General features: G+C 63.7%; 62 protein-coding genes (2 of these 62 running past the window's edge). 41 read left to right on the top strand and 21 right to left on the bottom strand.

The genetic code is table 11. The features are described 5' to 3' along the window. A protein-coding gene (locus FN835_RS03455; protein ID WP_142661805.1) for a DUF4781 domain-containing protein crosses the window boundary here: on the bottom strand, positions 1-1,255 show its 5' portion. It extends 1,772 nt beyond the left edge of the window; 1,255 of the gene's 3,027 nt are visible here — the first part of the coding sequence; it begins with the start codon at positions 1,253-1,255; its stop codon lies off the left edge, out of view. A gap of 308 nt (positions 1,256-1,563) precedes the next feature. Between FN835_RS03455 and FN835_RS03450 the strand changes: the two genes are divergently transcribed. Next, entirely contained in the window at positions 1,564-4,437 is a 2,874-nt protein-coding gene (locus FN835_RS03450) for a DUF6973 domain-containing protein (protein WP_142661804.1), read from the top strand. An 8-nt stretch (positions 4,438-4,445) separates the two neighbouring features. Further along, on the top strand, positions 4,446-4,928 hold the full coding sequence (locus FN835_RS03445; protein ID WP_142661803.1) for a hypothetical protein: 483 nt from the start codon (positions 4,446-4,448) through the stop codon (positions 4,926-4,928). A 43-nt stretch (positions 4,929-4,971) separates the two neighbouring features. Here FN835_RS03445 and FN835_RS03440 read toward each other — a convergent pair whose 3' ends face one another. Next, positions 4,972-5,955: a hypothetical protein gene (locus tag FN835_RS03440; RefSeq protein ID WP_142661802.1), complete on the bottom strand. Its 984-nt coding sequence runs from the start codon at positions 5,953-5,955 to the stop codon at positions 4,972-4,974. Positions 5,956-6,180: 225 nt separating this feature from the next. On the opposite strand from FN835_RS03440, the gene FN835_RS03435 reads away from it, so the two are divergent. The 16 genes from FN835_RS03435 (at position 6,181) to FN835_RS03360 (ending at position 16,353) form a co-directional block, all read left to right on the top strand. After that, positions 6,181-6,771, top strand: coding sequence for a hypothetical protein (locus FN835_RS03435; protein ID WP_142661801.1), 591 nt, complete (start codon positions 6,181-6,183; stop codon positions 6,769-6,771). Between the two features lie 29 nt (positions 6,772-6,800). Beyond that, on the top strand, positions 6,801-7,097 hold the full coding sequence (locus FN835_RS03430; protein WP_142661800.1) for a hypothetical protein: 297 nt from the start codon (positions 6,801-6,803) through the stop codon (positions 7,095-7,097). 14 nt (positions 7,098-7,111) lie between these two features. Further along, positions 7,112-7,561, top strand: coding sequence for a hypothetical protein (locus FN835_RS03425; RefSeq protein ID WP_142661799.1), 450 nt, complete (start codon positions 7,112-7,114; stop codon positions 7,559-7,561). Between the two features lie 21 nt (positions 7,562-7,582). Then, positions 7,583-7,804, top strand: a complete 222-nt coding sequence (locus FN835_RS03420) for a hypothetical protein (RefSeq protein ID WP_142661798.1) — start codon at positions 7,583-7,585, stop codon at positions 7,802-7,804. A gap of 115 nt (positions 7,805-7,919) precedes the next feature. Continuing rightward, on the top strand, positions 7,920-8,207 hold the full coding sequence (locus FN835_RS03415) for a hypothetical protein (RefSeq protein WP_142661797.1): 288 nt from the start codon (positions 7,920-7,922) through the stop codon (positions 8,205-8,207). A 63-nt stretch (positions 8,208-8,270) separates the two neighbouring features. Further along, positions 8,271-8,609, top strand: a complete 339-nt coding sequence (locus FN835_RS03410) for a hypothetical protein (RefSeq protein ID WP_142661796.1) — start codon at positions 8,271-8,273, stop codon at positions 8,607-8,609. Between the two features lie 24 nt (positions 8,610-8,633). After that, positions 8,634-9,431, top strand: a complete 798-nt coding sequence (sctJ, locus tag FN835_RS03405) for a type III secretion system inner membrane ring lipoprotein SctJ (protein ID WP_142661795.1) — start codon at positions 8,634-8,636, stop codon at positions 9,429-9,431. Next, a complete protein-coding gene (locus FN835_RS03400) occupies positions 9,428-10,051 on the top strand; it encodes a hypothetical protein (RefSeq protein ID WP_142661794.1) in 624 nt (207 codons plus the stop codon). The genes sctJ and FN835_RS03400 overlap by 4 nt, the downstream gene beginning before the upstream one ends. Continuing rightward, complete coding sequence (locus FN835_RS03395) at positions 10,048-10,626, top strand: hypothetical protein (protein WP_142661793.1); 579 nt, start codon at positions 10,048-10,050, stop codon at positions 10,624-10,626. Before FN835_RS03400 ends, FN835_RS03395 begins: the two co-directional genes overlap by 4 nt. Beyond that, entirely contained in the window at positions 10,623-11,942 is a 1,320-nt protein-coding gene (locus FN835_RS03390; RefSeq protein WP_142661792.1) for a FliI/YscN family ATPase, read from the top strand. The genes FN835_RS03395 and FN835_RS03390 overlap by 4 nt, the downstream gene beginning before the upstream one ends. Beyond that, complete coding sequence (locus tag FN835_RS03385) at positions 11,939-12,436, top strand: hypothetical protein (protein ID WP_142661791.1); 498 nt, start codon at positions 11,939-11,941, stop codon at positions 12,434-12,436. The genes FN835_RS03390 and FN835_RS03385 overlap by 4 nt, the downstream gene beginning before the upstream one ends. After that, on the top strand, positions 12,433-13,584 hold the full coding sequence (locus FN835_RS03380) for a FliM/FliN family flagellar motor switch protein (RefSeq protein ID WP_142661790.1): 1,152 nt from the start codon (positions 12,433-12,435) through the stop codon (positions 13,582-13,584). Before FN835_RS03385 ends, FN835_RS03380 begins: the two co-directional genes overlap by 4 nt. 8 nt (positions 13,585-13,592) lie before the next feature. Further along, on the top strand, positions 13,593-14,243 hold the full coding sequence (gene sctR / locus FN835_RS03375) for a type III secretion system export apparatus subunit SctR (protein WP_142661789.1): 651 nt from the start codon (positions 13,593-13,595) through the stop codon (positions 14,241-14,243). Next, on the top strand, positions 14,244-14,498 hold the full coding sequence (gene sctS / locus FN835_RS03370) for a type III secretion system export apparatus subunit SctS (RefSeq protein WP_142661788.1): 255 nt from the start codon (positions 14,244-14,246) through the stop codon (positions 14,496-14,498). Beyond that, a complete protein-coding gene (locus FN835_RS03365) occupies positions 14,495-15,319 on the top strand; it encodes an EscT/YscT/HrcT family type III secretion system export apparatus protein (RefSeq protein WP_142661787.1) in 825 nt (274 codons plus the stop codon). The genes sctS and FN835_RS03365 overlap by 4 nt, the downstream gene beginning before the upstream one ends. Then, positions 15,316-16,353, top strand: coding sequence for an EscU/YscU/HrcU family type III secretion system export apparatus switch protein (locus tag FN835_RS03360; protein WP_142661786.1), 1,038 nt, complete (start codon positions 15,316-15,318; stop codon positions 16,351-16,353). The genes FN835_RS03365 and FN835_RS03360 overlap by 4 nt, the downstream gene beginning before the upstream one ends. Positions 16,354-16,404: 51 nt before the next feature. Here the strand turns inward: FN835_RS03360 and FN835_RS03355 are convergent, their stop codons facing one another. Then, entirely contained in the window at positions 16,405-17,424 is a 1,020-nt protein-coding gene (locus tag FN835_RS03355) for a hypothetical protein (protein ID WP_142661785.1), read from the bottom strand. 269 nt (positions 17,425-17,693) lie between these two features. On the opposite strand from FN835_RS03355, the gene FN835_RS03350 reads away from it, so the two are divergent. The 8 genes from FN835_RS03350 to FN835_RS03320 all read left to right on the top strand — a co-directional run bounded on the left by FN835_RS03350 (position 17,694) and on the right by FN835_RS03320 (position 23,749). Next, entirely contained in the window at positions 17,694-17,942 is a 249-nt protein-coding gene (locus FN835_RS03350; RefSeq protein WP_185958571.1) for an EscE/YscE/SsaE family type III secretion system needle protein co-chaperone, read from the top strand. 12 nt (positions 17,943-17,954) lie between these two features. Beyond that, complete coding sequence (locus tag FN835_RS21165; protein WP_185958570.1) at positions 17,955-18,107, top strand: hypothetical protein; 153 nt, start codon at positions 17,955-17,957, stop codon at positions 18,105-18,107. 120 nt (positions 18,108-18,227) lie between these two features. After that, positions 18,228-19,181: a SctD/MshK family protein gene (locus FN835_RS03345; protein ID WP_142661783.1), complete on the top strand. Its 954-nt coding sequence runs from the start codon at positions 18,228-18,230 to the stop codon at positions 19,179-19,181. A gap of 15 nt (positions 19,182-19,196) precedes the next feature. Then, complete coding sequence (locus FN835_RS03340) at positions 19,197-19,547, top strand: hypothetical protein (protein ID WP_142661782.1); 351 nt, start codon at positions 19,197-19,199, stop codon at positions 19,545-19,547. 14 nt (positions 19,548-19,561) lie between these two features. Continuing rightward, the gene (locus tag FN835_RS03335) at positions 19,562-20,059 is read left to right on the top strand and encodes a tetratricopeptide repeat protein (RefSeq protein ID WP_142661781.1); all 498 of its coding nucleotides are present in this window, start codon (positions 19,562-19,564) and stop codon (positions 20,057-20,059) included. Further along, positions 20,056-22,107 (top strand): type III secretion system export apparatus subunit SctV, encoded by a 2,052-nt coding sequence (gene sctV / locus FN835_RS03330; RefSeq protein WP_142661780.1) that lies wholly within the window; start codon positions 20,056-20,058, stop codon positions 22,105-22,107. The genes FN835_RS03335 and sctV overlap by 4 nt, the downstream gene beginning before the upstream one ends. Beyond that, positions 22,104-23,330 (top strand): type II and III secretion system protein family protein, encoded by a 1,227-nt coding sequence (locus FN835_RS03325; protein WP_142661779.1) that lies wholly within the window; start codon positions 22,104-22,106, stop codon positions 23,328-23,330. The genes sctV and FN835_RS03325 overlap by 4 nt, the downstream gene beginning before the upstream one ends. Continuing rightward, positions 23,327-23,749, top strand: coding sequence for a hypothetical protein (locus FN835_RS03320; RefSeq protein ID WP_142661778.1), 423 nt, complete (start codon positions 23,327-23,329; stop codon positions 23,747-23,749). Before FN835_RS03325 ends, FN835_RS03320 begins: the two co-directional genes overlap by 4 nt. Positions 23,750-23,765: 16 nt before the next feature. Here FN835_RS03320 and FN835_RS03315 read toward each other — a convergent pair whose 3' ends face one another. Then, complete coding sequence (locus tag FN835_RS03315; protein WP_142661777.1) at positions 23,766-24,515, bottom strand: hypothetical protein; 750 nt, start codon at positions 24,513-24,515, stop codon at positions 23,766-23,768. Positions 24,516-24,692: 177 nt separating this feature from the next. Between FN835_RS03315 and FN835_RS03310 the strand changes: the two genes are divergently transcribed. Then, positions 24,693-24,950 carry a hypothetical protein gene (locus tag FN835_RS03310; RefSeq protein WP_142661776.1) on the top strand — a complete coding sequence of 86 codons (258 nt, stop codon included), beginning with the start codon at positions 24,693-24,695 and terminating at the stop codon, positions 24,948-24,950. On the opposite strand, the gene FN835_RS03305 is transcribed toward FN835_RS03310, so the two are convergent. Continuing rightward, a complete protein-coding gene (locus FN835_RS03305; RefSeq protein ID WP_142661775.1) occupies positions 24,947-25,144 on the bottom strand; it encodes a hypothetical protein in 198 nt (65 codons plus the stop codon). The two genes, FN835_RS03310 and FN835_RS03305, sit on opposite strands and share 4 nt — an antisense overlap. Before the next feature lie 126 nt (positions 25,145-25,270). On the opposite strand from FN835_RS03305, the gene FN835_RS03300 reads away from it, so the two are divergent. Continuing rightward, the gene (locus FN835_RS03300) at positions 25,271-25,966 is read left to right on the top strand and encodes a superoxide dismutase (RefSeq protein WP_142661774.1); all 696 of its coding nucleotides are present in this window, start codon (positions 25,271-25,273) and stop codon (positions 25,964-25,966) included. 36 nt (positions 25,967-26,002) lie between these two features. On the opposite strand, the gene FN835_RS03295 is transcribed toward FN835_RS03300, so the two are convergent. Genes FN835_RS03295 through FN835_RS03290 form a run of 3 tightly spaced genes read right to left on the bottom strand, consistent with a single transcriptional unit; the run spans position 26,003 to position 27,504 of the window. Further along, positions 26,003-27,007 carry a GlxA family transcriptional regulator gene (locus tag FN835_RS03295; protein WP_142661773.1) on the bottom strand — a complete coding sequence of 335 codons (1,005 nt, stop codon included), beginning with the start codon at positions 27,005-27,007 and terminating at the stop codon, positions 26,003-26,005. Then, a complete protein-coding gene (locus FN835_RS21160; protein WP_185958579.1) occupies positions 26,911-27,210 on the bottom strand; it encodes a hypothetical protein in 300 nt (99 codons plus the stop codon). Before FN835_RS21160 ends, FN835_RS03295 begins: the two co-directional genes overlap by 97 nt. Positions 27,211-27,267: 57 nt before the next feature. Beyond that, positions 27,268-27,504 carry a hypothetical protein gene (locus tag FN835_RS03290; RefSeq protein ID WP_142661772.1) on the bottom strand — a complete coding sequence of 79 codons (237 nt, stop codon included), beginning with the start codon at positions 27,502-27,504 and terminating at the stop codon, positions 27,268-27,270. Positions 27,505-27,638: 134 nt separating this feature from the next. Between FN835_RS03290 and FN835_RS03285 the strand changes: the two genes are divergently transcribed. Beyond that, complete coding sequence (locus FN835_RS03285; RefSeq protein ID WP_142661771.1) at positions 27,639-28,340, top strand: Crp/Fnr family transcriptional regulator; 702 nt, start codon at positions 27,639-27,641, stop codon at positions 28,338-28,340. 1 nt (position 28,341) lies between these two features. Here FN835_RS03285 and FN835_RS03280 read toward each other — a convergent pair whose 3' ends face one another. From FN835_RS03280 to FN835_RS03250, 7 genes are all read right to left on the bottom strand, one after another. Beyond that, entirely contained in the window at positions 28,342-30,051 is a 1,710-nt protein-coding gene (locus tag FN835_RS03280) for an ABC transporter permease (protein WP_185958569.1), read from the bottom strand. Beyond that, a complete protein-coding gene (locus tag FN835_RS03275) occupies positions 30,044-31,015 on the bottom strand; it encodes an ABC transporter substrate-binding protein (RefSeq protein ID WP_142661769.1) in 972 nt (323 codons plus the stop codon). The genes FN835_RS03280 and FN835_RS03275 overlap by 8 nt, the downstream gene beginning before the upstream one ends. A 37-nt stretch (positions 31,016-31,052) precedes the next feature. Then, positions 31,053-31,598, bottom strand: a complete 546-nt coding sequence (locus tag FN835_RS03270; protein WP_185958567.1) for a histidine phosphatase family protein — start codon at positions 31,596-31,598, stop codon at positions 31,053-31,055. Next, entirely contained in the window at positions 31,595-32,662 is a 1,068-nt protein-coding gene (locus tag FN835_RS03265) for an MBL fold metallo-hydrolase (RefSeq protein WP_142661767.1), read from the bottom strand. Before FN835_RS03265 ends, FN835_RS03270 begins: the two co-directional genes overlap by 4 nt. Then, complete coding sequence (locus FN835_RS03260) at positions 32,655-33,761, bottom strand: ABC transporter ATP-binding protein (RefSeq protein ID WP_142661766.1); 1,107 nt, start codon at positions 33,759-33,761, stop codon at positions 32,655-32,657. The genes FN835_RS03265 and FN835_RS03260 overlap by 8 nt, the downstream gene beginning before the upstream one ends. 168 nt (positions 33,762-33,929) lie before the next feature. Next, positions 33,930-35,126 (bottom strand): MFS transporter, encoded by a 1,197-nt coding sequence (locus tag FN835_RS03255; RefSeq protein ID WP_142661765.1) that lies wholly within the window; start codon positions 35,124-35,126, stop codon positions 33,930-33,932. An 11-nt stretch (positions 35,127-35,137) separates the two neighbouring features. Further along, positions 35,138-35,962: an aldo/keto reductase gene (locus FN835_RS03250; protein WP_142661764.1), complete on the bottom strand. Its 825-nt coding sequence runs from the start codon at positions 35,960-35,962 to the stop codon at positions 35,138-35,140. A gap of 123 nt (positions 35,963-36,085) precedes the next feature. On the opposite strand from FN835_RS03250, the gene FN835_RS03245 reads away from it, so the two are divergent. Then, positions 36,086-36,982 (top strand): LysR family transcriptional regulator, encoded by an 897-nt coding sequence (locus FN835_RS03245; protein WP_142661763.1) that lies wholly within the window; start codon positions 36,086-36,088, stop codon positions 36,980-36,982. A gap of 19 nt (positions 36,983-37,001) precedes the next feature. On the opposite strand, the gene FN835_RS03240 is transcribed toward FN835_RS03245, so the two are convergent. After that, positions 37,002-37,754: an SDR family NAD(P)-dependent oxidoreductase gene (locus FN835_RS03240; RefSeq protein WP_142661762.1), complete on the bottom strand. Its 753-nt coding sequence runs from the start codon at positions 37,752-37,754 to the stop codon at positions 37,002-37,004. A 143-nt stretch (positions 37,755-37,897) separates the two neighbouring features. Here FN835_RS03240 and FN835_RS03235 point away from each other — a divergent pair, with 143 nt between their 5' ends. The 5 genes from FN835_RS03235 to FN835_RS03215 all read left to right on the top strand — a co-directional run bounded on the left by FN835_RS03235 (position 37,898) and on the right by FN835_RS03215 (position 44,398). Beyond that, positions 37,898-38,785: an AraC family transcriptional regulator gene (locus FN835_RS03235; RefSeq protein ID WP_185958566.1), complete on the top strand. Its 888-nt coding sequence runs from the start codon at positions 37,898-37,900 to the stop codon at positions 38,783-38,785. A gap of 161 nt (positions 38,786-38,946) precedes the next feature. After that, a complete protein-coding gene (locus tag FN835_RS03230; protein WP_142661760.1) occupies positions 38,947-39,567 on the top strand; it encodes a TetR-like C-terminal domain-containing protein in 621 nt (206 codons plus the stop codon). Positions 39,568-40,003: 436 nt separating this feature from the next. Beyond that, the gene (locus FN835_RS03225; RefSeq protein ID WP_142661759.1) at positions 40,004-41,101 is read left to right on the top strand and encodes a Hint domain-containing protein; all 1,098 of its coding nucleotides are present in this window, start codon (positions 40,004-40,006) and stop codon (positions 41,099-41,101) included. 205 nt (positions 41,102-41,306) lie between these two features. Then, positions 41,307-41,846, top strand: a complete 540-nt coding sequence (locus FN835_RS03220) for a biliverdin-producing heme oxygenase (RefSeq protein ID WP_142661758.1) — start codon at positions 41,307-41,309, stop codon at positions 41,844-41,846. Next, entirely contained in the window at positions 41,843-44,398 is a 2,556-nt protein-coding gene (locus FN835_RS03215) for an HWE histidine kinase domain-containing protein (protein WP_142661757.1), read from the top strand. Before FN835_RS03220 ends, FN835_RS03215 begins: the two co-directional genes overlap by 4 nt. Positions 44,399-44,403: 5 nt before the next feature. On the opposite strand, the gene FN835_RS03210 is transcribed toward FN835_RS03215, so the two are convergent. Beyond that, positions 44,404-44,676: a DUF6525 family protein gene (locus FN835_RS03210; RefSeq protein ID WP_221930390.1), complete on the bottom strand. Its 273-nt coding sequence runs from the start codon at positions 44,674-44,676 to the stop codon at positions 44,404-44,406. Between the two features lie 3 nt (positions 44,677-44,679). Then, positions 44,680-45,906 carry a GTP-binding protein gene (locus tag FN835_RS03205; RefSeq protein ID WP_142661755.1) on the bottom strand — a complete coding sequence of 409 codons (1,227 nt, stop codon included), beginning with the start codon at positions 45,904-45,906 and terminating at the stop codon, positions 44,680-44,682. Between the two features lie 282 nt (positions 45,907-46,188). Between FN835_RS03205 and FN835_RS03200 the strand changes: the two genes are divergently transcribed. The 6 genes from FN835_RS03200 (at position 46,189) to FN835_RS03175 (ending at position 53,062) form a co-directional block, all read left to right on the top strand. Further along, positions 46,189-46,623 carry a hypothetical protein gene (locus tag FN835_RS03200; RefSeq protein ID WP_142661754.1) on the top strand — a complete coding sequence of 145 codons (435 nt, stop codon included), beginning with the start codon at positions 46,189-46,191 and terminating at the stop codon, positions 46,621-46,623. A 57-nt stretch (positions 46,624-46,680) separates the two neighbouring features. Then, a complete protein-coding gene (locus FN835_RS03195) occupies positions 46,681-47,181 on the top strand; it encodes a copper chaperone PCu(A)C (protein WP_142661753.1) in 501 nt (166 codons plus the stop codon). Positions 47,182-47,200: 19 nt separating this feature from the next. Then, positions 47,201-48,556 (top strand): PepSY-associated TM helix domain-containing protein, encoded by a 1,356-nt coding sequence (locus FN835_RS03190; RefSeq protein WP_142661752.1) that lies wholly within the window; start codon positions 47,201-47,203, stop codon positions 48,554-48,556. 120 nt (positions 48,557-48,676) lie between these two features. Further along, positions 48,677-49,972 carry a CYTH and CHAD domain-containing protein gene (locus FN835_RS03185; RefSeq protein ID WP_185958565.1) on the top strand — a complete coding sequence of 432 codons (1,296 nt, stop codon included), beginning with the start codon at positions 48,677-48,679 and terminating at the stop codon, positions 49,970-49,972. 178 nt (positions 49,973-50,150) lie between these two features. Next, complete coding sequence (locus FN835_RS03180) at positions 50,151-52,439, top strand: arginine/lysine/ornithine decarboxylase (RefSeq protein ID WP_142661750.1); 2,289 nt, start codon at positions 50,151-50,153, stop codon at positions 52,437-52,439. A gap of 200 nt (positions 52,440-52,639) precedes the next feature. Continuing rightward, on the top strand, positions 52,640-53,062 hold the full coding sequence (locus FN835_RS03175) for a VOC family protein (protein WP_142661749.1): 423 nt from the start codon (positions 52,640-52,642) through the stop codon (positions 53,060-53,062). 16 nt (positions 53,063-53,078) lie between these two features. On the opposite strand, the gene FN835_RS21155 is transcribed toward FN835_RS03175, so the two are convergent. The 3 genes in view from FN835_RS21155 to FN835_RS03165 are tightly spaced (each overlapping or abutting the next) and all read right to left on the bottom strand, a layout consistent with a single transcriptional unit that may run on beyond the window. Beyond that, positions 53,079-53,243: a hypothetical protein gene (locus tag FN835_RS21155; protein ID WP_185958564.1), complete on the bottom strand. Its 165-nt coding sequence runs from the start codon at positions 53,241-53,243 to the stop codon at positions 53,079-53,081. Beyond that, positions 53,240-54,364 carry a YeeE/YedE thiosulfate transporter family protein gene (locus tag FN835_RS03170; protein WP_142661748.1) on the bottom strand — a complete coding sequence of 375 codons (1,125 nt, stop codon included), beginning with the start codon at positions 54,362-54,364 and terminating at the stop codon, positions 53,240-53,242. The genes FN835_RS21155 and FN835_RS03170 overlap by 4 nt, the downstream gene beginning before the upstream one ends. Next, on the bottom strand, positions 54,364-54,856 hold the 3' portion of the coding sequence (locus FN835_RS03165) for a sulfurtransferase (RefSeq protein WP_142661747.1). The gene runs 437 nt beyond the window's last position; only the last 493 of its 930 coding nucleotides appear in the window; its start codon lies off the right edge, out of view; it ends in the stop codon at positions 54,364-54,366. Before FN835_RS03165 ends, FN835_RS03170 begins: the two co-directional genes overlap by 1 nt.

Raw genomic sequence — 54,856 nt, 5'->3', positions numbered from 1 at the left:
TCGGCCCGCCGACCTGCGCGATCTGGTCGGCCACCCGATCCAGCGCCTGGTTCGTATCCGAGCGCGAGTAAAAGGCATTGTCCATGCCTTGGGCCAGAAACGCCTCGGTCAACTCGCCTTGCGGCAGCTGATCGGGGGCGATACCCATGGCTTGACCGACGGTATTGCGCAGCGCCTCGCCGCCAAGGGTCTGCGGCTCGGTGCCGCGGGCGCGATAGGTGTCGTTGACCTCGGCCGCGAACCCGCGTGAGGCGGCTTCGCTTTCCCAGCCATCATCAAAGGCGTCGGGTGCGACGCAGCGGCCATCTGCCGCGATCTGGTCCAGCGCCCAAAGCCGCTGCTCGGGCGAGATTTCCTGACCCAACAGCATGTCGCGCGTGTCGCTGTCGGCCAGCGCGGCGGTGATGTTCGACGCCATCTGGTCCCGCGCGATGCGGTCAGACGAACTGTCGCCGGGACGGCGGGCATCGGCAATGGCGCGGGCAAAAGCCTCGCGGCCCGACTGGGTCTGGATGCCCTGCCCGTCTTCGAACATGAACATCGCGGTGGTCATCCGCTCGGCATTGCTGGCGGGGATCGTGCCATTGCCCAAGGCCTGCCACATGGCGGCGCGTTGGTCGGGGCGTTCCTGCATCAGACGCGCCAGCTGCGGCTCAAGCCCGTCGAAGCTTTGCGCGACCGCGCCCGCATCCAGACGCAGCGCTTGTTCCAGCCCGTCATAGGCGGCCTCGCTCGCCTCGGGGGTGGTCAGGATTGCACCTGCCTGCGCGATGCCCTGCTGCGCGCGCAATTCGGGACCGGCCAGAGCCTGGGCCAGCGCAAAACGGGCGGCGGGATCATTTGCGACACCATCCGCCGCCTCGCGCATGTTTTCGCGGCGGGCGCCACCATCCTGCGCCGTCCACGCCTCAACCGCGCCCTGCGCCAGCATCTGCCGCTCCGCCTCGGTCAACTGCCCAAGCGAGGATTGGCCGCGCAGCGCCTGCGCCGTGCGCGTGCCGCCGTCACTGTCCTGAAAGATGAACCAGCCCGACTGGCTATCGGCATTCTCGGCCAGCCAGTCGCGGATCTGCGTCTCACGCTCGGGCGTGACCGGGGCGCGGGGAACGGGCGCGGCGGCAAGGGGCGGTGCGCCGTTATGTCCGGCCTGCTGCGGCTGATCCGCCGTGCGCTGGCCGGGTAAGGGCCGCGCTGCCGGGATCGGGTTCTGGACCGGGGTGGCACTTGAGGGCACGGGGCCGAAAATCCGGGTCACGATCTTCACCTTTTGCGAGGGGGATGGTGTGGGCCCGACGCTAGCGGGCAAAAGTTTCACAGGATTGACGGAAATGTGAAACCTGACGCCCCGCCAGACCTGTCGGCAAAGTCTTGCGGTTGTAAAAGCCCCGCTTTCGCGGCTTTTCGCCGATTGGCCCGCATTACCCCTACACCCCCGCGACTGACAAAAAACCGTCGCAACCAGCCTGTCCACTGCACCCTGAAACACATCGCTGTGCCTGCCGGGGCCGGAGCCGTTTCCGTGCCTCCTTGACCGCAACAGCGCCCGAAAACAAAGGAACTGTCATGCTCGTCCAGGGACAACGCCACGATCAGACGCGGGAACGGCTTGCAAACCAGCAGCCGCAACCGCCCGCCAATTCCAACCCGATCTATTCCAGCAATCCCGGCACCACACCGGGTCAGAACCCCGCCAATTCGGGGATCACGGATGCCGCCGAAGGCACCAAGGACGGCGTTCTGATCCGCGAGGGCGTGGAAAAGCTGAACGGCGCGGGCGACAGCGCCTATCTGCGCATCACCCCCGAAGTAAAGGCACAGGGCAACCTGCGCGGCGTCATGGTGGGGGCCAAGGGCCAGCTTGGCGGCGACATGCGCGTGACCCAGAACGGCGAAGGCCCGGACGCCACCTATACCCTGCGCTATGACAAGCAATCGCTGGGTGCGATCACCGGCGAGGTCGGGACCGACACGCTGGGCAAGGGCGCGGGCGGCAAGAACAGCGTGAACGGTCGCGTCAAGGCCGAGGTCGGCGGCCAGACCTTCGATGCGGTCGAAATGACCTTCGACAACAAGGAAGACGCGATCCGCGCCGCTGAAACCCTGCAAAAGCTGCATATGGCCGATGCGCTGGATGACGGCATCAACACCGCAATCTCGGGGCTTGGGCCGATGGGAATGCCTCTGGCCGCAGCCGAGGACGTGATTTCGGGCGGCGGTGAAAACCCGCTGGGCAACCCGCTGAATGCAGATGGCGCACCGGGCCGCCTGACGCAAAAGATCGCGGGCGTCACGGATGACGATCTGGCATTCCTCAGGGACAATATCAGCGCCTATGAAACAACAATCGGCACGCGCGGACGTCTGGCCGCCGAGGTCAAGGGCGACATGAAATATTTCAACGTCGCGGGCGAAGGGCGTTTTGACGACACCAAGCGCATCTCGCGCCGGGTCGAACTGCCCACCGCCGACAAGGATGGCAGCGTCACCTATTCGATGGAGGCGGGGTTGCGCCTGACCGCCAAGGAAAAGGCGCAAAAGGGTTTCCAGGTGAATGGCCTGCCCGTTGAACCGAAATTCGAAAACCGTCTGGATCTGGGCAACGCCTCGGCCAAGGTCAGCCTGACATACACGATCCCCAAGGGGACCGAGGTAGCGGGTTCCGCCGGTGGCCGCCCCGTGCCGGAAACCAACGGCTTTTCGGGTACGGACGGGCTGAAGCTTGATTCAGTCTCGTTGACCAATGTGCTGGAATATCGCGATCAAAGCCTTGCCGATCCGTCACGCGGGGATTCGCAGCGCCTGACCTCGACCACCACCATCGCCAACCCCGAAAAGCTGGGCGATGCGGCGGGCCAGTTCTTTGACGGCAACTTTGAGGAAGCGGCCCGCATCGCTGGTGCCAGGATCGACCTGAAAAGCGAAGACATCGCGCGTTCGGGCACGGCGACCCAGACCGGCGCAAAGGTCAAGCTGGGCGTGGCCGAGGCCGAAGCCTCGGTGATCCTTGAAAGCGGCGTCGATGACGTGACGCTGCAGGCCAGCCGCACGATCGAGCCGTCTCAGCCCCAGCCCGGCCAGCAACCCACGACCGAAACGCGCATTCCGCCCGCGCCCGCCGATGACGGCAAGACGCTGGTGGTGACACCCTGGAACGGCGCGAATATCCGCACTGCCCCCGATGGCGACGGCGCGGGCATCGCGCAGAACGGCACGTTCCTGCGCGATCAGGGCGAACGCCAGACCGGCGCGGACGGGCAGGAATGGATCAAGGTCAGCGGCACCGATCTGAACGATGCTCCGGTTCAGGGCTGGGTGCGCGCCGATCTGGTCCAGCCCCATTCCAGCGCCAAGGGCGCGATGGACGAAACCGGCCGCACCAACCCGTCGCTTGAACATGAGCGTTACGATGCCGTGACGGTCGAAAAAGATGACAACCTGTGGGATCTGGCGCAGAAACATGGCGTCGATCCGCAGGAAATGGTGGCGCTGAACCGCGATCACCTGCTGAACCCTTCGCTGATCTTCAAGGGCGACACGGTCTATCTGCCCGGCACGGCGCGTGGGCCGAAACCCGAGGTGGTCGAAATCCCCGCCGAGCCTGCACCGCCCGCCAATTCCGACGATTCGACATCGAACCCCGCGCCCTCGACCCCGGCGCCCGGCACGGGATCGCACCCGCCCGCGAATGATGACAGCGCGCCCAAGGCCGGGAACCCGCCCGAAGCACCAAAGACCGACCCTGCCCCCGTGCAGCCCCCCGCGACGGATGGCCGTCCCGACCTGAACCAGATCCTGCAGGATTATCAGGTCAAGGACGATCAGATGACCGAATATAAGCCCAATATCGGCCCGTTGCCCATCGACGCACCCTTTGTCGGCTCGACCAAGATGACGCAGGCCGAGGCGGATTTGCTGGACAAGCTGGGCAGCAATCGCGGCATTCTGGGTCTGAACGACTTCAAGGGCATCAGTTCGAACGATGCCAATGATCTTGGCCAGTCCTATCGCACCGCGAACGAATATTTCCCGCGCAACGCCGCCGATGGCTCGCCCATCCCCGGCGCCGAGGATGGTCATAACGACGCCTTCCGCCATGCCTATTGGAGTGCGCTGATGTCGGATCGCTTTGGCGAGGAATTCTCGGCGGCGATGGGAACAGCGCATGAAGGCGTGCCGGGCAACCCCGCCGCGAAAGAAGCGATGGACCTTTACAACAACGAGGTCGGTCGCCGCATCGCCCGCGAAAACCCCGATGCCGACGACAAGCAACTGGCCGACAAGGTGGCCGAAGCCGTGCGCAACGGCGAGATGCTGGTGATCGGGTCCGATGGCAATCTGGCTTGGTCCGATCAGGTCGAATACGGCAAGAACGGTGATGCCAACGCGACCACCACCTTGCCCGGCAAGCAGACCCCGCCGGAATACAAATCAAGCTAAGGGACGATATGCGCCTGAAATTCCTGACCGCCATGGCAGCCAGCTTCGCCCTTGGGTGTGGCGTGGTCGCCTATTCCCAGACCGAAGGACAGCCATCCGTGAATGACGCAAGCCTTGCTCCGCAAGCGAAGCTGATGGAGGACCGCATCGCGGCCTTTCTGGCAAAGGGACCGCAAGGTGCCCGCCTGCCGCTGACCGAAATCACCGATTTCGACTGGGACAGCGTGCGCCCGTTCTACGGCGCCGTGGCCCGCGAGACGTTCCAGCAGGTTCTGGGCGATACGGCATGGCTGGACGACCCCGCCATCGCCGATGCCGGGGACGAAGCGGTCCGGCTGGTCTTTCTGAAAGACGGTAAGGTCGTGGGAACTGCCGTGGCCACGCCGCCGGTCTGGCTGCTGGAGGTCAAGGAAGAACCCATGGGCCGCGACGCGGCATTGGTCGTGACCACGCCCGATCCCGGCCCCTATTATCATATGACGCTGGAGTGATCCGGCAAACAAAGGCCCGGTCGCAGCGACCGGGCCTTTGTCGTCACCAGCCCTGCGTCATGTAGCGATAGCTGTCCCAACTGTGCATCTCGCCGGTCATGGCGCCCCAGTTGTTCAGTCGCATAAGCTGATTGGCCGCAGCACCCATGCCTGCGGTGGACCCCGAGGCGCGGGCCTTGGCAATCTCCATCAGCGGGGCTTTCAGCGGTCCGGCAAACGCGCCCATTTCCATGAAATGGATCAGTTCGGGGCTGGCCTCGCGTTCGGCCTTGCTCATCGGCAAATCGACGGCGGCCAGCCAATGGATCACGTCCTCGGTCCCGATAACCTTTTCCAACAGCGCGGCGGGCGGGATTTCCGGACGGGTCAGGACGCCAAGCGCCGTTTCCCGCTCGGGCGGCGTCAGGTCGGGCCACGCGGTTTCGACGCCGCTGGCCCATGCTTCAAGGCGCGTGGGCAAGACGCGGTTCATGGGCTGGTCCGCCTGCTTGTCCCATGCCGCCATGGCCACGTCCCGGGCCGGGCCTGACGGCAGAACGCCCCCATCGTCCAGTGCGCGCAGACGATCCACCGCCTGCACGTCGCTTTCGGCCAGACCCAGCCCCGGCACCAGATCGGCGCGGAACGGATCGACCTCGGCCCACAGTTTCAGCGGCGCATAGCTTTCGGGTGGCTGATCGGCCAGAATGGCCGCAGTCAGCAGAATGTCGCGCGCCAGATCATACATGGCGCCGCGCGTCGCGGGCACGCTGCCCTGATGCGCAAGCTCTGCCGCCTGCACAAAGGCCGCGGGCGCCTTTTCGGCCAGCAAGGGCTCTGGTGCGTAAGCCTCGACCAGACGCTGCATATCCGCGCGGATCACGTCGGGATCTGCCCCGGCAGCGCCCTGCCCCATCATCGCCAGATAGGCGTCCGCCATCAGCGGCGCGACGGTCGCCGGATCAGCGGGCGCGGCCAACGCGGAGGTCAGCGGAAAGGTCAGAAAAAACGCGGCCAATGCCACAGAATTCACGGAATCATGGGTCATTTCCATACCCCCTTTGCGTGTTCTTCTTGGGCTTTATCCCTGTATGCCGTGCATGACAGCGCCGTGACGACGCGCGGGATGCGCAAGAACTCGCCTGTTCGGCAAAACGCGCAGCCGTTTCCCCGCCGACGCGCCGTCAGCGTCACAGACACGTCGCAAAACCGCGTTTCCCTGTGTCCAAGACAAAGCGGATAGGACCAACGTGACGGCGCTGGAATTTTGCGAATGGCGCCGGTGATACGGGCCTTGACGCTTGGCTTGGCGATGCTGGGCCTGCAGCCTGCAGTTTCCGCAGCGCAGGGCTTTGCGTCATTGGATGAGGATGTTCTGGAGCGCCCCTTTCCCTATCAGGCGAACGGGGTGCGGATCGAGGCGATGTTGCAGGATCTGACGGCCAAGACACAGGTTCCGGTGATTCCCTCCGAAACGCTCGGGGGGACGGTTTCGATGTCCAGCCCGGATGGCACCTTGCGCGATGCGTTGGGTGAAATCAGCAGGCAGGCCGGGGCGATCTGGTGGTTCGATGGCCGTGCCGTGCATGTCGAACCTGCGGCGAACATGGTCAGCCGCCTGATCGGACTGGACGGCTTCACCGTGCAGGACCTGCGCGACCAGATGCGCGAGATCGGGCTGGAGGATCCGCAATATCCGCTGCGTGCCGGGCCGGATGCGGAAATGGCGCGCGTTGTCGCGCCGCGCGGCTATGTCGATGCGGTGGCGGAACTTGCCGCGCATATGGCCGCGGCCCGCCAGCCCGAAAAGCAGGGGCCGGAAAAGGATATGCCACGGGTGATCCGTGGGCGCGGCTGGCAATAGTCGCAAGGACAGCAAGCAAAGGGATGACGATGACCAATTCCGCCGAACTGACCGACGATCTGCACCTGATGATGGCTGCGGCCATCCTGTGCGGCCAGCGCGGTGTCGATGCCGACCTGATGCCGATCTTCGACAGCTGGGCGCAGCATTACCCGCAGGACGCGCTGGCCAATATCGGGCGGGGCCTGTTCATGATCGGTCACGGCAATCCCGAGGCGGGCTACCAGATGATCGCCGAGGCGGCGGACAAGGCCACCACCCGTGCCGAACAGGCGCGCGAGGTGCTGGCCTCGCTGCGCCATGACCTGCCAGAACTTACGCGCTGAACCCGGAGGCAAAGATGCAGATCGACCGGGCGGATATGAAATTGCTGATCGAAGCCGGATATTCGGGCGTGATGCGTGGCATTTCGACCGATCTCGCGCCGATCTTTCTGGCCATGAACGAATGGATGCCCGCTTATGCCGCGGGCGAAATCGGCCTTGCCCTGCAGGAAATGACCTCGGGCAATTTCGCCGCTGCCGATGAACGGCTGACCACGATACTCGCCTCGGACCGCGAAGGGCGCGACGAGGCGCGCGCGATCCTTGCCATGTGCAAGGCGCTGCAGAACCAGCACGAGGAGGCCCGCCGCCTGCAAGAGGAATTGCAGGGCGAAGGCGGGGCCGCCGAAGCCTTCACCGATCTTCTGGTGAATGGCGCCCCCGAGACCACGCAGGGAAATCAGGGCCTTGCGATGGAGACCGAAGCGGTGCCCGCCCGCGACGGTCACGATGCAGAGCGGGCATGACACAACGGATGGAGAGAGAATATGGGACTTTTTAGCGGAATCGGCAAAGCCCTTGGCGGTATCGGCAAGGCGCTTGGCGGCATCGGCAACCTGTTAAAAGGCCTGACCGGCATCCTGAATTCGCCGCTGGGCGGCTTGCTGAAAATGGCCTTCCCGCCGCTGGCTCTGGCCAGCTCGGTGATGAATTTCGCCGGCATGATGGGCAACCTCGCCGGTGGTATCGGCGGCGGCGAGAACTACTGACGATAACGCGGGAAATCGGGACACGGTCGCCAGCAACTTCCGCGCCCTGTTTCCCGCCTCGGACGCCCCGGCGTCCCGCTGCAACCAAAGTGAACCGACAAAGACAAAGGACCAGATGAACACGAACCCGCCCATGAAAAGCCAGACCCGCCCGCGCATTGCCGCGGCGATGCGGTCGTGGCTGCGCCGCCGGATGGCTGTGCGCGCGGGCGGTCGTCTGGCCAATCCGTTCCTCCGCCTGTCACGGGCGGTGGGCCGCGCGCATGTCGCGCAAAGGTTCCGGCCTTGCAAGCCGGAATGTCGCACCCTGACCATCCGTATCCCCGGCCCGAAACCTCTTTCCGCACTTGGCCTTGGCCTTGCGGGCGGCGGTGGCGGCAGCCCCGGAGATGCGGCGGTCTGACAGGATGCGATACACCCTGCCCCAAGGGGCCGGGCCACCACCACGGACAAAAAGGACCGCGACATGGTCACCGCAGTTACAGGTTTCGCCAATGCCGCCGCAGGCCAGGCGTCCCCCGCCCAGCAAGAGCCGGTGCTCAGCGAGTTGGCGCAGGCCGCGCTGGACCGTCTTGGCCAGATGCACAGCGATTTCACCCATAGCGCCGGGGCGGTGATGGATCGCGCCAATGTCGCCCCTCCGACGGGCAACGGTCCCGATGATCTGGCGCGTTCGCTGGCCTCGGTCTCCGAAGCGTTTCAGACAACGGCGTTGGTGCAAAGCCAGATCGTGCAATTTTCGATGGCGACGTCCATTTCGCAAAGCCTCGGAAACAATCTCAACAGCTTTCTCAAGGGGACCTGAGGCGTTTCGCGCCCGGTCGCTTCCATGCGGACAATCCGATTAGCCTTCGCGCTTTGCGCGCTTTTCGCGCTCGCCGCCTGCAAGGCCGAGCTTTACACCGGCCTGACAGAACGTGAGGCGAATGAGATGGTGGCGGCGCTGCTGGGCGCCGGCATTCCCGCCGCCAAGACCGGCGGGGCCGAAGGCGTGACCGTCACCGTCGATGAGGCCCGCTTTTCCGAGGCGATGACGCTTCTGGACCAACGTGGCCTGCCCGCGCGGCAATATGAAAGCATGGGCGATGTGTTCCGCAAAGAGGGGCTCGTTTCCTCTCCGACCGAGGAACGCGCGCGGCTGATCTATGCGCTTAGTCAGGAATTGTCGCGCACGATCGCGGAAATCGACGGCGTGCTGTCGGCGCGCATCCATGTGGTGCTGCCGGAATCCGACATGCTGGGGCGCGATGTGAAGCCGTCATCTGCCTCGGTTTTCGTGCGCTATGCGCAGGGAACGGACGTGCAGGAATACGCGCCGCAGATCAAACTGCTGGTCGCGAATTCGATCGAGGGTCTGCTTTATGACAATATCACCGTCGTCATGGTCCCGGCTGCGGGCGATCAGGCAGCAGATGCCGCACCGCTGGAGTTTTCGAACGTGCTGGGCATCTGGGTGCATCCCGGCTCGGCGCAGCGGTTGTGGATGATGCTGGGCGGCATGGTTGCGGCAATCGTGGCCTTGGCCGGGCTGGCCGCATGGCCGCTGCTACGCAACCGCAAACCCAAGCGCAGCACGGCCTCTGTTCCCGCGATACGCGACGAATTCGGTGATGAGGGCGGGGTATGACCGCGCGGCCGGATCCGACCGAACTGCGCATGGCACGGGCGCGGGTCCGCATCATGGCCGCACGCGCCGCACGCAGCCAGCCGGGTTTGCGGGCCGAAGGTCGCGTCGCCGGGCGGCTGGGGTCCGATCTTGCACCGTTGGACGCCACGATGGACCCGACCGCCGCGCGGCTGGCACTTGTCACCGATCCGGCGCTGGCCGGGCGGGTCTTTCATGCCGCCGCCGCCGCGCTGATGGCCGGTCAGATCGCCCGCGCGATCACGCCCGATGCCGTGGCCGATCTGCCCGTGCCCGCCGAATATCACGACTTCGCCCTGCGTCACCGGGCGCTGGCCCTGCCCGGAGCTGTGGCCGACTATCCCACGCTTGTCGCGCAGGTGCAGGCCGTTTGGGCCGCGATGCTGCCGCCGCCGCTCTCGGGCGAATATGATCCGGGAATTCCGGCCCCGGATGTTCGCCCTATCACGATGCCCGACCGTCCTGCCCAGCCGCGCCGCCGCTGGGGTCGCGCTCCGGCGCAGGTCCTGGCCTTGGCTCCACTGCCCGCCAACCCGGATCGCCATGCTGCCGCCCTGAATGCCGCCCTGGCCGAGTTCCTGACGCCCGAGGCACGGCGATGAGCCCCGCCCGCATCCTGCCGCGCGAAGAGATCGACCGCCTGCGCGAAGCCGACCGCATCCTGCGCGATGCCGAACAAACCCGCGAGGAAAGCCGCGAAACGACGGCGCGGATGCAGCAAGACATGATGAGCGAGGCGCGGATGCAGGCCCTGCGCGAATCCACCCGCACCGCCGCCCGCCTGATCGCCAAGGCCGAAGAAGCCGCCGAGGCGCGGCTGAAGAACATGGAACCGGAACTGGCCCGCTTGGTCGCCCGCACCGTGCGCAGCATCCTTGGCGATTTCCAGCCCGAGGAGGCGACCTATCTGGCAGCCCGCCACGCGCTGGCGCAATTGCGCGACCATCGTCGGGGCCGCATCTTTGCCGCCGAAGATACGATCGAACCGATCCGCCGCGCCGTGGACGATCTGGGCGGCGAAGGCCCCGAAATTCTGGCGGTGATCCCCGATCCGGCGCTGGATGCGGGCCGCGCCTATCTTTCCAGCGATCGTGGCAGTGCGGAAATCGGGCGCGATGCCTTGGTCGATCGCGCACTTGCGCCTTGGGAAGGCCAGACCGAGGAGCGTGAACCATGACCGCCGACCCGCTTCTGGAACAGCTGCGCGCCCGCGCCAGCCGCATCGAGACGGTCGAACTGCGCGGACGCGTGACCCGTATCCTTGGCTGCGTCCTTCATGCCCGCATGGCCGATGGCCGCGTCGGAGAGGAATGCCTGCTGCGCGATCCGGTCAGCAAAGTGGAAATCACCGCCGAAATCATTGGCTTCGACGGCGACGAGGCGATCCTTGCCCCTGCGGGCGACGTGCGCGGCCTGTCGTCGCGGACCGAGGTGCTGCCGACGCGGGCCGAACCGCTTGGACCTGCGGGGCCAGAGCTTCTGGGCCGCGTGGTCGATGGTTTCGGGCGTCCTCTGGATGGCGGGCCGCTGGTTCCTGCCACGGTGCCGTTGAACGCCGACCCGCCCCTGCCGCTGGACCGTCCGGTCATCGACACCCCATTCGTCACCGGGCTGCGCGTCATCGACGGAATGCTGGCGATGGGCGAAGGCCAGCGCATGGGCATTTTCGGCGCGGCGGGGGCGGGCAAATCCACGCTGCTGTCCCAGATCGTGCGCGGCGCGGATGCCGATGTCGTCGTGCTGGGCCTGATCGGCGAACGGGGCCGCGAGGTGGCCGAGTTTCTGGAACGCGACCTTGGCCCCGAAGGGCGCAAACGCGCGGCGGTCTTTGTCGCCACCTCGGACCGTCCGGCGACGGAACGGCTGCGCGCGACGCTGGCCGCCACCGCCTGCGCCGAGGAATTGCGGCGACAAGGGATGCGGGTGCTGCTGCTGATCGACAGCGCCACGCGCGTTGCGCGCGCATTGCGTGAAATCGGGCTGGCAGCCGGCGAGCCTCCGGTCAGGCGGGGCTTTCCGCCATCGGTCTTTGCGGCGCTGCCGCGTCTGGTGGAACGTCCCGGCCGCACGCGGCAGGGCGTGATGACCGCCATCTATACCATCCTTGTCGAAGGCGATGACGACGCCGCCGACCCCGTGGCCGACGAAATGCGCAGCCTGCTGGATGGCCATATCGTGCTGTCGCGCGATCTTGCGGCACGCGGCCACTATCCGGCGATCGACGTTTTGCGCAGCAAAAGCCGGGTCATGTCGGCAGTCGTCGGCACAGATCAGGTCAGCCACAGCCAGCGCATCTCGGCCCGGCTGGCCAAGCTGGAGGAGATCGAGATTCTGGTTCAGGTCGGCGAATACCGCGCAGGCTCGGACGCGCTGGCGGATGAGGCGCTGAAGCTGCGCGGCGCGACCGACGCATTCCTGCGCCAGCCCACATCCGAAAAAAGCAGCCGCGAGGCGACACTTGCGGCCCTTGCTATATTGGGGGCCGGGGCATGAGAAAACGCCTGCGCCAGATGGACAAGTTGATCCGGCTGGCGGACCTGCGCGAAGATCTGGCCCGCCGCGCGCTGGCGCAGGCTGGTCACGCGCTATCCGAACGCACCCGCGAACGCGACGAGGCGCAAGGCCGCAGTCTTGCGCTGCGCCGCGATCAGGCCGAACGACGCGAGATTTTGCGCAATCCGCTGATCGGCTCGGCCCAGCTGCGCGGCCAGTTGTCAGCCGTGCTGACCACATTCGAGGCCGACCGCACCCGTGAAGCCGAAGCCCGCAAGATCGCCAGCGATGCCGAAGCCGCGCGCCGGACTGCGGAACAGACGCTGATCGCCGCCCGCTTCGATCTGATCCAGGCGGGGCGCCTGACCGAAAAGCGACGCCGCATCCGCGAACCGATCCAGACCGCGCTGTTTCGTGCAGCCGAAGCCCGCGATGAGCTGGAGGCCGAGGAAATCCGCCGCGATCTGCCCGCGCCTCAGGGGGGCATGACATGAGCACGGCCCTGCCCGATCAGGTCGCGCGGCTGGAAAGGCTGGTGCTGGGCACCCCTGAGCCGCCATCTGCGGATGCCGGGCCGCGCCCTGCCACTTTGTCGCGCCGCAGCCTGACGCCCGAGCTTGCGGCGATCCAGAACCTGCTTTGCCCGCGCCGCGCCCCGATTTCGCTGCGGGCCGGTGGCGTGGCGCTGCAAGCCATGCTTAACCCACCCGCAACCCTGCCCGAAGGCGTGGTCTGGCTGGCCTTTACGCTTGACGGTCATCCCGCGCGGATCGGACTGTCTTGGGGCCAGCTGCGGCGACTGACCGGCCTGCCCTTGGAAAGCGCCGATCCCAGCGATGCTGCCTTGCTGATCGAGGAGGCGCTGACGGCATGGCTGGACGATCTGGAAAGCCAGACCGGACTGGCTTTGCGCCTGACCAGCCTGTCCGCGCCCGTCCCCGATGTGGCCATGCTGACACTGGCCCTGCGGGCCGAGGTGGTGACGCGCAGCGCCGGCGCGGTGCGGCTGAACCTGCCCTTGCAGCTTTCGGCGGCGGCGGGGCGGACGCTCGCCCCGACATTGACGCGCTGGCATGATCGGCGTCCCGATGCACTGCCACTGTATCTGCGCCTTGGGGTCGAAATCGACGCGATGCGCGTCACCATGGCCGAGCTTGCGGCGCTGCGCACGGGCGATGCCCTGGTGCTGCCCGATCTGCCGCTTTCGGGCCGCGTCATCGCAGAGCGGCGGCTGATCGCCCCTGCGCGCCCCGCAGGCGACGGCCCCATGCCCGCAGCATGGGCGCTGACCGGACATTTCACCCCCCGCGCCGATTTCCTTTCCACCACACAAAAGCATGATTTCGACATGACAGAAAACGACGCGGAACGCCCCGCAGATGCCCCGCAACCCGCGCCGACCGAACACGCACCCGACAGCATGGACGGGCTTGAGATGCGCCTGTCCTTTCGCTTGGGCGAGACACTGATTTCCATGACCGACCTGCGCCGCGCCGGACCGGGCACGATCGTCACGCTGGACCGTCCCGACGGGGCACTGGTAGACATCCTTGCCAATGGCCAATTGATCGGCACCGGAGAGGTGATCACCGTCGCGGGCCAGCGCGCGGTCGAAATCCGCAGCCTGTTCAGCGACGGCTGACACGACCGATGGAAAGCCCCTTTCCGCTTCTGATCGCCGCCAGCGGGCTGATGATCGTGCCGTTTCTGGTCGTCAGCCTGACCGCCTTCGTCAAGATCGCGGTGGTGCTGTTTCTGGTGCGCAGCGCGCTAGGCATCCAGCAGACGCCGCCGAACCTTGTGCTTTACGGCGTGACCATCGTGCTGACCGGCTATGTCATGTCGCCCGTCATCGCCGCATCGTTTCAGGCGATGAGCGACGGGGGCACGCTGACCACGCTGCCCGCCCCCGCCGAATGGCCCGGCATGATCCAGCGCGGGCTGGAACCTGTGCGGGATTTCCTGACCCGCTTCACCACGCCCGAGGATCGCGCCTTCTTCCTGTCCGCCGCCGAGGAAATGCACAGTGCCACCGCCGTCACGCCGACGGATCGCGACATCTTCATCCTTGCCCCGGCCTTTGTCACGGCAGAGCTGACCCGCGCATTCGAAATCGGTGTGCTTCTGTATCTGCCGTTCATCGTAGTCGATCTGGTCATCACCAACATCCTGACCGCGATGGGCATGATGATGGTGTCGCCGACCGTGATTTCACTGCCGTTCAAGCTGTTGCTGTTCGTCGCGGTCGATGGCTGGTCGCGGCTGACGCATGGGCTGGTAATGAGCTATGTGGGGGGATGAATGCGGCTTTATGAATCGCTGAACCACGCGCTTTTGCTGGTCTTGCAACTGTCGCTGCCGGTCATCGTCGCGGCGACGATCATCGGGCTGGTCATCGGCCTGATCCAGACGCTGACCCAGATACAGGACCAGACCCTGCCCCATGCAGTCAAACTGCTGGCAGTGGCGGGCGTGATCATCCTGCTGGGCGGCGGGTTGTCGGCAAGATTGCTGGCATTCGCGACCGACATGTTCGCCCGGATCGCCTCGGGATGAACGAACTGGCCGATCTGCTGCCGGGTGGGCTGACGCAGATGCTGGTCCTGCTGGCCGTAGTCGGCGCGCGGCCCATGGGCTTTGTCATGCTGCACCCGATCTTTGGCCGCTTCGGGATCAGCACGGGCGTTTTGCGCGGCGCGGTCATCGTCGCCATGGTCGCGCCGGTCCTGCCCGCCGCGACCGCAATGATTGCAGATGATCCGACGCCAGTATCCATGGCGGTCGTGCCCGGCATGATCATGGCCGAGCTGCTGATCGGCGCGTTGCTGGGTCTGCTGACCGGTGTGCCGTTCTGGGCGGCGATGGCTGCGGGCGATTTCATCGACAACCAGCGCGGCGCATCCATGGCGAACCTGTTCGATCCCGGCTCCTCGACCGAATCCACCGTGACGGGCACGCTGTTCTTTCTGACCTGCGTGCTGGTTCTGGCCGCCGAAGGCGTGCTGTTCCCGGCGATTTTCGGACCGCTGATGCAAAGTTACGTGCTGTTTCCGGTCATGTCCGGCCTTTCGCTGCCCGATCCCCAGCAAGGCGCACTGGCGCTGGGGCTGCTGGACCAGATTCTGCGCGCGGGATTGATCCTTGCGCTGCCCGTGGTGATTCCTCTGCTGCTGACGGAAATGGTGCTGGTCGTCGCCACGAAATACATGCAGCAGATCAACGCGATGTTTCTGGCCATGACGGTCAAGCAAGCGGTCAACGCACTGCTGATCCTGATCTATGCCGCGATCATGGCCCGCTATGCGATGGGCCAGATCGGCAGCGGTGCCTTTGGTCCCGGCGCGCTGGGGCCGTTCCTGAAAGGCATGGTGGAATGAGCGGCGACGGAGGATCGTCTTCCGAGGAAAAGAACCTGCCGCCGTCGCAGCATAAGCTGCGCAAGGCACGGGAAAAGGGCAACGTGGTCACGTCGCGCGAATCGCTGGCCTCGATCTCGACCGCGTTGGTGCTGTTCTACCTTTTCGTGCGGCGCGAATCGATCACGGCAGATTTCCAGACGCTGTTTACCCTGCAGATTGATCCGGCCATCGGCTTTTGGGGCGAGCTTTCGGAAAAAGCGCGGATCAGCCTGCGGCTGGGCGCGTTCATCTTGCTGCCGGTGCTGATCGGCGTCATCGCCGTCACCGTGCTGCTGGGGATGGCGATTTCCGGCGGTCCGGTCTTTTCGGTCCAGCCGCTTATTCCCGATTTCAACAAGCTGAACCCCGCCAGCGGCTTCAAGAAGATCTTCGGCAGACGGGCGTTGATGGGCTTTTTGATGCATGTCATTCGGCTGGCCGCGCTGATCGTGGCACCGGCCGTTCTGCTATGGGGCCAGATCACCGCGCTGATCGGCGCTCCGCCCTGTGGGCTGGCCTGCACCGGAGGCGCGATCTGGGGCATGTTGATCCCGATTCTGGCGGCGATTCTGGCGGTGCTGGTCGTGGTCGCGCTGCTGGATTACATGGTGCAGCGCAGCGAATTCATGCGCGAACAACGCATGTCCATCACCGAATTCAAGCGCGAGCTTAAGGATCAGGACGGCGACCCGATGCTGAAAGGCCAGCTACGCGCCGATCAACGTGCCATGGTTGACCGCCCGACCGGGCTGGCGCAGGCGACCGTCATCATTCATTCGGCCCCCGACATGGCCATCGGGCTGCGCTATGTCGAAGGCGACACGCCTGCTCCGCTGGTCGTCATCCGCGCGCGGGGCAGCGATGCGGTGGCGAAGCTTTTGCGCGCTGCGACCAAGATCCGGGTCAGCAACGACGCTGCGGCGACGGCGGCCATCGCCGGGGTTCCGGTCGGCGATTACGTGGTGGAAGACGCACAGATCCAGACCATCGCGCCATTCCTGCGGCCAATCTGACGAAAACGGCCCCGCCCAAAGGCGAGGCCGGGTATCGCGTCCGAGAATGGATCAGAAACGATGGTTCGGGGTCGCCATGCCGGCGAACATGTTGCCAGTGGCGAACATGTTGTTCAACAGGCTTGCGAAGCCCATCATCATCGCGAACTGCATCGTGTCGCGGGCCTGATCGTGATAGGTGCCCTGCTGGGCATAGTCGCTGTTGTGGTTCTGGAAGGTCGTATCCCACAGCGAGCCGACCTCGTAGGACTTGACGGTGTCCTTGTCGCCCGCTTGCGACATCGAACCGTCGGCACGCTGGATCGCACCGCCGCCCTGCGCACCCGCACCTTCGTCGCCGTTGCGGGCCTTGCCGTCGCCGTCAAAGGTCTGGCCGATCAGGCCATGCGGTTTCACACCATCGGCAACCGCGTTCGCGGTCTTGATGTCCATGTTCAGGTGATCGCCATTGGCTTGGAAGTTGACCTCCCATTCGCCTTTCTTGACGATGATTTCATTGCCTTTACGCTCGGCGGTGCCGCCGTCGCGCAGGTCGATGCGCTGACCGTCTTTCAGCTCTTGGCCGTTGACGATCGTGTTGCCGGTCTTGTCGACCTGCACATAGTTGCTGCCGGCGGTGATGCCGACGCGGCCAACGACGGTCGCACCGTCATTGCCCCATTTGTCAAAGGTTCCGTTCATCTGGAAACCCTTGTCGGACAGCAGGTTATAGGTCTTGCCCGCTTGACCCTGAACGTCGAACTTGTCGCCGTCGGCGCCGATGAAATGGGGGTCGCCCCAGATACGCGCCGTGCCCGCGATGGGCTTTTGCGGCTGGGCCGCCGAAGCCTGATCCCAGGGCATCGTGGGCGTCGTGCCCGAGGACGAACCGGGGCCTTGGGCATCCTTGCCGGGTTTGCCGCCCAGCATGTCGGCCAGACCCTGCAGCGCCTTGGCCAGACCCGACAGCAGGTCGCCGAGGCCGCCCATGTTGTTCGCACCGCCGAACGGCGAATTCTGCCCCATCCCGAAGGGCGAACCGGCCTGAGAGGTCGGTGCGTAGAAGTTATATTGGTTGTTGATGGTGGTCATCGTTGTCTCGTCACTAAAGGGGTGAAAAACGCGGTCGCCAGCCCTTTGGGACTTCCATGCCAGTATGGCAGTGATGTGACGCACCCCGTTTTTGCGCGGCATCCCGCCAAGCATTCCGGGCGCTTCACGCGAAATTCTGCCGCCTTTGCGGGTGGCGAAAAACCCGCCCGGAGGTTTCACGCACACGTCACATTTCGGGGCGAGCGTGCCCCTCGACGCAACGGACGGGATCACCTGTCCGACGCGGACGGTCCGAACGGAGAAGTGAATTGTCTGAACGTGCAATCGAGATCGTCGAGCTTGACCGACGCTTTGCAGCGGATCCCAACGGGGTCGAACTGAAGCGTCTCACGGAACGGCTTGCGGCAGGTAAAGGGCGTGTGGTCCAAGAAATGGGCCGTGGAGTGAGCACTGACGAATATGCCCGGCTCTCTCTTCTCGCTCAGGCATACGATGCTGGCATCGATGCGCTGCCGAAGTTGTGGGCATCCATCAACGAAGACCCCAATCCTCAATAGAGAGAGTTTATCATGGATATCGGTTCGTCGCTTGCCGAAATGAAGTCGATGCAGGCCCAGGCTCTGCAAACCCAGACTGAAATCAACAAACAGTCGATGATGTTCAACACGGCCATGGCCGCGAAGGACGCCGAGAAGAAAGCCTGGGAAAAAATCAGCGGCTAATCCGCTGTGTCCCCTTGGGCGCGGCATTATCGGCCGCGCCCCTTCGATCAACGTCCCTTCGCGCCGGCGCCCATGCGGGATGTCCGGCATTCATTGCTTGAAAGACCGTTTAGGTTCCCCATGACGACGCAAGCGAAGCCTTACCTGCTGACCGTGCTGACCGGCCCCAATGCGGGGGCTGCGGCGGGCTTTGCGCCCGGCAAGATCAGCATCGGCGGCGGCGCGGACGATCAGATCATTCTGTCGGGGGTCGCGCCCGGCAGCCTTGCATTGCGGGCGGCGGAACATCGGCTGCGGCTGGCGGCCAGTGCACCGGACATCGCCTTTCACGACGCCCAGACGGGCGAGCTGACCCAGATGGGCCAAGGTGCCGTGCATGAGTTGCCCCTGCCCGCGACGCTGCACCTGAACGAACAGACGACCATCGTGCTGTCTCGCCTTGGTCCTCCGCAGCGTCGGGGCATCGGGCTGCAGACCGGGCTGGGCATCGCCGCCCTGGCGATGGCCTTGGGCCTGTGGATCGGCGCGCAATTCGGCGGCCCGGCGAACCTTGCGCTTGCCGCCCTGCCCGAAGCGGCAAACTCGATTGCGGCCCCGCCTGACGCGCCGGATCAGCAGGCCGTCATACGCGCGGCACGCAATGCCGCGCTGGTCGCCACCTCGCCCCGGATCGAATGCGGTGCGGATTGCGTGGCGAACGTCGCAGCCGCGTTCGAGGAACGTCTGGCACAAGCCGGGCTGGAAGGGCTGTCGCTGGCCGTCGATCAGGGCGTATTGCGCGTGACCGGCACCCTGACGCCGGAACAGGCCGAGATTTGGCGACAGCTTCGCGCCCGCTTTGAATCCGAGAACGGTCAAAGCCTGCCGCTGATCACCAAGATATCCGAGGGAGAGCCGGAGCCCGTGCTTGCCGTCGCCTCGGTCTGGCTGGGCAAGACGCCCGAAATCCGCACCAAAGGCGGCACGATCCTGCGCATCGGCGACGAAACCGGCGATGGCTGGACCGTTGACGCAATAACCCGCGAGGCGATCCGCCTTAGCCGGGGCGAGCGTCACATGATCGTCCGGTTTTAAAGGCTAGCTTGCAACATGGCCAATAACATCACGCCCCTGAACATCCCGCATGGCACGACCGCCGCAATCCCCGTTGGCGGCACGACGCGCCCGCAACCCACGACGATCCCGTCAGGCGACGGTCAGGCCCGCGCGCGCCGCGAACCCGCCGCGGCCAATCCCGGCGGTTTTGCCGCGATCCTTGATCAGGGGCTGGGCCGGGTGCGCCTGCCCAATGCGCTGGAACTTGTCGCGGCGCTTGAGGCTGCGCGTGAACATGCCCCCTTGGCCGACAAGGCGGTTCCGGGGCTGGGGCGTCTGGTCTCGGCGGTGATCGAGGACGAGACGCGCAAGCTGTCGCGCTATCTGGACCTGCGCGGACTTTAGGACGAGAGGCAGGATTGGGACAGTCGCCGCATTCCATCAGCCTTGACGCGGACCGTTATCTGGACGGCCCGCTGGGCGAGGGTGCCGATCCCTTTGCCAATGGCTGGACCTTTCGTCCCGATGACAATGACGACGCGGAAGAAGCCCCCCTGCCCCGCGAACATGGCGAGGTGCTGGCATCGCTGGGGCTGGTCTATCTGCGGCATGGCGATCCGGCCCGCGCGATGGTTCTGGGTCTGGCCGCGATGTCGATGGGCGATCTGACCCCCGCCACCATCCTGCTGGTGGGCGAATCCATGTTGCTGGCGGGCGACCCCGAACAGGCGATGACCGTGCTGACGCGCTTTGATCGCGATGGCGGGCTGTCTGCGCCACCCAACGCCGCCGAACGCGCCGCAAGGCATTATCTGGCCGCCCGCATCCTGCACCGCCGAGAGGAAACCGAGGCCGCGCGTGCCGAACTGGCCCTTGCCCGCGCCGAAGCCGACAACATGCCAAAGGACGCCGGATGAGCCGCTTGCAAGCCATTTTGCGCCGCATCTCGGCCAGTCAGGATCTGGCGCTGGTCGTGCTGCTGATCCTGATCGTCTTCATGATCGTGCTGCCCTTGCCGACATGGCTGATCGACCTGTCGATCGCCTTCAACCTGTCGCTTTCGGTGCTGATCCTTGTGGTCGCGATCTATCTGCGCAACCCAACCTCGCTGTCCACGCTGCCCGCGATCCTGCTGATGGCGACGCTGTTCAGGCTGGCCATCAGCATTTCGACCACACGCAAGATCCTGCTGGATGCCGATGCGGGCCAGATCGTCGAGACCTTCGGGAAATTCGTGCTGGGCGGATCGCTGATCGTGGGCATCGTGGTGTTTCTGATCATCACCATCGTGCAGTTCATCGTCATCACCAAAGGCTCGGAACGGGTGGCCGAGGTGTCGGCCCGCTTCTCGCTCGATGCGCTTCCGGGGCGACAGATGTCGATCGACAGCGACATGCGCGCCGGCGAGATCGACATGGCCGAGGCCCGCCGCCGTCGCGAGGCGCTGCAGACCGAAAGCGAATTCTACGGCTCGATGGACGGGGCGATGAAATTCGTCAAGGGCGACGCGATTGCCGGGCTTATCATCATCGTCGTCAACATCCTTGGCGGTCTGGGCGTCGGCGTGGGCCAGCAAGGCATGCCCTTTGGCGAGGCGCTGCACCTGTATTCGGTACTGACCGTCGGCGACGGCATGGTGACGCAGATCCCGGCGTTGCTGATCGCCATTGCGTCCGGCATCGTCATCACGCGGATCACCAACGAAGGTTCGTCCGATCTTGGCCGCGACATCGCCAACCAGATCGGCAGCAGCCCACGCGCCTTGCAGGTCGCGGGGATCGTGCTGACGGGCTTTGCGCTGGTGCCGGGTTTCCCGACGCTGGTGTTTCTGTCGCTGGCGGCATTCTTCGGTGGCACCGGCGTGATGCTGGCCCGCCGTGCCCAGCTTGAGGCAGGCGATGACGTCGCAATGCGCGGCAAGGGCGATGCGCGGCAGGATCTGATGATGGTCCCGATGCCACCCGTCCAATTGTCCGTAGGCCCGGCGCTGGCCGCTGGCATCGACCGCGCAGCTTTCGAGGATGCGGCCCTGCGTGAACGCACACGGTTGTTCGACGATTTGGGCGTGCCCTTTCCACGTCTGCAGCTTTCCACCGATCTGGATGCGCCGGGCGATCGCTGGCAGCTTCGGGTCGAAAACGTGCCCGTCGCCGAAGGGCACATGCCCGCCAATCGCCTGCGCCTGACCGATCAGCCCGATGCCGCGCGGATCATGGGCATTGCGGTCGAGCGCACGGATAACGGCCCTTCGGACGTGCAGGGCTGGTGGTCCCCGCCCGAGGCGGCGATCGAACTGCGCCGTGCGGGCATCCCCTTCCAGACCCCGGCCGAGGCGCTGGCCCGGATCGCCGCCGCACGCCTGCCGCGCCACGCCGCGGAATTCCTTGGCGTGCAGGAGGTTTCGGCGCTGCTTTCCGCGACCGAAGCACGCTACGCCAGTCTGGTGGCCGAAGCGCAAAAGGCCCTGCCCCTGCAAAAGATCGCCGCCGTCATGCGCCGCCTGGTCGAAGAGGAAATCCCCGTCCGCAACCTGCGCATCCTGCTGGAAACCATCGTGGACTGGGCCCCTCGTGAGAAAGATCCCGAACTGCTGGCCGAATATGTCCGCGCGGCGCTGTCGCGCCAGATCAGCTTCAAATACGCCGATGGCGACCGCTTCATCCCCGCCTATGTCGTCGAGGCCGATATCGAGGAGGCCATTCGCGGTGCGATCCGTCAGGCCCCCTCGGGCGTCTATCTGGCGCTTGAGGCGCAGCAGTCGCGCAAACTTCTTGAGGCGCTGAAGGCGGCGGTGGGCGATCCCGCCGCGCATGTTCGCGCCCCGGTCTTTCTGTCCAGCATGGACATCCGCCGTTTCCTGCGTCGCTTTCTTGCCAATCACGACATGAACTTTGCGGTCATGTCGCACAAGGAAGTGGCCCCCAACTACAAGGTGCAACCTCTCGCCATGTTGTCGATCCGATGAGCCGTCTTCGCTACCTGCTTCACGCGCTGCTTGTGAGCATCGCCTTTGTGGGGACCGCCGCCGCACAGTCGCGGCTAGTCCTGACCGAAGGCGATGGCCGCACGATCCAGCTTCCCGAAAACACCGGGACGGTGTTCGTAGCGGATCCGATGATCGCGGACGCTCAGGCCATGTCGCCCAGTTCGATCTATGTCAGCGCCATCACGCCGGGTCGCACCAATATCGTGCTGAGCGATGAAAACGACCAGCAGATCGGCACCTATTCGGTCGAGGTCCGCCCCTCGGGCGGTGGAGCTGAAGGGTTGCTGGCGCCGGGACTGTCGGCCAACCGGCGCGGGAATGCGGTCGTGATCTCGGGTCAGGCGAATGATGTGGGTTCGGCCCGTTCGGTCGCAGCGGCGCAGCGCGCTTACGAATCCGAAGGCATCATGGTGCAGGACCAGACCCGCTATACGGGCGGCACGCAGGTGTCCTTGCGCGTGCGCTTTGTCGAAGCCTCGCGCAGCGACCTGCAACGGCTGGGCGTGGATCTGAACGCCTATGGGGCGTCCTCGGCGGGGCCGATGCGGGTGGTGACGGGTCTGGGCGATCCGACCGGTTATCTGGGCGGCGGTGCGGTTGGCGGTCCAGCAGTCGGCGGGCGCATCACCGCAGGCGGCTTTACCATCGACACGCTGATCGACGCGCTGGAACAACGCGGCGCGGTGCAAATCCTGTCGGAACCCACGCTGACCACCGTGTCGGGCCGCAAGGCCAGCTTCCGCGCCGGCGGCGAAATCGCCTATCCGGTCAATCAGGGCGATGGGGTGATCACCGCCGCGTTCAAGCAATACGGCGTGTCGATCGACTTTACGCCGACCGTGCTGCCCAACAACCGCATCGCGATCGAGGTTCAGCCCGAGGTCAGCTTTCTTGACGCCGCGAATTCCGTGCAGGTCGAAGGGTTTCAGGTTCCCGGCGTCTCGGTCCGTCGCGCCGATACCACGGTCGAGGTCGGCAGCGGCCAGACCTTTGCCATCGCCGGGCTATATGAACAGTTTTCTGAAAACCGCGCCAATGGCGTGCCGGGGCTTAGTCAGGTCTTTGGCAAGAACACCCGCACCCGCCGCGAACGCGAGCTGATCATCTTCATCACGCCTTATCTGGCCGATGCCCGCGACACTGCCCGTCCGCGCACGCCGCGTCCTGCCCCTCAAGCCACCGTGGGTTTCATCACCAGATGAGAACGATCCTGTTTCTGCTGCCCCTGACGCTGGCCGCCTGTGCCGAGCCGATGATCCGCGATTCCGATGTCATCCGCACCGGAACCGATCCCGCCTATACCTATGGCGACGGGGGCGGGGTCGTGCCGACCTCTTGCCTTGGCGGGGCCTCGCGTTATTCCGGCACGCCTTCAGGCTGCCAGCGCGATCTGGCCTTTGCCCGTCAGGTCGTGAACCCGTCTGATCTTGTCGAACCCACGCCGCCGGGTGCCGGGTCCGCCGGAACGGTCGGCCGTGCGGCGGACCGCTATGTGAACCCCGATGCCAGCCGCCCTGCGGCGATCCCGCCGGATGTGCGTCAACGTGGCACGCCGCGCCGCATCCTGCCGCAGCAAGAGGTCCCCGCCGACCCCTATGCCGGGGCCGGACCGCAATATTGATGTGGATGCGGGGGCATCAGCCCCCCGCCAGCACCCCGAATGCCGCCATGCCCTGAACGCGGGCGCGGCGGCCCACAGCCAGAATATCGCCGATCTCCTCGGAGCCCAGCCCAAGCTGGATGCCGTCCTGACGCGCATTGGCGTCCTGCCCGGCAATGCCGCCGACCAGCACAAGGTTGCGGCGATGAGAGTATTCGGAATCCGGCGCGAACGCCGCCGCGCGCGCAATCGCATAGGCCTGCGGGTCACGCGACAGCGCGCCGACAATTGCGATGTTCGTGCGCACATCCAGATTGCGGGGCGCAGCGGCGCTGGCGCTGTCCAGAACGCCCCGCGCCTCGCCCAGCCGGTTCAGACCCGCCAACGCACCCGAACGCAACAACAGCACCCGAATATCCGAGCCACCCGCCTTTTCAGCTGTGGAAAGCGCGCCGGCATAATCCCCGACGGCCAGTTGCCCCTCGCCATAGCCCAGGCGGGCATCGCGATCGGACGGCTGCACCAGCAACGCCTCGCGATAGGCACCCATTGCCTGGCTCCACTGCCCGTTCGCGGCCTGCATATCCCCGATTTCCTTCAAGGAAGTGCCGTCATTCGGGTCGCGTTTCAAATTCACCTTCAGCTCGGCCATTTTCTGGGCGGCGGATGTTTCGCGCGTCGGTTCGACCCCGAATTCGTTTTCCGCGCACCCGGCCAGCATCGCCAGAAGGAAAAGCCCCAGCAGGGGCTTGCGTGTCGAATTCAGAATATCGGGGGCAAACTGCATCACATCTTCCGTTCAAGAACATCAGGCCAAAGCCAAGCCGCCAGAGTTTTTGCACAAGAAAGGTAACAGTTTCGAAACACCCAACCGGCATATTTCGGCAAGTGCAACGAAAGTCAGGGGAACGGGGCCGCAATCTTTCGCGTTGGAACAAAAGTTCGGATGCAAAAGGGGCATGACATGGCCTGGCATCAGCCAGAGATCGAGGCGCTTGAGGGGCGATTGATCGCCCATCGCAAATTGCTGGTGCAACTTTTGATGCGATTGCCCCCCGCGGATCAGGCCGACATGCGCGAATGGCTGACCAGCGCCAGCGTGATGCATGACGGTCAGGAAGACCCCGGCGCCGTGGCCGATACCGGAGCGGCGCTTGAGCTTGCGATCAGCGATGAAATGCGGCTGCTGCGCGAAAGGCTGGACGCGCTTGCGCCGCGCTAGGACGCGCGGTCCAGCGGAATGCCGTTTGCCGCCTCGACCAGTTCGAAGGATGCGGCCAGCAGATCGTCCAGCGCCATCGCGACCTCGGCCCCCAAGGTGTCGCGCACGGGATCGGTGACGCCCAACGGTGCTTTGCCCAGCCCATTCAGGGCCGCGCGCAGCGACTGGATCATGTCATTGGGTATTTCGGCCATCACGGGTCCCTCGTTCACTTGCCCGCACAACGCCCGATCCGCCGATTGGTTGCCGGATATTTCACGCACGGAACAATTTCACTTTGGCTTTGTTGGCCTTGCTGACAACCATCAGGAGACAAAGACATGTTCCAGCGAATTGCCCTTGCCGCCACGATCCTTGCCACGCCCGCCGCAGCATTGGCCCAGACCGAGGCAAAGGCCGAATTTGCGCTGCCTGAACTGCCTTATTCCGTCGATGCGCTGGAACCGGCGATCAGCGCCGCCACGATGGAATTGCATCATGGCAAGCACCATCAGGCTTATGTCGACAACCTGAACAAGGCACTGGCCGAGGAAGGCGCGCCCACCGGCAAGTCGATCGAGGAATTGGTGGCCGCCGCCGGAACCTATACCCCCGCGATCCGCAACAACGCGGGCGGGCATTGGAACCACACGTTTTTCTGGGAATCCATGGCGCCGGCAGATCAGCGGGGCGAAATGTCCGAGGAACTGTCGCAGGCGATCACCGAGGAATTCGGCTCGGTCGAGGAGTTTCAGGCCGCGTTCGAAAAAGCCGGCGCGGCGCGGTTTGGCTCGGGTTGGGTCTGGCTGATCGTGAATGGCGACAACCAGTTGGAAATCACCTCGACCCCCAATCAGGACAATCCGCTGATGGATGTCGCGGAAACCAGCGGCACGCCGCTTTTGGGCAATGATGTGTGGGAACACGCCTATTACCTGACCTATCAGAACCGGCGACCGGAATATCTGGCCGCGTGGTGGGACGTGGTGAACTGGACCAAAGTGTCGGAACGGTTCGACGCGACGCAGACACAGTAACGCGTTTTGCCGCCGCCCGCAGACGGGCGGCGGGCCCTAGGGCATGGTCTCGGATGCGCCGCGCTGACGATAAGGCGTTCTGCCGTAAGTCGCGCGGTAGCATTTCGAGAAATGCGCCGCCGAGGCGAAACCGCAGGCCAGCGCCACCTCCATCACGTTCATTTCGGTCTGCATCAGCAGGTTGCGCGCCCGTTCAAGCCGCAATTCCATGTAATACCGCTTGGGCGAGCGGCCCAGATAACGCGCAAACAGCCGTTCAAGCTGGCGTGGCGACATGTCGGCGTCGATCGCCAGCCGGGCCGGACTGATCGGATCTTCGATATTGGCCTCCATCCGGGCCACGACCTGCGCCAGACGGGGGTGACGTGCGCCGATCCGAGTGGGAATTGAAAGGCGCTGATGGTCGTCTTCGGACCGGATCGACGTGTGGATCATCTGATCGGCCACACGATTGGCAAGCTCGGTGCCATGATCGCGGGCGATCTGGCGCAGCATCAGGTCAATGGCAGCCGTGCCGCCCGCAGCCGTCAGTCGGTTTCCGTCCTCGACGAAGACCGTGCGGATCAGCGTCACATCGGGAAATTCCTCGGCAAAGCCGTCCTGATTTTCCCAGTGAATCGTCGCCCGCCGATCATCCAGCAGGCCCGCCTCGGCCAGCACCCATGCGCCGGTGCACAGCGCGCCGACGCGGGGACCGCGACGCGCTTCGCGGCGCAGCCAGCCCAGCACGGGCCGCGTCGCCGCCCGCGCTGCATCGACGCCACCGCAAACCATGATCGTATCGTCGCGCTGCGTTTCGGCCAGACCGCCATCCAGCACGATGCGCGAGCCATTCGAACAGGCCGCGCTTTCGCCGTTTTCGCCCAGTAGCCACCAGCTGTAAAGCTCGCGACCCGAAAGCCGGTTTGCCAGCCGCAGCGGCTCGATCGCCGCGGCAAAGGAAATCATCGTGAACCGATCAAGAAGCAGAAAGACATATCGCCGGGGCCGGGACTGATACGGGTCGGGCGCGGGCTGAGGGGCTGGCTTTTGTTCTGGCATAAGATGCGCGTGATTACCTTGCGACCTTTACAGTCACGCCGCATAACGCGCCCGTCAATGCCGTCAATATCGAAAATCTCACCGTGCCCCCCATCGATGAATCGGTCTGGCGATCCATCCTCTGCCGCAAGTTGCGGATCAATCACAAAGGCTGAGGGGAAAAGGGATTTGGCGCGGATTTGCAACTTTGTTGTCGTCGCCATCCTTTGATCCTGGTCACGCCACAGGCTGCCCGGTTTCTGGTCAGAAACCGGCGGTGGTCAGGCCGCGACGATGCGCAGATCACCCAGCGCAAGCAATGCACCCCGCGCCATTTCGGGGGTCACGCCGCCCTGATGACCGTTCTGCACGATGTCCATCAGCCGATGACGAATTTCCGTTTCCCCGATTACGCCACCGCTTTGCATCAGATGCAGCGCGACCCGCCCCAAAGTGAACGCAATCATGTCGGGGTTCTTCGTATGGGGCATGTCTTTCTTCAGCTCCTGTTGGGCCACGGCGCCACTCCATCGGTCAGAAAAAATATCGCCTGCATGCAGGGCTAAACGGGTCTTAAGGAGATTTGCGTCACGTGATTGTCTGAAAGTTGACAATCAAATAAGGTTATGGGGCATCGTTTAAAGAATTTTATATGAAAAGTTTGCTATGCAAGGAACGGGCCAGACAAGTTCTCGCCACGCGCGGTTGGCTGGCCCTGCAAAACCCAAAGCTGCGCGACGCCTTATTCGAGGCGGGGCAGCCACAGCTATACGATCCGGGCGAATATACCTATCATATCGGTGATGATCTCGGCGGTATTTTCGGCGTGGTCGAGGGTAGCTTTGGCGTGATGGGGCAGAACCCGGCATCCGGCATCGTGATGGGCCATATCTATCGCGCGGGCAGCTGGTTCGGTGAAGGTCCGATGGCCGTAGGTGCAAGACGCATGCTGGAGTTTCGCGCGATGGAGCCTTCAGTGGTTTTGCAGATTCCATTGGCAGCTCTGGATCGGATGCAGAAACGCGATCCAGGCATCCGCAATCAGTTGATGACGCTTGTGGCCTTCAACTCGGCTATTCTGATCAGGGCTTTGTCGGATCTGCTGATCCGGCGCGCCGACCAGCGCATCGCCGCGGTGCTGTTGCGCGTCACGGGGGCGGATGGTCACGACGGACCCTATGTGCCGAACCCCGTGCAGGTCACGCAAAGCGATCTGGCCGAGTTGTCGAACTGCTCGCGCCACACCGTCAACGCCACGCTGAAGAAATTCGAACAGGAAAGCTGGCTGGAAGTCGGATACGGCACTTTAAACGTCATTTCCCCGGACGCGCTGCGCCGCTATCTGGAGCAATGACCTAGCCATTTTGCCATGGCAGCGCATTGCCGGGCAAATGACGCGACAAAAGCTGTGCCAGCCCGCAAATCGCGAACAAAAGCAGCGTCGAAAGCACGGATACGGCGGCGGCGGCGGTCGAATTTCCTTCATATTGTAAGGAAAATACCATGACGCCGATGGTTTCATTCCCCGTTGACCACAACAGCGCCGACAGCGTCAGTTCATTCATCGCGGTCATCATGATCAGAATGGCACCCCCGACAGTGGATGCGATGACGGCGGGCGCAAAGATCTGCCCCAGTCGTCGCAGCAATCCCGCACCGATTATGCGCGCAGCCTCGTCCTGCGCGGGATCATGGAGCTGTGCCGCAGCAGTGACCGGACGCAGCACCAGTGGCAGGAATCGCGCCAGATAGGCCAGAACGATGATTGCCGCCGTGCCATAGATCGAAACACCCATGATCGGCTGCAGAAACGCAAGGATCATCGCCAGTGCAACCACCGTACCCGGCACGACCCAAGGCGCCTCGACCATCAGGTCTATGGCAGCCAGCAGCGGCCCCGGACGGTGGGCGGCCAGATAGGCATAGGGCACCGCCACCAGCACGCAGATTGCGGCGCATAAGCCCGAAAGCCACAAGGAATTTGCGAATGCGCGCAGCACGGCGTCATTGCCCAGCACCGCCTGATATTGCGCCAGACTGACATTGGTCGCCGAAAATGCCACGCCGACTGCTGGCAGAAAGGATGTCATTGTCAGCGCCGCCAAAGGCAGAACCGCAATCATCAGCACCACTGCCCAGATCGTCACCTGCGCCCAGCCGGGGGCGGCATGTTCGGCCACGAAGGCGCGGCCAGAACCGCTCATCGGCATTCGCAGCTGCCGCGTCAGCAGGCTACGCAGCAAAAGCGCTGCGACCGCGATCAGCGTCAGCAGGATCGCCAGCACCGCGACCTGCCCCGCCGCCTCGGGGCCAAAGCCGTTCAGTCGTTGATAGATCAGCGTGGTCAACACTGGCACACGCGCCGGAATGCCCAACAGCGCAGGCACGCCGAAATTGCCCACCGCCGCCGTAAATGCCAGAAGCCCGCCCGCCAATATTGATGGTGCCAGTATTGGCAGGATGATGCTGCGCAGAATGCGGGGATAGGGGATAGCGGCAATTCGCGCCGCCTCGACCAGATCGGCGGGCAGGCCCGACAGCGCGGCGCGGATCGCGATAAAGACCAGCGGCATGTGCTCGATCCCCATGACCAGCGCGATGCCACCCGACGAATAGATCGGGTTCGCGCCCTGCGGCGCCAGCCCAAGCGGGCGCAGAACCGGAGAGTTGCTGCCGAACAGTTCGATCCATGACAGCGCCATGGTCTGGGACGGGATGATCAGCGGCATCAGGATCAGGAATGTCAGCGCCGCGCGCGCCCGCATCCGCAAAAGCCCGACGGTCAACGCCAGCGCCACCCCCAGCCCGACCGAGATCGCAACCGAGCCCAGCGATACGACCAGCGTGTTCTTCAGCGCCCGCCCGGTCGCCCGCGCGGTCAGCGTATCCGCCATCAGGCCCAGCGGTCGCCCATCATCGCCGGGTTGGAATGCGGTCAGAAACACCTGCCCCAACGGCCAGACGCTGACCAGCAGGACATAAAGAAACAGGGCAATGACAAGCCACCGCTCGCCATTGCCCGCGTCGCTGCCGCCAAACATGCGCGGCAGCATCCGGTCAGCCACCGAACAGGTCCGCAAAACCTTCCTTGATCGCCTTGTCATCCGCCAGCAGCTTGGCGTTATCCGCAGGCATGACCTTGACCGAGGCGACCTCGGGGTAGCCAGCAGGGGCTTTCACATCGGCCAGAAGCGGGAAATAGCCCTGAGCGACGGATTGTTCCTGCGCGGCCTTGGACAGCTGCCAGTCAATGAACGCCTTGGCAGCGTCGGGCACATTGGTCCCCGCGACGATCGCGACGGGCTGGGTCACGGCGGTCACGCCTTCGGACGGAAAGACGAAATCGACCGGCGAGCCTTTGGCCTTGGCGTTCATCGCCATGTATTCGACCAGCACGCCATAGGATTTCTCGCCGCGCGCCACGGCCTCCAGCACGGTGCCATTGCCCTGCCCCGCGACCGCGCCACCATCGGCCAGCTTCTCCATATATGCCGCGCCGAATTCGGGCTGCTGTTCCATCGTGCCGACATGGATCACCGCCGCGCCGGAATATAGCGGCGACGGCATGATGGTCTGCGATGCGATTTCGGGCGTTGCCAGATCGGCCCAGCTTTTCGGCGGCTGTTTCACGTTGTCGGTGTTATAGACGATGCCGGTCGTGATCAGCTTGGTCGCGAAGAACGTCTTGTCGGCGTCGATCAGCGCGGGGTCGATCCCGTCCACCTTCGCCTCGGGGAAGGGCATCAGGCGGTTTTCGTTCTTCAGCTTGGTCATTGCCACGGCGTCCGCGATCAGCAGCACGTCGGCGGGCGAATTCCCTGCGGCGAATTCGGCCTGCAGCTTGGCCAGAACCTCGGTCGTGCCGGAACGGAACAGTTCGACCTGAATTTCCGGGTGGTCCTTGCGGAACGCCTCGATGACCTGCGTCATCTGGTCCTGCGGCTGCGAGGTATAGACCGTCAGCGTCTCGGCCGAAGCCGTGCCCGCCAGCAAAGCCAGCGCCGATGCGATGTAAAGGGGCTTGAACATGGAAACCTTCGTCATTGGGAGGAGGAGGAGGGAGAAGTCATATTTCCTGAACCTGCCAGCCGTGACCGGCGGTGGGTCTGGAAAAGCGAAGCAGCGCGCAATTGGCCGGGCGCTGGAATGGAATGCGAAGGGCTGCGTAAATCTCGCGCGCGGTGCCGGAATGGGCGACGATCAGAACCGGCACAGCGGCCTGCGACGGGATCCCGGCAAGTCCCGCGCGGATGCGGGTGCGGAATTCCTCCGGCCCTTCACCCTCGGGCAGGGTTGCTTCGCGGCGAAGCGTAACGGTCGGCTGGCCTTCCCATACGCCCCAGTTGCGTTCGCGCAGCAGCGGCGCCGGGGTCATCGGCAGGTCAGGGCGCAGGGTCAGGACCGCCTCAGCCGTCTGATACGCGCGGATCAGGGGCGAGACATGCAGCCCCGAAATCGGCACATCGCCAAGTCGCAGCGCTGCATCGCGCGCTTGGCGCAGACCCAGATCGGTTAGCGGAAGGTCGGTCCAGCCCCCCAGCACACTGTCGGCATTGGCCTGCGTCTGGCCATGGCGCAGGAAATAGAATTCGGCATGGTCCAGCAGGCTCACCACCGCATCTCCTGACCTTGGGCGATGGGCCAGTCGGTGGCTGCCTGCAGCTCCGCCAGCTTCTCGGGGGCGCAGAACGCGGCCAGCATCTGGCGCGGACCCACGGCATTCACCAGCGCCTGCTGACCGGAAAGCGTCGGATGCACGTTCCAGCGCATAAAGCGGGCATGACCCTGCGCAATCAGATCATGCGAGGGCGCACCCCTGGCCAGATGCCCGGTAAAGACGATTTCACCCCGCCCCTCGGTCGCGATCCGTCCGGCCATCGCCTTGGCCACGCCGCGTTCGGCATTGGGTCCGGCGGCGATCATGATGCCCGACAAGGGCGAGGTTTCGGTCAGCACCTCGGTCCGGTCCAGCAGGCGCTGCGGCATGTCGGGATCGGTCAGCCATGTGCCATGCGCGATCAGCTTTTGCGCCACATCGCGATGCGACGGACACAGCGCCACAGGCAGGCCGCGATCAAGGAAATAGGCTGCAAGTTCCAGCCCTCGCCCGCCCGCCGGACACGGGAACAACACGTCAAAGGCGATGCTGTCGGCGATCTGGCGCGCCTGTTCATCCAGCGCGACATCCGCCACACCGTAAGCGGCATCAAGGATCATCGCTTTCGCGGGCAGCGGGTCCGAGACGGCAAACAGCGTGCTTTCCGCACTGTAATCGCCGGTATAAAGCAGCCCCTCGGATCCGCCCAGACGCATCCACACCGCACCGGGCGCATGGCCTGCCGGACCCATGTCAAAGGGCAGACCCATGACGTCGCGCAGCCCCTCCAGCGGGGTGGCGGTTTGCAGCGCGGCTTCCTGTGTCAGCGCGATGGTGGGGGCGGTCGCGAAAAGCGGCGGACGGCCAAGGCGCTGCCACAGATCTAACCCGCCCGTGTGATCGGCATGGCCGTGGCTGAACAGAATCGCGTCGATCGGCGGCAAGTCGGAAATATCGGGCAGGGCCGCGTCATCTGGCCCCTTGCCCAGATCCAGCAACAGGTTGCGACCACCCATCCGCAACAGGAAACAGGCCGGCCCCTTGACCCCGACGCCCGAGATCGTGCGCAATTCAGGCATCCACGCGCTCCGTCAGGTAAGCACCCTGCGAGGCAACGGGCGTGCCGCCATCCCGCGCGATGACCCAGCCGCTCGCGATCCTGATGTGCAAGGCCGTGCCTTGAGCGACAGGGTGGTCCAGCGCCAGCGACAGCACATCCGCACCGATGCCCTGCGGCGTCACATGTGTCAGGTAGCGGCCATTGCGGAAATTCTGGCCCAACACCTCGGCCCGGATATGGCCCTGGCCTGCGGGGGCAATCGTCAGATCCTCGCGGTGCAGGCACAGCCACGCCGGACCTTCAGCGGCGCTGCCGGGCAGCCCAAGCACCTGCCCGTTCAGCAAGGTGCGGCAAAGATCGCCGTCGCGCGCCGTCACCTCGACCGGCAGCGTCATGCCGTGGCTGATGAACCGCGCGACCATGGCGGTTTTGGGGCGGCGGTAAAGCGTCTCGGGCGTGCCGACCTGTTCGATGCGGCCCTGCGACATGACGGCGATATGGCTGGCGACGGCCATCGCTTCGTCCTGATCGTGGGTGACGAATACGAAGGTCGCGCCGGTCGCGGCGTGAAGGCGGCGAAACTCGGCCAGCATGGACTGGCGCAGATGCGCGTCAAGATTGGCCAAGGGTTCGTCCAGCAGGATCATCCGTGGCCGCAACGCCAGCGAGCGTGCCAGCGCCACGCGCTGACGCTGCCCACCCGAAAGCTCATGCGGGCGGCGATCGGCCAGGGCATCCAGCCCCACGGTCGCCAGCACCTCGGCCACGCGAGCCTTGCGTTCGGACCGCGACATGCCCTGAACCTTCAGGCCGAATTCGACATTGCCCTGCACCGTCATCGACGGCCAAAGCGCATAGGATTGAAAGACCATTCCCAGCCCGCGCGCCTCGGGCAGGACAAAGGTGGACGGCCCCGCAAGTTCGCGCCCGTCCAGCCACAGGCTACCCTGGCTGGGGCGTTCCAACCCCGCGATCAGGCGCAAAAGCGTGGTCTTGCCGCAACCCGACGGACCAAGCAGCGCAAGGAACGCGCCGGCGGGCAATTCCAGCCCGATCCCGGTCAGAACGTCCTGTTCGCCAAAGGACTTGGAGATGTTTCTAAGGCTAAGGTGAGGCAAGACGATTCCTTTCCTGACGCCCGATGTGATGAGGGGATGCAACCGATGGACGACATCCCTGTGACGCAAGGATGAAATTCCGGGCGGGCCAGGTGCGTTCCATCGCCACGAAAAAGCGGCGGAAACGATGACCGTTCCCGCCGCTGCGCATATCGGATGGTGCGTGGATCAGGTGCCGATGGCCAGCGCGCCGTCGCGCGCGCGTTGACGTCCCAGCCAGACCAGCCCCAGACCCGCCGCCGCCAGCAATCCGCCCGCGACCGGAACTGCGGCATAGCCAAGGCCAAGGCTGATGACCGCGCCGCCGACAGCCGCGCCCACGGCATTGCCAAGGTTGAACGCCCCGATATTGATCGAGGACGCCAGCCCCGGCGCCTCGGCTGCGGCCTGCATCACCCGCATCTGCACGGGCGGCACGATGGCAAAGGCAGCAGCGCCCCAAAGCGGCAGCACGATAGCGGCGGTCAACGCGTGACCGATCAGGAAGGGCATCGCCAGCATGATCAGCGCCAGCGCGGCCAGAAAGATCGCCGTGGCCCCATCCAGCGACCAGTCGGCCAGCTTGCCGCCCAGCCAGTTACCGATCGTAAAGCCCAGACCGATCAGCACCAGCGCCAGCGTCACGAACCCCGCAGAGGCACCAGCCAATGTCTCAAGGATGGGGGCGACATAGGTATACAGCGTGAACATCGCGCTTGCGCCCAGAACTGTGGTCGCCATTGCAATCAGAACCTCGGGGCGGGTCAGCACGCGCAATTCGCGCCGGACGTCGGGCCGTTGGCCCGGTTCGCCCTTGGGCAGCGCCAGCCAAAGCGAGATGATGGCCAGGACGCCCAGCCCCGCCGTGGCCGCAAAGGCCATGCGCCAGCCGATCTGCTGACCGATCCAGGTCGCGGCAGGCACGCCGCCGATATTGGCGATGGTCAGGCCCATGAACATGGCGGCAACGGCGCTGGCCTGTTTTTCACGCGGCACGACGCTGGCCGCGACGACTGCGCCAAGGCCGAAGAATGCACCGTGGTTCAGACTGGTGACCAACCGGGCCAGCAGCAACGTGGTATAGCCCGGCGACATGGCCGAAAGCAGGTTGCCGACCGTGAAGATCGCCATCAGCAGCATCAACGCCGTGCGTTTGCCAAAGCGGCTGAACACCAGCGTCATGATCGGCGCACCCAGCATCACGCCGATCGCATATGCGCTGACCAGCAGCCCAGCGGTCGGGATCGAGACCTGCACCCCTTCGGCGATGACGGGCAAAAGGCCCATGGGCGAAAACTCGGTCGTGCCGATGCCAAAGGCACCGATGGCCAGCGCCAGCAGCGGCCAGTTGAATCCCGACCGGCGAACAGTGTCAGATTGCGTCATGTGATATCCTTTCATGCGGCCCAGTCGGGGGCCAGTCCTTCGGGGCTGACCAGGCGACCATCGGGACGGGCAAGGCCCGCGATGGCGACCATGTCCTGCGGCGTCAGGTCAAAGTCGAAGATGGCGAAATTCTCGGGGAGGCGGGCGGGATTGGCGGTCTTGGACAAGGCGATGAACCCCTGCTGGATCAGCCAGCGCAGCGCCACCTGCGCTGCCGTCTTGCCATGTTTTGCGCCTATCTGTTGCAGCAGCCCGTCACGCGGAACGGCACCATCGGCCATGCCGAAATACGCGGTCAGCGCGACACCAGCCGACTTGGCCGCAACCAGCATGGCTTGTTGGTCCAGATAGGGATGCGCCTCGATCTGATTGGTGACGATGGGTGCGGCGCTTGCCTCGACCGATTGGCGCAGCTGCGTCAGGTTCTGGTTGCTGACGCCGATATGGCGCGTCTTGCCCGCCGCCTGCACCTGATTAAGCAGCGCGATCTGATCCGCCACCGGCACCTTGTCACCCGGCCAATGCAGCAACAGCAGATCGACGCGATCCACGCCCAGCTTGTCCAGACTTTCATCGACCGAGGCCGCAAAGCGATCGGCGCTGTAATTGTCGATCCAGACTTTGGTGGTCAGGAAAAGGTCGTCCCGCGCGGCTCCGGCGGTTCGAAGCGCACGGCCAAGCGCCGCCTCGTTACCGTAGATCTGCGCGGTGTCGAAATGGCGAAAGCCTGTTTCAAGTGCGGCGGGCACGATCCGCCCGACCTCGGCATCCGACATGCGGAACACGCCAAAGCCCAATGCGGGGATCGTTGCCCCGCCCGCGGTCACATATTGCATTGTTATCTTCCTCGCTACTGCGATCATTCCGAATTGGTAGGTCGGACATACGCAGCGCGGGCGGGCTTGATAACATGGCCATGATCCACTTTATCTGTGAACTGATTTCACGAAAGGCTAGTGATGGACAATCGGGCGGGCGAAATGCAGGTGTTCCTGCGCGTGGTCGAAACGGGCAGCTTTTCCCGCGCGGCCAAGCATTTGCTGATGACACCTTCCAGCGTCAGCAAGCTGATCGCCCGGATCGAGGCCCGGCTGGGTGTGCGCCTGCTGGAGCGTTCCACCCGCAGCCTGTCTTTGACCGCCGAGGGGCAGGTCTATTACGAACGCAGTCAGGCCCTGCTGGCCGAAATGGAGCAGATCGAACACGATCTGTCGCAGGACGCGGCCTATATCGGCGGCACGGTCCGCATCAGCACCTCGGTCGGGCTGGGGGTTTTCGGGATCGAGCCCTTGCTGCCAGCATTCTGGCAGGCCCATCCCGAAATCGTGGTGGACCTGTCGCTATCCGACGACATCGTGGACATGTATCAGGACCGCACGGATATTGCCTTTCGTGTCGGTGCATTGTCGGATTCGGGGTTGACAGCGCTGAAACTGGGCAGCGCACAGCGCAAGATCATCGCCTCGCCCGAATATCTGGCGCGCGTCGGCACGCCGCAAACGGTAGATGATCTGGGCGGGCATGATTTTCTAAGCTTCAACTTCCGCCGTTCCTCTCCGATCTGGCCTGCGCGCGAAGGCGGGCGGCTGATCAGTCGCCGCCCATTGCTGGCCAATAACGGCGAAACCGTGCGCCGCATGGCGCTGGCCGGAATGGGGCTGGCGCGGATGGGCGAATTCCACATCCGTGCCGATCTTGCAGCCGGTCGCCTGATCGAGGTTCTGCCCGGCGCCATTGCCGAGGATCGCGAGGATATTCACGCGCTTTTCCTTGGCGGCACGCGGATGCCGGGGCGCGTCCGGGCTTTCGTGGATTTCGTCGCGCCCCGGCTTCGGGCCTTTCTTGCGGCTGGCTGACGCGCCGCGGCAGGTCCGGTTACAGGTTCTGGCCGCCCGAAACCTCGATCCGCTGGCCGGTCATCCAGCCCATGCCATCGGTCAGGATCGACGCGACCGCGCCGCCGATGTCGTCCGGCAAACCCGCGCGACCCATCGCGGTCGCAGCGGCAACCATGCGGTTCACCTCGGGGATGTCACGCACCGCGCCACCGCCGAAATCCGTTTCGATCGCACCGGGGGCCAGCGTGTTCACCGCAATGCCGCGATGGCCCAGTTCGCGCGCCAGATAACGGCTCAGCACCTCGACCCCACCCTTCATCGTAGCATAGGCCGCATATCCCGGCAGGCTGAAACGCGCCAACCCGCTGGACACGTTCAGGATACGCCCGCCATCCACGATCAGCGGCAAAAGCTGCTGGGTCAGGAAGAACACGCCTTTCAGATGCACGGCCACAAGCCCGTCGAAATCCTCGGGCGTGGTTTCCATGAAGGGTTTGTGGATGCCATGCCCCGCATTGTTAAACAGATAGTCGAAATCGGCGCGGCCCCAACCCCGTTGCAAGGCGTCGCGCAAACGGCCCGAGAAATCGGCAAAAGTCCCGACATCCGCCGTATCAAGTTGCAGCGCGGCGGCCTTGCCGCCCGCATCCGTGATCTGCTCCACGACCTGATCGGCGGCTGCCGAATTGCCGTGATAGGTTAGCACGACCCCGACGCCCGCGCGGGCCAGATGCAGCGCGGCGTTCCGGCCAAGGCCACGGCTACCACCGGTGATGACTGCGATTTTCATATCCGCTCTCCTTCGTCTTGGATGGTGGGAATATGCGGCACGGCGGGACGGATTGCCTGCCACATCCTCCGCAAGACTTGCCCAATCCTCCGAACCGGTGGAATCTGCGTGAAATGCGATACGGACTGTCTTATTCAGATGTCATGGAACAGACCAATGCCCAACTGATCGAAGATTGTGTCCTGATCGCCCAGCAACATGGCACGGAAAGCCAACCCGTGCCTGCGGGACCGGATGGGCTTTCCGTCGTGCGGGCGCGGCATCCATCACAGATTCGGCTGACGCTGTATCATCCGATGATCTGCCTTGTCCTCCAAGGGGCCAAAGAAATCCAACATCGCAACGGCGCGGTGGGATTTGCAGCGGGCGAAACGGCCTTGGTTTCGCATGAACTGGTGACGGGCGCGCGGATCACCCAGGCGACCCCGGATCGGCCCTATGTCGCGCTGGCTTGCCGCATCGACCCCGAAATCCTGCGCGGTCTGCAGGCCGAAATGGAGCCGGGCACCATAGACGCTGCGCGCGGCGAAGCGGTGGCGGCGGGAACGGCGGAACAGGGCGTCGTCGATGCCATGACGCGCTTGTTTCGGCTTCGCGACCGCCCGCTTGAGGAACGCATTCTTGGCCCGATGATCCGCCGCGAACTGCATTTCCGCGTCCTGCTGTCGCGTCACGGCAGCATGATGCGCCAACTGTCGCAGCCCGGCAGCCCCGCCAGCCGCATCGCCCGCGCCATTTCGCATATCCGCCAGCACTGGGACGCGCCCTTGCGAACGCAGGACCTCGCCGCCGTGGCCGGGATGAGCGCGTCAAGTTTTCACGAACATTTCAAGGCGATTACCGCCACCTCGCCCATCCAGTATCAAAAGGCACTGCGGCTGGCGCTTGCCCGCGAACGTTTGGTGGACGGAGAAGAAACAGTATCGCCGATCGCCTATGCCGTGGGTTATGAAAGCCCAACACAATTTAGCCGCGATTTCCGTCGCGCCTATGGTGTGCCACCCAAGGACAGCCGGGCCGTTCCGCTTTAACTTTATCCGTCCAACCCGACGCAACGTTCCGGCAGTTTGATTGCAAGTTATCCTGCCACGACTTGAATTTTCGCAAGCCGGGATGCTATAGGGGCGCCGGCTCTCCGTTGGTTGTCATTGTTTTTCTGTCCCGAGGCCACCAATGGATCACGGAGTCTTTGATGTCCCAATATGGCCGTCAGGGAAGAACGCTTTATGCCGATGCCCTGAATACCGCGACCGATATTGTCGCGGAAACCGGACAGATGCCGCAAATGGCGGAACTGGCCGACAAGCTGGATGTGCCGGAAAACTCCTTATGCGGGATTTTTGGATCAGAGCAGCAACTTTTAGTTGCGATAGCCGAAAACGCTATGATGCTTTTGCATGATCAATGCGTGCGCACTATCGTCAAGGTCAATGATCAGGACCCCGTCGCGCAGTTTCAAGCATTATCGGATGCCTATATCGAATGGGCATATAATCACCCGCGCGAATTTCGCATTATCGGGTCGATGCCTGCCGAGGATTTTCAGCATAACGATAAGCTGATGCGTTACGAACAATCCATCCATGAATTGATGCTGCGGCTCTTGATGCGGGCGAAATCAATGGGGAAACTTTCGCAGGACGAAAACCTGCCATTGCTGATCGCCGCCGCCCATTCATTCGCTTATGGACTGGTCAGCAAAATGCTGCTGGGCGATCTGGCCAGATGGGCACCGGAACACGATGAACTTACAGCCGCCCGCGCCGCAATGCATATGTTCACAAGCAGAGTTCTGTGCATACAAAGCGCCTGAAAGCGCAATCCAGACACCCTTCAAACGAACGCCCATCGCACTTTTCGTTCTTTCCCGGACGAGCGATCCCCACCGCTCGCCCGGCAATTTTTCTGCAACAATAAACACTTAACAACAAAAACAAGGCTACCGATCAACAACGTCATCGTTATGCCCCGACAATCGGGAAAACGGTAGCTGACTATTTCGTCAGTTTTCGCCCAGACGCACCGGAACCCGCCTGTCCAAAAAGACATGATCGGCCCCATTGGCTAAGCTTTTGGCACATCGTAAAAGAAACCCAAGCAGGATGTGTGTTGTTGCAATCTGCGAGATGGTCGAATTTGTTTGGGTTCCTGTTTGATTGTTTTCGCGACGATCTCGAGCATTTCCTCCATCGGCTTTGTCGGTGCCCCATTCAGGGCGTCTGTTACTTCGAGTTTGATGGGTCTTAACGATGTCCAATTATTCCTTGTTTGTCCTTCCGCCTGAAGCGTTCACGACTTCGGATGGCGGTTACCAACCAATTCGCGATCCGAATACTGCAGATGACGGATCTGGCTGGAAGGATGCCTATGGCACCTTTACCTATACGCGCCAGTCGGCTGTAGAAATCAGCGTCCATGATACGGATCAGAACAACCAGTCGCTCGATGACAATGCTCCGGGCGAAAGCACGCAATTTCTGATCGAACCGATCGAGCGGTTTTCGGCAGGCTCGGCGCTGGAAAATGAATTTGAAATCACGCTGAACGCGACGGTCGATGGCGTTCTGAAAGAATACCGGCTTGTCGCGATCAGCTCGCAAGGTCAGATCGTCGGATATACGTTCAAAGGTGAATGGCCGCCGGAACACACGCATCTTAGTGCGGTGTGGAAGGGGACTGAAGACAGCGACAACAATTCGCTGTCCGTCAATCAGATGCAGGCGCCCTGCTTTACCCGTGGCACAATGATTGCAACGCCGAATGGCGAGATTGCGATCGAAAATCTGCACGAAGGGGATCTGGTTCTGACCCGCGATCACGGCGCGCAGCCGATCGGTTGGATCGGTTCCGCTTATCTGGATGCGCGGACGCTTGCGGCAAATAAGAATATGCAGCCGATCCGCATTCGCGCTGGTGCCCTTGGCATGGGATTGCCCAAGCAGGATCTGCTGGTTTCTCCGCAGCATCGGGTGTTGCTGCGGTCGCGCATCGCGATGAAGATGTTCGGCGCAGCCGAGGTTCTGGTCGCCGCAAAACAGCTTTTGCAGATCGACGGCATCGACATTGCCGCCGAATGCACCGAGATCGAATATTTCCATATGCTGTTTGACCAGCATGAAATCGTGATCTCTAACGGTGCCGAAACCGAGTCCCTTTATCCCGGACCCGAAGCCCTGAAATCGGTCGGCGCCGCAGCGTTGGACGAAATCTTCGCGATCTTCCCCGAACTTCGCAGCCTGCAGGCCGCACCGGATGGCGCGCGCTTGCTGCTGTCGGGCCGACAGTCGCGAAAGCTGGTCGTGCGCCACGTCCAGCACACGCGCGCTTTGGTCGTCCCAACCGTATGATCCATCAGAAAAAACGAATCGGAAAACCCGCGAGACACTTGCGGGTTTTCACTTTTTCGCCGTTCAAGATTGATTTAGGTTAATTCTCTGCCGGAAATTGGACATTCGATCAGGAATGTGAAAACTCTGGCATTGAAATCTCGGTCAGGTCTATTCACCGTCGTCAAACGCGGCACGGCCTGCCGCAACAACCGGCAGATTGACCTTGGCACTTAGATTGCAGCCCCAGACCTTGCGCCACCTGCTGATGAGCGGGACACGCGATCTTCACGATGCGTTGGACAGCGCCATGGGTGAGATGCGCGGATCCGAGGATTATCGTCACTATCTGCGCGGCACCTATGCTTTTCGTGCTGCGCTGGAGCCGGCGTTGGACGACGCGGGTTGGCAGGTCGAACGGCTGTTGGACAATCTGCGCGCCGATCTGGCCGATCTGGGCGAACCCGTGCCGACAGCCGCGCCCGCACCTGCTTTACACGATTTCGCGGCGAAGGCTGCGGCGCTTTACGTTCTGGAGGGGTCGGCCCTTGGTGCGCGCCTGATCGCGCGTCGCGCGGCGGCACTGGGCTTCGACGAACGGCACGGCGCACGGCATCTGGCCCAGCAAACAGCCGCACCCACCCGCTGGCCCGCGTTTCTGGACTGGCTGGAACAATCCGCAGCCCCGCCCGAGCCCGCGACTGCGGCGGCGCGGCAGGTCTTTCAGACCGCGCTTCTTGCCTATGGGGTGGAGGCAGGGGTATGACCCGAAATTCCGTGTCGGATGCCTCGCTTGCTGGTCAGCCGATTGACCTGACCAACTGCGACCGTGAACCCATCCATATTCCCGGCAGCATCCAACCGCATGGTTGCTTGCTGGCCTGTGATGCAGCTGCCCGTGTCGTGCTGCGCCATTCTGCCAATGCCATGCGGATGCTGGGGCTGACCGACGATCCCAACGGCAAACCCTTGGCCGAGATCATCGGGGCCGACCACGTGCACACGCTGGTCAACGCACTTGCCGTTGCAGGGCATGAGCCCCGCCCCGCGCTGGTTTTTGGGCTAGAGGTGAACGGGCAAAGTTTCGACGTGACCGGCCATCGATATGACGGCCACGCCATTCTGGAATTCGAACCCGCTTCCGAAAATCTGGGTGCTGTCATGAGCATGGCGCGCACCGTCGTGGGCCGCCTGCGCGCGCTGGACAGCGCCGAAGCGGTGATCCAGCAGGCCGCCTATCTGATTCAGGCCAAGCTTGGTTATGACCGCGTGATGATCTATGAGCTTGGCCCGGATGGCGCGGGCAAGGTCGTCAGCGAGGCCAAGCTGGATGTCCATGAAAGCTTCCGTGGCCAATATTTCCCGGCCAGCGACATTCCCCAGCAGGCCCGCGCGCTTTACCTGCGCAACCCGATCCGCGTCATCAGCGATGCGTCTTTTGAACCCGTCCCGGTCTTGCCGGTGCAGGACGAACGCGGGGCGGCGCTGGACATGTCCTATGCGCATCTGCGCAGCGTCTCTCCGGTTCATTGCGAATATCTGCGCAATATGGGCGTCTCGGCCTCGATGTCGGTGTCGATCATCATCAACGGCCAGCTTTGGGGCCTGATCGCCTGCCACCATTATGCGCCCAAGGTGCTGAGCATGGCCGATCGCGCCGCAGCCGAGATGGTGGGCGAATTCTTCTCGATGCATCTGGATTCGCTGCGCCGCAAGCACGCCCGCAAGGCCGAAGACCTGGCGCGCCGCGCGCTGGACGATCTTATGGTCGATGCCAGCCGCAGCGAGGACGTGAACACCGCGCTGGAAAACCGCCTGCCCCAGCTTGCCGATCTGATTTCTGCCGAAGGCATCGCGCTGTGGTTCAACGGCAAATGGAGCAAGCAGGGACACGCCCCCAGCCATGAAGCCGCCGAACCGCTGCTGCGTCTGGCCGAGGCCGCACCGGATGGTCAGATATTCCAGACCGACCAGCTTTCCACGCTGCTGCCCGAAGCGACCGATCTGACACGAATCGCCGCAGGTGTTCTGATCATCCCCCTGTCGCAGCGTCCCCGCGATTTCCTGTTCTATTTCCGGCAAGAGGCCGAGCAGACACTGGACTGGGCGGGCGACCCGAACAAGACCTATGAAACCGGCCCCTTGGGCGACCGTCTGACCCCGCGCAAAAGCTTTGCGATCTGGAAAGAGACGGTGCGCGGCAAATCGCATCCGTGGTCCGAGGCCGATCACCGCTTTGCCGAGGCACTGCGGATTTCGGTGGTCGAGGTGTTGCTGTTCAACTCGGAACTGCTGGCCGACGAACGCGCCCGCGCCGCAGTTCGTCAGCGTGTGCTGAACCAGGAACTGAACCACCGCGTCAAGAACATCCTTGCCGTCATCCGCACGCTGGTCAGCCAAAAGCATCACGATGGCGAAACGCTGCACAGCTATACCAGTGCGCTGCGCGGTCGCATTCAGGCGCTGGCGAATGCGCATGATCAGGTGATCCGCGACGAAAACGGGGGCTTGCTGCGTGATTTGCTGCAGGCCGAGCTTGGTCCATATTCAGCCAAAGGCGACGACATTCGCCTGCAGGGACCGGCTATCTCACTGGATTCACGTGCGTTTTCCGTAATGGCGCTGATCTTGCATGAGATGGCAACCAATGCCGCGAAATATGGGGCATTGTCGCAGCGCAGCGGACAGCTTGCGATTACGTGGTCGCTGCTGCCGGGCGGCGATTGCACGATCCGCTGGCAGGAAAGCCACGTCACAGGGGTCAGGATTCCCGATACGACCGGGTTCGGCTCAGACCTGATCAAACGTTCTTTGCCCTTCGATCTGGGCGGCGAAAGCGAACTGGCGTTCCAGCCCGACGGCGTTGTGGCCCAGTTCCGCCTGCCCGCCCGTTTCCTGCGCGCTTTGGATGGCGACGCCTCGGCCGCGATACCTGCGCTGAAATCGGATGACGCCCCCCGCCTTTCTTCCCTTGAAGGCCGCCGGGTGCTGCTTGTCGAAGACCAGATCCTGATCGCCATGTCGCTTGAGGCGGAATTGCAGGATCACGGGCTTGAGGTCGTGGGTGTTGCTCCGAACGTCGCGACCGCATTGCAGATGATTCAGGATCACGCCCCTGATCTTGCGGTTCTGGATCTGAACTTGCGGAACGAAACCTCGATCCCGGCAGCACAGATGTTGATGGCACGCGGCACGCGCTTCATCTTTGCGACCGGCTATGGCCGTGACATCGATCTGCCGGACGAATTTGCCGATGTCCCGGTCGTCCAGAAACCGTATCTGGTGCAGGATATCCTGAAAGCTTTCCGCGACGCCTGAACGGGTCAGGCGCGCGGATATTCCTGTCCCCAGACCGACGCGGCATCGCGTTGCAACAGACGCATCTCGGCCCGTGACAAAGCTTGCAGGGCGTGGCCTGTGTCCGCAGGACATTCGCGCAAGGCGCGCTGCCACAGACGCAGGGCCGAGCGTGCGCTCCATGGCAGGGCGGCGCTTGCCAGCCATCGCCGCAATTCGTCCGGCAGACCGTCATAGCGGGCCATGGCATTCTCATTCCCACTGCGCCGAAGCGAGGTCTGCAGATTGACGCGCCTCATGGATCAGGCCGCGTGCCTGCGCCATTCGGGAAAGGGGTCGGGCAGACCTTGCCAATCCCATGGCGTGAATTCTTCGGCACCCACCAGCGCCGCGTCCAGCGCTGCGGTAATCGCCGCGCGGTCCATGCCGCTGCCGATAAACACCAGTTCCTGCCGCCGGTCGCCCCATGGTTCCTGCCAATGCGTTTCGACCTCGCGCAGCGCGTCGGGATGCGTTGGCCAACGCTCGGGCGGGACGCTGGCCCACCAGCCGCCCAGAGGCGCGATCGAGGATACCGCTCCGGCAAGGCTGAACTCCACCGCCCAATCGGGTCGCGTGGCCAGCCACATATGCCCCTTGGCACGGATCACGCCCGGCAAATCGCCGTTCAGCGCAGCATGAATGCGCGCCGGATGAAAGGGTTGGCGCGCGCGATAGACAAAAGAGGATATGCCGTATTCCTCGGTTTCGGGCACATGGTCGGCAAAGCCGTAAAGCTCCTTTGCCCAAAGCGGATGTTCATGCGCGCGGTCGAAATCGAACAGGCCGGTGTTGAATATCTCGGGGGCGGCCACGCGCGAAAAATCCGTCTCGATCAGCCGCGCATCGGGGTTCAGGGCGCGGATGATCTTGCGGGCCTGATCCAGCCGCTGGGGCCCGGCCTCGGTAATCTTGTTCAGCACGATGACATTGGCAAATTCGATCTGGTCGGTCAGCAGGTTGACCAGCGTGCGCGCGTCTCCCTCACCCATGCTTTCGCCGCGATCCGCGATGAAGTCGTGGCTTGCGAAATCGCGCGTCAGGTTCACCGCATCGACCACCGTGACCATCGTGTCCAGCCGCGCCACGTCAGCCAAACTTTCGCCATCCGCATCGCGGAAATCGAAGGTGGCCGCGACCGGCAGCGGCTCGGACACACCCGTGGATTCGATCAGCAGGTGGTCAAAGCGATCTTCGGCAGCAAGGCGGCGCACCTCAAGCAGCAGGTCGTCGCGCAAGGTGCAGCAGATGCAGCCATTGGTCATCTCGACCAGCTTTTCCTCGGCGCGTGACAGGCTGGCCCCATCGCGCACCAGATCGGCATCGATGTTCACCTCGGACATGTCATTGACGATGACGGCGACCCGGCGCCCTTCGCGGTTGTTCAGCACGTGGTTGAGCAGCGTGGTTTTACCCGCGCCCAGAAAGCCGGAAAGCACGGTAACGGGAAGACGGGGGTCCGCAGAACTGGGATCGGGATTGACTGGCATGGCGGCACCTAAATGTAATGTTATTACATTTCTAGTAGCATCCGCGCCGAAGCGTATGCAACCCCCAAGCCATAGGGCCAAACCAAAGAACGATACGGCCAGCAGCCGGACCATGAACACGGTCGTGACCGGACATGTTTGATCATCAGGACAGGTGGCTGCCGTTTTCGATCACAGCCTGCAGACCATGCGATCAGATGCGACATCTAGCCCTGTGGACAAAATTTCTGGCGCGGTGCAGCAAGGTCGCCTATCAGGTATCATGCCGACCAAGGGGACGCCTTGACCAACCGCGCCAACAGTCTTGCTTTCGCAAGCCGGGCCTTGCCCCGGTTGCTGGCGCTGCTTGCGGTCCTGCCCTTTGTGTTGCTGTCGCTGATGGCGCAGGGGACGATGGTCGTCAAAGGCCCTGCCCGCGAAAGCTTCATGGTCGTTTTGTGCGGCGACCACCTGCCGGTCGAGATGGTGGTAGCCGATGACGGCACCGTCATCCCCGCCGACGAATATCGCGCGGCGGACGATACGCCCGTACCGAAAGCGCCCAAGCCGGCCTGCGACTGGTCCGCTCATGCCCAGCCGGTGCTGGCCGCAGGCCCATTGGCGGCCTTGGCGATGCTGACGAACCTGCTGCCCGCGGACCTGCACGTCACCCCCGCCCCGCGTGCCCACAGGGCCGAGGTGCTGACCCCCCTGGCCCGAGGGCCGCCCGTCACCTGACCCATGCCGCGGCGTCCGACCGGGCGCATGACGTCAATTCCGCATCAGGTGAACCATATGCAAACCCACACCATATCCGCCATTCTTGGCGCGTTGCTTCTTGCCCTGCCCCTTGGCTCACAGGCTCAGCCCGTGACGCAGGGCGATCTGACCGTCTCGGACGGATTCATGCGGGCCATGCCGCCCAACGCCCCGGTCGCGGGCGGCTATCTGACCATCACGAACAACGGCACTGCCGATGACCGCCTTGTGTCTGCCAGTTCCCCCGAGGCAGGCGAGGTGCAGGTCCACGAGATGACCATGAACGGCGACGTGATGAAGATGCGCGAATTGCCCGACGGTCTACCCATTCCCGCAGGCCAGACCGTAACGCTGACGCCCGGCGGCAACCACCTGATGTTTCTGAAGGTCGCAACCCCCTTTACCGAAGGCCAGACCGCCCATGCCACGCTGGTCTTTCAGAATGCGGGGCAGCTCGAGGTTCCCTTGGCCGTCGGCCCTATGAACGCACGCAAGGCCGGGGGACGGGCGCCCGCCGACCCTCATGCGGGTCACTAATCGCGCAAGGGGGAAACAGATGACTACCTTATCGCGGCCCTCGCGCCCGGCACGCGCGGCGGGGGATCTATACCGTGCCGTGTGGCGCTGGCATTTCTACGCGGGACTTCTTGTCCTGCCCTTTCTGATCTCGCTGTCACTTTCGGGCGGCGCCTATCTTTTCAAGGATGAAATCGACGGCTGGTATCACTCCGACCTGAAGCACGTGGCGCAGATGAGCGACGTGACCATCTCGCCCGATGCCATCCTTGCCTCGGCGCAAGAGGTCGTGCCGGGAACGGCGGTGAAATTTACCCCACCCGCCAAGGCGGGCGACACGGCCGAAGTCACCATAGCGACCGATCGTGGACGCATGGCAGTCTATGTCAGCCCCTATGACGGGCTGGTGCAAGGCGTCATGCCCGATCGCACCACGCTGTCATGGACGATCAGGCAATTGCACAGCCTGAAATATTTTGGCCCTTATGCCCGCTATGCGATCGAGATCGCGGCGGGATGGTCGGTTCTTCTGGTGGCAACCGGACTTTTCCTGTGGTGGCCGCGCGGGCAAAAAGGCGGCGTTCTGTCGGTTCGCGGCACGCCGCAGCGCCGGGTGTTCTGGCGCGATCTTCATGCCGTGACCGGGCTGGTCGCGGGCGGCTTTATCGTGTTTCTGGCGGTAACGGGAATGCCGTGGTCCGGCGTCTGGGGCGCCAATGTCAACGAATGGGCCAATGGCAGCAATTTCGGCTATCCCAGCGGAGTGCGCGTCGATGTGCCCATGTCGGACCGCAAGCTGAACGACATCGCCCAGACCTCATGGTCGCTGGAGCACGCGCGCATTCCCGAAAGCCCCAATGTCGGGGCAAGCTCTATCACGCTGGAACAGGCGGTGGCGGCGTTCGACCGGATGGGCCTTGCGCCGGGCTATGCCGTGTCACTGCCTGTAACGCCCGATGGCGTGTTCACGGGCTCGGTCTATCCCGATGACCTTAGCCGCCAGCGTGTTGTGCATCTGGACCAGTATTCCGGCAAGCCGCTTCTGGACATGAGTTATGGCGACTATGGCCCCGGTGGGCGGGCGCTGGAGTGGGGGATCAACACGCATCTGGGCCAGACCTACGGGTTGGCAAATCAGATCGTGCTGCTGGCGGTCTGCATGGCCATCATCCTGATGTCGGTTGCCGCCGCAGCGATGTGGTGGAAGCGCAGGCCAGCGGGGCGTCTTGGCGTGCCGCCTATGCCCCAGAATCGGCGGGTGTTTCGGGGCCTGATCGCCATGCTGGCCTTGGGGGGCGTCATCTTTCCCTTGGTCGGCTTGTCGCTAATCGTGATGCTGTCGCTGGATTTCTGCGTCACGCGCTGGGGCGGCAATCGCGGTATTGCCGCGACCTAGCAAGAAAATTCGGTGAATTGCCCAGATACCGCCGCAACCTGCGGCGGTATCTTTGCGTTTATGCAACGCAGGCGGCCCCGACGTCCGGGCCGCGCGTCGAAGGACGAAAGGAAACCTGCGTTGCAAGACGTCGATCTAAGACTTTATCTGTCTCCGGCCAGCGCCAATGCCATTGAAAAGTCGGGGCTGCTGCCCGGCAATCCGGCCATGGCGAAGATACGCATGGCCTATCTGGATATACCAGGGGGGGACATCATTGCCGTTGAACAGGGGCAGCTGCCCGACCTGCCCCTGCCCCTTGCCACGGCGCAGCTTGCACGACACCGCTGGACAATCGAACATCAGGGCGCGCAGATCGCCGTCGCCATCGACAGGGGCGAGATCATGGCAGGCGACCGCCAGTCCCAGATCTGTGAGATCGGCCTGCGCCTGACCAACGGGTCGCCCAGTACGGTCTTCGACTTTGCACACAAACTTGACGAAGTGGCACCGCTGCGTGCCGGTGTGCGCCGCAAAGCCGAACGCGCCCGCCTGCTGACCGAAACCCTCCCCCGTTTTCACAAAGCCGAACCCGTGGTCCTGTCCCCCGAGATGAGCGCGGGACAAATCTTTCAGACCGTGATGCTGTCTTGCCTGCGCCAATTCCGCCTGAACGAAGACATCCTGTTGACGGACCCCAACCCCGAAGCGGTGCATCAGGCCCGCGTGGCGCTGCGCCGTGCACGTTCGGCAATGTCGATCTTCAAGCCGCTGCTGGGCGATGACGCGGCGCAGGGGTTGCGCGACGATCTGCGCTGGCTTGCCGGTGGCCTTGCCAATGCCCGCGAAATCGACGTGCTGCTGGACCGCGCAAAACCCGGCGAGCTGATGGCGAAACTGGGCCGGGCACGCCGCGCCACCTACGCCGATATGGCCAAACTTCTGGCACAGCCTCGGGCGCGGCGCGTGATGCTGGACCTTGCGCAATGGCTGCATGACGGCGACTGGTGCCGCGAGTTTGCCACGGCTGAATTGCGCAACCAGTCCGCGCGGGAATTTGCCGCAAGCGCCTTGCGCCGTTTTCGCCGCAAGGTCCGCAGGGATGGCCGTGATCTGGAAAACCTGCCCGACGCGGCGCGCCACGAACTGCGCAAGGATGCCAAGAAACTGCGCTATGCGACGGATTTCTTTGAGGGACTTTACGCCGATGGCAAGACCGGCAAACAGCGCAAGCATTTCGTGAACGCGCTTGAGGAGATGCAGGACGTTCTGGGCGCGCTGAATGACATGGCGATGGCGCCGCAAATGCTGGAGCATCTTGGCATTGCCGACGACCCCGAGGCGGCAGTTTTGCTGGGCAGCGGCAAATCCGCGCAGTTGTCGCAGGCCGCAAAAGCCTATGACACGCTGGTCGGGGCCAAACGCTTCTGGAAATGACGTATGACGGATGCGCAGGTTTCCGTCCTGCGCGGTCGGGCCGTTTCAGCGGCCCTTGACTGCAACCTTCCCAGCAGAAAGAACCGTCCTCGCATCCTGGACCTGAATCGCCGGGAACGCGTGGAGCCGGGGGCACAGCATCGTGTCCCCAACCCTGCCGGGCCGAAAGGAGACCTTGATGAAGTTCCGTTTTCCCATCGTCATCATCGACGAGGATTTCCGTTCCGAGAACTCCTCGGGCCTTGGCATCCGTGCGCTGGCCGACGCGATCGAGTCTGAGGGCTTCGAGGTGCTGGGCGCCACCAGCTATGGCGACCTGTCGCAATTCGCGCAGCAACAGTCGCGTGCCAGCGCCTTCGTGCTGTCGATCGACGACGAAGAATTCACCCCCGGCCCGGATCAGGATCCGGTCATCACCGATCTGCGCAACTTCATCGAGGAAGTGCGTTGGAAAAACGCCGATGTGCCGATCTACATCTATGGCGAGACCAAGACCTCGCGCCACCTGCCCAACGACATCCTGCGCGAATTGCACGGCTTCATCCATGCCTTCGAGGATACGCCCGAATTCGTCGCCCGCCACATCATCCGCGAAGCCAAGACCTATCTGGAAGGCATCCAGCCGCCCTTCTTCAAGGCGCTGCTGGATTACGCCGAGGACGGATCGTATTCCTGGCATTGCCCCGGCCATTCCGGCGGCGTGGCGTTCCTGAAATCGCCCATCGGCCAGATGTATCACCAGTTCTATGGTGAAAACATGCTGCGCGCCGATGTCTGCAACGCGGTCGAGGAACTGGGCCAGTTGCTGGACCATAACGGTGCCATCGGCGCGTCCGAACGCAATGCCGCGCGCATCTTCAATGCGGACCACTGCTTCTTCGTGACCAATGGCACCTCGACCTCGAACAAGATGGTCTGGCACCACACCGTTGCGCCGGGCGATGTTGTGGTCGTAGACCGCAACTGCCACAAGTCGATCCTGCATTCGATCATCATGACCGGCGCGATCCCGGTCTTCCTGAAGCCGACGCGCAACCATTACGGCATCATCGGCCCGATCCCCTATTCGGAATTCGAGATCGAGACGATCAAGGCCAAGATCCGCGCCAACCCGCTGCTGAAGGGCGTTGATGCCGACACCGTCAAACCGCGCATCATGACACTGACGCAATCGACCTATGACGGGGTTCTGTATAACACCGAAACCATCAAGGGCATGCTGGACGGCTGGGTCGAAAACCTGCATTTCGACGAGGCATGGCTACCACACGCCTCGTTCCACCCGTTTTACGGCACCTATCACGCCATGGGCCGCAAACGCGGGCGGACCGAACATTCGGTGACCTATGCCACGCAATCGGTCCACAAGCTGCTGGCGGGGATTTCACAGGCCAGCCACGTGCTGGTGCAGGACAGCCAGAACACCAAGCTGGACCGGCATCTGTTCAACGAATCCTATCTGATGCACACCTCGACCAGCCCGCAATATTCGATCATCGCCAGCTGCGACGTGGCCGCCGCGATGATGGAGCCGCCCGGCGGCACCGCGCTGGTCGAGGAATCCATCGCCGAGGCGCTGGATTTCCGCCGCGCCATGCGCAAGGTCGATGCCGAATTCGGCGATGACGACTGGTGGTTCCAGGTCTGGGGCCCCGAGGAGCTTGAGGAAGAAGGCATCGGCCGCACCAAGGACTGGGTCCTGCGCCGCACCGACAGCGAAGGCGTGCAGCGTGACGGCGAAGACAGCTGGCACGGCTTTGGCGACATGGCCCCCGGCTTCAACATGCTGGACCCGATCAAGGCCACGATCATCACCCCCGGCCTGAACCTGGATGGCCGGTTCGAGGATTGGGGCATCCCCGCCAGCATCGTGTCGAAATACCTGGCCGAACATGGCGTGGTGGTCGAAAAGACCGGGCTTTACAGCTTCTTCGTGATGTTCACCATCGGCATCACCAAGGGCCGCTGGAACACGCTTCTGGCCTCGCTCCAGCAGTTCAAGGACGATTACGCCAAGAACCAGCCGCTTTGGCGGGTGATGCCGGAATTCTGCCAGAAACAGCCGCGCTATGAACAGATGGGCCTGCGCGACCTGTGCCAGCACGTCCATTCGCTGTATTCGAAATACGACATCGCAATCCTCTCGACCGAGATGTATCTGAGCGATCATACCCCGGCCATGACGCCCAGCGATGCCTTTGCCCATATCGCGCGCCGCACCACGCAGCGCGTGCCGATCGACGAATTGGAAGGCCGCATCACCACCAGCCTTGTCACACCCTATCCGCCGGGCATCCCGCTGCTTATTCCGGGTGAGGTGTTCAACACCAAGATCGTGGAATACCTGAAATTCAACCGCGAATTCGAACGCGAATGTCCAGGGTTCGAAACCGACATCCACGGTCTTGTGCAGGAAACCGGGCCGGACGGGCGCAAGCATTACTTCGCGGATTGCGTCGCCGAGTAACGACATGGCGGGCGCGGCAATCGTCGCGCCCGCATCGACAAATGCGGACCTGCACGCTATAAGGATGGCGTCAGAAAAGGAGAGATCGGTGCGGTTAGCCCGGTCCCTGCGTCACCCGCAGGTCCTGACCGTCGCAGGACGAGTCCCATGGCCTTCAACGCCGGGCAATGCCGCCTTGGCGCAACGAAAGGTCTTTGGAAATGCAGCAGCAAATCTCGGTCATCACCCTTGGCGTGTCGGACATGGCACGTTCGCGGCAATTCTATACCCAAGGCTTCGGATGGCAGCCGGTCTTTGAAAACCCGGAGATCATCTTTTACCAGATGAACGGTCTGATGCTTGGCACGTTTGGGAAAGCCGCGCTTGAGGCGGATATGAACCGCGCCGGCTTGAAACAGCCCGGCGCGTTTTCCATAGCCCATAATGTCGCGCGGCAGCAGGATGTCGCACCGTTGATCGAACGGCTGGTCGCCGCGGGCGGAACAGTCTTGCGGGCGGCTGATGCGCCCCTGCATGGCGGCTTTCGCGGCTATGTCGCCGATCCGGATGACCATGCCTGGGAAATCGCATGGAACCCCGCATGGCCGATAGATGCCCAGGGCCATGTGACCTTCGGCATCTAAGCGGCCTTTTGCGGCGTCACTTGGGCATGGCGCCGCAGAAGCCGCCCACAGCCTCGACCCCGGAACCCAATGCAAAGATCGGCGGCGCCTTATAGGGGTTCGGGGGCGTCGTCGCGTGATCAAAGATCAGCAGCAGACCGACCAGCAATAGCGCGATGGGTGCAGTGATGCGACGGGTCATGCGCGCGCCTCCAGTCCCAGCATCGGGCGCAGGCGGACGCCCAGCACCGATCCTGCAAAGCCCGCCGCGAACCAGACCCAGCCATGCAAGCTGCCCGTCGAGATCCCCGAGAAAAAGGCACCGACGTTGCAGCCAAAGGCCAGCCGCGACGAATATCCAAGCGCAAGACCGGCGATGATCGTGGCGATCCACGCCTTGCCCGGCAGCTTGGGCAAGGGCTGCGACAACCCGCCATTGCGCCATGCCGCGACAAGGAAGGCACCGCCGATGATGCCGATATTCGTCAGCGAGGTCACATCTGTCAGCACGCTTTCACCCAGCCGCGCGGCATTGCCCGGCGCGCTCCAGAAAGCCGAACCCGACAGATCAACGCCAAGCGCCACCGCGCCTTTGGCCGCCCATAGCCCCAGGCCATAGACCACGCCCCAAGGCTGGCCCGCAACGACCAGATTGCCGATGGCCAGCGCCGCGACGATCACCGCCGCAATGACCAGCCGCCCCGGCACCCGCCGCGTGCCCGGCGCAGCCAGCGCCAGCAGCAAAACTGCCACCGCAGCCAACAGGCCAAGCGTCACGATCAGCCCGGAATTGCCCGTCAGCGTCAGAATCGGCAAAGCGCCCAGATCGGTCCACCACACAAGGCTGTAAGACCCCGCCAGACTACCAAGCGCAAAGAACGGCAGCGCCAGCAACCCCACCGGATTGCCGCTGCCCGCGTTCACCAGCGTGCCCGAACCACAACCCAGAACGACCTGCATCGCTGCACCAAAGACAAAGGCTCCGCCGACCATCGCCCAACCGATGGGGGCCTGTGCGCCGAAAATCTCGCCAGGATGGCTGGCCAGCAGCGGAAAGGCCACGATCGACACCAGCGCAATCGCCAGAAGCTGCGCCAGAATGCCCGAGGGATCGCGACGCAGGATCATCGCCCGCCACGGCCCGGCAAAGCCGAAACGCAGACCTTCAAGCGTGATACCGAAACCCAGACCGATCGCCAGCAGCACACCGAACCGCGCACCTGCGAACAGGGCCACGGCAAAGATCGCCGCAAGCCCCGCCAGCACCAGAAAACCGCGCTGGCCCAGCCGCGACGGCGCGGAAATCGCAAGCGCCTCGGCCATCAGTTGCTACCTTTGATCTGGTTCATCAGGTTCTGCATCAGGCCCGGCGTGTTTTCCATCTGACCGCCGGTCTGCGACCAGCCAACCATCGAGTCGGGATAAAGCTTCGCATCCTCGACCCCAGCCAGCTCGGAAAGCGCGAACCATTCGGTCGCGGCCCAATGGCCGGTATTGCAGAAGGCGACGACCGGTTCCTGCTTGCCGATGCCCAGCTTGGCCGCAACCTCGGCGGCCGAGGGCGCGTCCATCACCTTGGTCGGATCGTTGAACCAGACAGCGTGCGACACGCTTTCCGCACCGGGCAGCGTGCCGGGTTTGGATGCGGCAGTGTGGGCTTTTTCGCCCTTGAAGAACGGTTCGGGACGGGCGTCGATCAGCCGCGCCTGCTGCTGGCCATTGACCACGGCAGCGATGTCATCGGTCGTCGCCAGCCAGCGATGCGAGAACGTGATGTCCACATCCGACGGCACCGGCGCATTGGCCTTGGTTTCC

The organism is Paracoccus laeviglucosivorans (genome assembly GCF_900182695.1).
GTDB lineage: Bacteria > Pseudomonadota > Alphaproteobacteria > Rhodobacterales > Rhodobacteraceae > Paracoccus > Paracoccus laeviglucosivorans.
The sequence above is the reverse complement of the archived record's forward strand: the minus strand, read 5'-3'. Positions and strand labels throughout refer to the sequence as shown.

Bases quoted from the DNA above. Each gene is read 5' to 3' on its own strand.
- FN835_RS03325 (WP_142661779.1), top strand. From the start codon at position 22,104: ATGAGCCGTCTTCGCTACCTGCTTCACGCGCTGCTTGTGAGCATCGCC.
- sctJ (WP_142661795.1), top strand. From the start codon at position 8,634: ATGCGGACAATCCGATTAGCCTTCGCGCTTTGCGCGCTTTTCGCGCTC.
- FN835_RS03395 (WP_142661793.1), top strand. From the start codon at position 10,048: ATGAGCCCCGCCCGCATCCTGCCGCGCGAAGAGATCGACCGCCTGCGC.
- FN835_RS03345 (WP_142661783.1), top strand. From the start codon at position 18,228: ATGACGACGCAAGCGAAGCCTTACCTGCTGACCGTGCTGACCGGCCCC.
- FN835_RS03430 (WP_142661800.1), top strand. From the start codon at position 6,801: ATGACCAATTCCGCCGAACTGACCGACGATCTGCACCTGATGATGGCT.
- FN835_RS03380 (WP_142661790.1), top strand. From the start codon at position 12,433: ATGAGCACGGCCCTGCCCGATCAGGTCGCGCGGCTGGAAAGGCTGGTG.
- FN835_RS03265 (WP_142661767.1), bottom strand. From the start codon at position 32,662: ATGCCTGAATTGCGCACGATCTCGGGCGTCGGGGTCAAGGGGCCGGCC.
- FN835_RS03240 (WP_142661762.1), bottom strand. From the start codon at position 37,754: ATGAAAATCGCAGTCATCACCGGTGGTAGCCGTGGCCTTGGCCGGAAC.
- FN835_RS03360 (WP_142661786.1), top strand. From the start codon at position 15,316: ATGAGCGGCGACGGAGGATCGTCTTCCGAGGAAAAGAACCTGCCGCCG.
- FN835_RS03390 (WP_142661792.1), top strand. From the start codon at position 10,623: ATGACCGCCGACCCGCTTCTGGAACAGCTGCGCGCCCGCGCCAGCCGC.
- FN835_RS03440 (WP_142661802.1), bottom strand. From the start codon at position 5,955: ATGACCCATGATTCCGTGAATTCTGTGGCATTGGCCGCGTTTTTTCTG.
- FN835_RS03410 (WP_142661796.1), top strand. From the start codon at position 8,271: ATGGTCACCGCAGTTACAGGTTTCGCCAATGCCGCCGCAGGCCAGGCG.
- FN835_RS03340 (WP_142661782.1), top strand. From the start codon at position 19,197: ATGGCCAATAACATCACGCCCCTGAACATCCCGCATGGCACGACCGCC.
- FN835_RS03180 (WP_142661750.1), top strand. From the start codon at position 50,151: ATGAAGTTCCGTTTTCCCATCGTCATCATCGACGAGGATTTCCGTTCC.
- FN835_RS03250 (WP_142661764.1), bottom strand. From the start codon at position 35,962: ATGCAATATGTGACCGCGGGCGGGGCAACGATCCCCGCATTGGGCTTT.
- FN835_RS03300 (WP_142661774.1), top strand. From the start codon at position 25,271: ATGTTCCAGCGAATTGCCCTTGCCGCCACGATCCTTGCCACGCCCGCC.
- FN835_RS03400 (WP_142661794.1), top strand. From the start codon at position 9,428: ATGACCGCGCGGCCGGATCCGACCGAACTGCGCATGGCACGGGCGCGG.
- FN835_RS03425 (WP_142661799.1), top strand. From the start codon at position 7,112: ATGCAGATCGACCGGGCGGATATGAAATTGCTGATCGAAGCCGGATAT.
- FN835_RS03245 (WP_142661763.1), top strand. From the start codon at position 36,086: ATGGACAATCGGGCGGGCGAAATGCAGGTGTTCCTGCGCGTGGTCGAA.
- FN835_RS03385 (WP_142661791.1), top strand. From the start codon at position 11,939: ATGAGAAAACGCCTGCGCCAGATGGACAAGTTGATCCGGCTGGCGGAC.
- FN835_RS03170 (WP_142661748.1), bottom strand. From the start codon at position 54,364: ATGGCCGAGGCGCTTGCGATTTCCGCGCCGTCGCGGCTGGGCCAGCGC.
- FN835_RS03315 (WP_142661777.1), bottom strand. From the start codon at position 24,515: ATGCAGTTTGCCCCCGATATTCTGAATTCGACACGCAAGCCCCTGCTG.
- sctV (WP_142661780.1), top strand. From the start codon at position 20,056: ATGAGCCGCTTGCAAGCCATTTTGCGCCGCATCTCGGCCAGTCAGGAT.
- FN835_RS03285 (WP_142661771.1), top strand. From the start codon at position 27,639: ATGAAAAGTTTGCTATGCAAGGAACGGGCCAGACAAGTTCTCGCCACG.
- FN835_RS03450 (WP_142661804.1), top strand. From the start codon at position 1,564: ATGCTCGTCCAGGGACAACGCCACGATCAGACGCGGGAACGGCTTGCA.
- FN835_RS03275 (WP_142661769.1), bottom strand. From the start codon at position 31,015: ATGTTCAAGCCCCTTTACATCGCATCGGCGCTGGCTTTGCTGGCGGGC.
- FN835_RS21165 (WP_185958570.1), top strand. From the start codon at position 17,955: ATGGATATCGGTTCGTCGCTTGCCGAAATGAAGTCGATGCAGGCCCAG.
- FN835_RS03195 (WP_142661753.1), top strand. From the start codon at position 46,681: ATGCAAACCCACACCATATCCGCCATTCTTGGCGCGTTGCTTCTTGCC.
- FN835_RS03230 (WP_142661760.1), top strand. From the start codon at position 38,947: ATGTCCCAATATGGCCGTCAGGGAAGAACGCTTTATGCCGATGCCCTG.
- FN835_RS03415 (WP_142661797.1), top strand. From the start codon at position 7,920: ATGAACACGAACCCGCCCATGAAAAGCCAGACCCGCCCGCGCATTGCC.
- FN835_RS03235 (WP_185958566.1), top strand. From the start codon at position 37,898: ATGGAACAGACCAATGCCCAACTGATCGAAGATTGTGTCCTGATCGCC.
- FN835_RS03310 (WP_142661776.1), top strand. From the start codon at position 24,693: ATGGCCTGGCATCAGCCAGAGATCGAGGCGCTTGAGGGGCGATTGATC.
- FN835_RS03320 (WP_142661778.1), top strand. From the start codon at position 23,327: ATGAGAACGATCCTGTTTCTGCTGCCCCTGACGCTGGCCGCCTGTGCC.
- FN835_RS03420 (WP_142661798.1), top strand. From the start codon at position 7,583: ATGGGACTTTTTAGCGGAATCGGCAAAGCCCTTGGCGGTATCGGCAAG.
- FN835_RS03355 (WP_142661785.1), bottom strand. From the start codon at position 17,424: ATGACCACCATCAACAACCAATATAACTTCTACGCACCGACCTCTCAG.
- FN835_RS03305 (WP_142661775.1), bottom strand. From the start codon at position 25,144: ATGGCCGAAATACCCAATGACATGATCCAGTCGCTGCGCGCGGCCCTG.
- FN835_RS03215 (WP_142661757.1), top strand. From the start codon at position 41,843: ATGACCCGAAATTCCGTGTCGGATGCCTCGCTTGCTGGTCAGCCGATT.
- FN835_RS03175 (WP_142661749.1), top strand. From the start codon at position 52,640: ATGCAGCAGCAAATCTCGGTCATCACCCTTGGCGTGTCGGACATGGCA.
- FN835_RS03205 (WP_142661755.1), bottom strand. From the start codon at position 45,906: ATGCCAGTCAATCCCGATCCCAGTTCTGCGGACCCCCGTCTTCCCGTT.
- FN835_RS21155 (WP_185958564.1), bottom strand. From the start codon at position 53,243: ATGACCCGTCGCATCACTGCACCCATCGCGCTATTGCTGGTCGGTCTG.
- sctR (WP_142661789.1), top strand. From the start codon at position 13,593: ATGGAAAGCCCCTTTCCGCTTCTGATCGCCGCCAGCGGGCTGATGATC.
- FN835_RS03365 (WP_142661787.1), top strand. From the start codon at position 14,495: ATGAACGAACTGGCCGATCTGCTGCCGGGTGGGCTGACGCAGATGCTG.
- FN835_RS03255 (WP_142661765.1), bottom strand. From the start codon at position 35,126: ATGACGCAATCTGACACTGTTCGCCGGTCGGGATTCAACTGGCCGCTG.
- FN835_RS03225 (WP_142661759.1), top strand. From the start codon at position 40,004: ATGTCCAATTATTCCTTGTTTGTCCTTCCGCCTGAAGCGTTCACGACT.
- FN835_RS03435 (WP_142661801.1), top strand. From the start codon at position 6,181: ATGGCGCCGGTGATACGGGCCTTGACGCTTGGCTTGGCGATGCTGGGC.
- FN835_RS03190 (WP_142661752.1), top strand. From the start codon at position 47,201: ATGACTACCTTATCGCGGCCCTCGCGCCCGGCACGCGCGGCGGGGGAT.
- sctS (WP_142661788.1), top strand. From the start codon at position 14,244: ATGCGGCTTTATGAATCGCTGAACCACGCGCTTTTGCTGGTCTTGCAA.
- FN835_RS03210 (WP_221930390.1), bottom strand. From the start codon at position 44,676: ATGAGGCGCGTCAATCTGCAGACCTCGCTTCGGCGCAGTGGGAATGAG.
- FN835_RS03445 (WP_142661803.1), top strand. From the start codon at position 4,446: ATGCGCCTGAAATTCCTGACCGCCATGGCAGCCAGCTTCGCCCTTGGG.
- FN835_RS03295 (WP_142661773.1), bottom strand. From the start codon at position 27,007: ATGCCAGAACAAAAGCCAGCCCCTCAGCCCGCGCCCGACCCGTATCAG.
- FN835_RS21160 (WP_185958579.1), bottom strand. From the start codon at position 27,210: ATGGCGACGACAACAAAGTTGCAAATCCGCGCCAAATCCCTTTTCCCC.